The sequence below is a fragment of the Caballeronia catudaia genome (assembly GCF_001544755.2).
GTDB classification, from domain to species: domain Bacteria; phylum Pseudomonadota; class Gammaproteobacteria; order Burkholderiales; family Burkholderiaceae; genus Caballeronia; species Caballeronia catudaia.
The window spans coordinates 1-55,227 of sequence record NZ_FCOF02000021.1 but is presented as its reverse complement, the minus strand read 5'-3'; the positions used below and the strand labels follow the sequence as shown (position 1 = coordinate 55,227).

Genomic DNA, 55,227 nt, shown 5'->3' with positions numbered 1-55,227 from the left:
CTTCACGCCTGCTTCGAGCGCCTCGCGCATTTCCGCAGCCGTCTTGCCGACGCCGGAAAACACGGTGTTTTCGGCTTTGCCGCCCGCCGCGAGCACGCGTGCGAGCTCGCCCGACGACACGATGTCGAAGCCCGCGCCGATGCGCGCGAACACGTTGAGCACGGCGAGATTGCTGTTCGCCTTCACCGCGACATGCACGGTTGCCTTGCGGCCGGCGCAGGCATCGGCGTATGCGTGATAGGCGCGTGAGAGCGCGTCGCGCGAATAGACGTAGAGCGGCGTGCCGAACTGTTCCGCGAGCGACACGGCGGAGACGCCTTCGGCGTGCAGCACGCCGTCGACGTAATGGAATGCGGGATCACTCATGCGTGGAATCGAGTTGCGCCAAGGAAGGCGTTAAGACTTGCGGATCAGTAAGCGGACGATGCGGCTTTCGGCGCAGATGCAGCGTTGGGTGCGGCGTTCAGTCCGGTCTCCGGCGAGAGCGTCAGCGGCTCTCCCGACGTGTCCGGAACGCTGCCCGCGCGCGATGCCGTTTCGCTGCCCGGAGTGACATTCGAAGGCGGCGTATTCTGGAGATCGTTGGGACGTTGCGGCAGCGGCGGGACTGTCGGCAGATAAAGCGGACCGCGTTGCCCACAACCGCCGAGCGAGAGAGCGGCAGCGGCGGTCAAGGCCAAAGCCGCTACAATCGCGCTCATCCTGAAAACGACTCGCATGACCGTCCTTATACGTTTAATCGATGGAGTTTAGCATGACAGACCAGGAATACCTGACGCTGGCGGAGGCCGCGCTGACGGCCATCGAGCGCTCGGTGGACGCAGCCGAGGCCGATATCGAATTCGAGCGCAGCGGCAATGTGCTCACGCTGGAATTCGAGAATCGCACGAAGGTGATCATCAATCTGCAGCCGCCGAAGCACGAGATCTGGCTCGCGGCGAAGGCGGGCGGATTCCACTACAAATACGTCGACGGCGCGTGGCGCGATACGCGCGACAACAGCGAATTCTTCGCCACGCTGACCAGGTATTCGACCGAGCAGGCCGGCGAGCCGGTCCGCTTCAAGGCGTAATTCAAGGCATAAAAAAAAGCGAACGGGTCTTTCGACCCGTTCGCTTCGAATTGTGCAAGAGCGCAAACGCCGCGCTCACTGCCCCTTGAACAGATTCATGATGTCCTGCTTTTCCTGTTCTCCGACTTCCGGCGCGGGCGCCGTCACGCCGGCTACGCCTTCCTGCGGCGGCGCCTGACTGACGCCGATCGTTGCGACGAAGCCGTGGCCCGGCGTCATGTCGTCGAAGTACAGTTCGTTGCCGAGCGACGTGATATCGGGCGGCATCAGCGGCTTGTACTCGGGCACGCCCTTGAGCGCACGGCCCATGTAATCCATCCACACCGGCAGCGCGAGACCGCCGCCCGTTTCCTTGTCGCCGAGGCTGCGCGGATTGTCGTAGCCGATCCACGCGATCGCCACGAGCGTGCGCTGATAGCCGGCGAACCACGCGTCGCGCGAATCGTTCGTCGTGCCGGTCTTGCCGGCGAGATCGCCGCGCTTCAGCTGGTTCGTCTTCGCGCCCGTGCCGTGCTGCGCCACGCTCTGCAACAGGCTGTTCATCACGAACGCGTTGCGCGGTGTGATCGCGAGCGGCGCGCTCTGCTGCGCGACGAGCGGTTGCGGATGCGATACGACGCGCCCGTACGGATCGGTGATATCCGCGATCAGATACGGATTCACGCGATATCCGCCGTTCGCGAACACCGCGTAGCCCGCCGCCATCTGCAGCGGCGTGACGAGGCCCGCGCCGAGCGCCATCGGCAGATAGGCGGGATGACGATCCGCATCGAAGCCGAAACGCGTGATGTACTGCTGCGCGTATTTCGTGCCGATATGACTCAGGATGCGGATCGACACCATGTTCTTCGAGCGCTGCAGCGCGGAGCGCATGCTCATCGGGCCGTCGAAGCCGCCGCCGTAATTCTTCGGCTCCCACGCCTGGCCGCCGGTCTCGGCGGCGCTGAAGAAGAGCGGGCCGTCGTTGATGATGGTCGCGGGCGACAAACCCTTTTCGAGCGATGCCGAATAGATGAAGGGTTTGAAGCTCGATCCCGGCTGGCGCCAGGCCTGCGTCACGTGATTGAACTTGTTCTTGTTGAAGTCGAAGCCGCCGACGAGCGCGCGGATCGCGCCGTCCTGCGGAACCATCGAGACGAACGCGCCTTCCACTTGCGGCAGTTGCGTGATGACCCAGTTGCCGTCGTCGTCTTTCATGAGCCGCACGATCGCGCCTGGACGAATACGCGCGTTCGGTTGCGCTTTCGGGCTGAGCGCGAACTGCACGAAGCGCAGATCGTTGCCGGCGATCGTCGCCGTGTTGCCGTCGATGAAGCTCGCCTTCACTTCCTTCGGATTCGCCGACGTCACCACTGCCGCGACGATCTCGCCGTTGTCGGGATGCTCGGCGAGCGCGTCGTCGATGGCCTGCTCGCGGTCGTCGGCATCTTTCGGCAGGTCGATATAGCCTTCCGGCCCGCGATAGCCGTGGCGGTGCTCATAGTCCATCAGACCCTTGCGCACCGCGCGATAGGCGGCGTCCTGATCGGCGGAATCGATCGTCGTCACGACGTTCAGGCCGCGCGTGTACGCTTCCTCGCGATACTGGGCGTACATCATCTGACGCACCATTTCCGCGACGTACTCGGCGTGCACGCTGAACTCGCGGCCCTGTCCCTTCACGACGAGCGCCTGCTTCACGGCCTGTTCGTACTGGTCCTGCGTGATGAAGTTCAGCTCGTGCATGCGTTGCAGGATGTACTCCTGCCGCACCTTCGCGCGCTTCGGATTGACGACCGGGTTATACGCGGACGGCGCTTTCGGCAGACCCGCGAGCATCGCGGCTTCGGCGAGCGAAATGTCCTTCAGATCCTTGCCGAAATAGACGCGCGCCGCGCTCGCGAAGCCGTACGCGCGCTGCCCGAGATAGATCTGATTCATATAGACCTCGAGAATCTGATCCTTCGTCAGCGCGCGCTCGATCTTGTAGGCGAGCAGCATCTCGTAGATCTTGCGCGTGTAGGTCTTTTCGCTCGACAGGAAGAAGTTGCGCGCGACCTGCATCGTGATCGTGCTCGCGCCCTGCGATGCGTGGCCGTTGGTCAGCGCGACCGTGCCCGCGCGCAGGATGCCGGTGAGATCGACGCCGCCGTGATCGTAGAAACGTGCATCTTCGATCGCGAGAACGGCTTTTTTCAGATGATCGGGCACGTCCTGAATGCGCACGACGCTGCGGCGTTCCTCGCCGAATTCGCCGATCAGAAGGTGATCGGCCGTATAGATGCGCAGCGGCACCTTCGGCTTGTAGTCGGTGAGCGCCTCGAGCGAAGGCAGGTTCGGCATTGCGACGACGAGCGCGTAGCCGAGGACGAGGCCCGCGCAGACGACGAGTGCAAATACGCCGACGAAAAAGCCGAGGAGAAGCCGCGCCCACCACGGGCGCCTGGCTTTCTTGGGCCCTTCGGGCGGCGTGGACGGCGGGTTGTTCGGGGAAGAGGATTGCATAGCACCACCAAAAACGGTCCCGCGATTATAGCCGCCCGGATTTGGGAGATTTCTGAGCGGTCGCGGCGCACGCGGCCGTCACGTATGCCTGCCGCTGTCTTCAAGATACGCGCGATCCGGTCCGGAAGCATCCGGATATCGCGAGCGTTGGCCGTTCGGCCGAGTGTTCGCCGCCGATGACGCTCGCGACAATCCTTCCCCATCAGGCGCCCGAACGGTTCGGCGCGCGATTGAACGGAAGGAGTTGGTCATGAGCAAGGAAAAAGCGCTGCGCGGCGCGATGCTGACGGTCACGCGGCGCTATGCGGCGGGCATCGACGTAAGCGAGGACGCGGTGCGGCTCGCCGTCGTCAGCAGACGATTGCGCGCGAACGCGTCGGTGTGCGTCGAGCATCTGGAATCGGTGGCGTTGCCTTCGGGCGCGGTGGTCGATGGCGATTTCATCGATCGCGCGGCCATCGTGAGGGCGTTGCGCGAAGCGTTCGCGCGCTTGCCGGAAACCGGCGCATGGCGGGCGCTGCGCTGCGCGATGGGTTTGCCCGCCTCGGCGACGCTCACGACTCAGGTTCCGCTTGCTCGTCTGATCGATGTTCACGATCACTTCGCGGGCAACATCGGCGGCGACCCGCGCGGCTTTCTCGAACCGGCCGTGCTCGCCGAAGCCGAGCGCGCGGCGGGCATCGAGCGCGGCGCACTGGCGGTCGACTGGTCCGTGCAGACGCGCGAGGACGGCGAGGCGCAGGTTGCGATTGCGGCCACGGCGCGACGGCATGTCGAGGCGCGCGTCGAGACGGCGGCGGAGGCGGGCATCGCGCTGTCGGCCATCGACGGAGAGCCGGCAGCCGCGTTGCGCGCGATGCGCCACGCCGGCTCGACCGAACTGGACGCCGATGCGCGCTATCTCGTCTGCTGGCTGGAAAGCACGGGCTTGCACGGCTGGCTCGTCGGCTCGCGCGGCGTCGAAAGCGAACTGCGCTATCCCGCGCCGGAGCATCGGAGCATCGCCGAGGCGCTTCACGATCTCGTCGGCCAGGACGCGCCGCTCGATTGCATCTACGTCGGCGGGCAAATCGAATTGCTGGCGCATGCGAGCGTTCCGGTCCCCGCGCTCGGCAAGACCTTCGGCTGTCCGGCGCTGCCCTTCGAGGCCGCGCCGTATTGCAACGGGGCATCGGGCGTTTCGTCGGCGTACAGGCATTCGCCGCGTTTCGCCGTCGCGTTCGGACTTGCATTGCGCGAGGTGATGCAATGAACGCGGCCATGCTAGAAGGATTCAACCTGCTGCCATATCGCGCCCGCAGGCGCCGTGAGATGCGGCGTCAGCGGCTCGCGTTGCTCGGCGCGGTGACGCTGGCTGGTTGCGCGGCCGTCGGCGCCGTGGCTGGCTGGGATGCGTTCGAGCGCATTCGCCTGGATGAGCGGCGCGTGGCGCTCGAGACGTCGTTGCGCGCATCGGGCGCCCAGATCGACGAACACGCGCGGCTCCTTCGCGCCGAAGCCGAACGGCGTCGCGCGCGCGACGCCGCGCAGCCGCTGGCTTTGCCACGCGAGCGCTTCCTGGCGCTGCTCGAAGCGCTGGCGGAGGCGCCGCCGCAGCGCGGCATCGCGCTGCAACGCGTGTCGCAGCGAACGGGTGAAGTCGAGCTAGCCGCGCTCGCGCCCGATTCGCAGGCGGCAGCGCTTTGGCTCAAGCGGCTGGAGCGGCTGCGTGGCGTGCAGTCGGTGGAAGTGATCGAGATGAAGCGGCGCGCGGACTCGGTTTCGCCGGGCAAGCGCGCTGCATCGACGCCGATCGAAAACCGTCCGGCGCATTTCGAATTCGTCGCGCTCGTGCGTTATGCACCGGATCATTCGCGCGATCAGGCCGCGTCGCGTCAGGCGCGGCCCGTATTGACGGCCGTGCGGGGGAACTGACCATGAGCACGATTCCGATGAACTTCCCCGTGAGGAAGCAATCGCGCGGTGCGCAGTCCATCATGCAGCCGCCCGACGAATGGTCGTGGCTTCGGACCGCGTGTGTCGCGTTGGCGTTGGGCGCGCTCGTGTTCGGCGCGGGGCTGCGAGCGTTGCGGATGTCCGACGCGAGCCAGCGCGAAGCGAGCCGCGCCGCATGGGCGGCGGCGCAGGCGAAGGCGCAGGACACGGGGCGCATCGCGGCAGAGCTGCCCGCGCTGCGTGCGCGGGCGGCGTCGGGCCGGCTGGAGCCGGAACACTGGAGCGCCGCCGACGCGTTGCGCGCCGTTGCCGATCTCGCCGCGCAGAACGGGCTGCGCGTCGCGGGCATCGAACCCGTGGCGATCAAGGGCGGCGATCCGAAGGCGCACGAGCCGATCCCGGAGCGCGCACTCAAGCTGCGCGCCGACGGCACGTTCGCGGAAATTCGACATTTCCTCGAGGCGCTCGCCGGCCTGCCGCGGCTCGTCGTTCCCGAAAACGTGCAGATTCGACGGCAGACGGGCGTGCTCGTCGTCGAAGCGACGCTGCGCATCTTCGAAACGCTGCCCGCGGTGTCGCCCGTCGCGGCGGCGCGCCCGAACGCGTTCGTCGTGGATCCGTTCGGCAACGCGGATGCGGCCGTGCAGGGCGGCGACATCCTGCTCGTCGGCACCTTCGTCGGACGCCGCCGTGCGATGGCGCTGCTGCAAAGCGGCCGCGACATCGATGCGTTCGCGCCGGGGCAGAAGATCGGCGACGAATGGCTCGGACGCGTCGTCCCGCGTGCGGTCGAGCTCGCAGGCAACGACGGCGTCGCGCGCAAGCTGATGTTCGCGGAGGATCGCAAGTGAGCCGGTTCGCGCAGCTTTCACGCAGGTACATCGCGCCGGGCGCGGCGGCGCTGTTGCTCGCGCACGTGTCGCTGGCCGCCGAAAGCGCCGATGCGTTCATCGCGCCGCTGCCGCCGCTTCCCGCATCGCTGGACGTGCAGCCTGCGGATCAGATCACGGTCGACACGGCTCCTGCGCAACCAGCGCCTCAAGGCGCGGACGCCGGCAAGCCCGCGGCTGAAGCTGCGGAAGCGCTGGAAGGGCCGCCCGTTCCGCTGCCAGCGCCTGAACGCCTGAGCAGCGCCCAGCCCGGCGGCAACGATGGCAAGCCGATCTCGCTCGACCTGAAAAACGCGGATTTGAGCGCCGCGCTGCATGCGTTCGCGCGTTTCACCGGCTTGAACATCGTCGCGAGCGAGAAGGTGCGCGGACAGGTGTCGATGAATCTCGTCGCGGTGCCGTGGCGGCGCGCATTCGACACGCTGCTCGAAGTCAACGGCCTCGCGATGGAGCAGCACGGCAACCTGATCTGGGTCGCGCCGATCGCGGAACTCGCCGCGCGCGAGAAGCTGCGTTTCGAGGCCCACGCGCGTGCCGCGGATCTCGAACCGCTCGCGAGCCGTACGTTCGTGCTGCGCTATTCGCGTGCGGACGATCTGGGCAAGATGCTGACGGGCTCGGGCAATCAGCGCGTGCTGTCCAAACGCGGCTCCGTCATCGCGGATGCGCGCACGAACCTGCTCTTCGTCACCGATCTCGATGCGCGCATCCAGCAGATCGGCGAACTGATCGCGCTCATCGACAGGCCGACGCCACAGGTGATGATCGAGGCGAAGATCGTCGAGGGCGAGGCCGGGTTGTCGCGCAATCTCGGCGTCAAGCTGGGCGTCGCGCCGCAAAGCGATCCGGCGACCGGGCTCGCGGGCGGCAAGGACGGTGTGGTATACGATTTGTCGGCGGGGCCGATCAACGGTTTCGACGCGGCGACCGCCGGGCTGACCTTGTTCGTCGCGCAGGCCACGCGGCTGCTCAACATCGAAGTGAGCGCGCTGGAAGCCGAAGGGCGCGGACAGATCGTGTCGCGTCCGCGCGTCGTGACGGCGGACCGGGTGAAGTCGGTCGTCGAGCAGGGCATGGAAGTGCCGTATCAGGCGAAGGTCGGCAACGGCATGTCGGGCGTGCAGTTTCGGCGCGCAACGCTCAAACTGGAGGTCGAGCCGCAGATCACGCCGCACGGGCACGTCATTCTCGATCTCGACATCACGAAGGACAGTCTCGGCGAGCAGACGGCGAACGGCCCGGCCATCCACACCAAGCACGTTCAGACGCGCGTGGAAGTGGAAAACGGCGGAACGGTCGCGATCGGCGGCATTTACTCCAACGACGAGCGCGACGACGTGACCGGCGTGCCGGGTTTGTCGAAGCTGCCGCTGATCGGCTGGCTGTTTCGTCACGACGCGCGGCGCAGCTCGAAAAGCGAACTGGTCATATTGATTACGCCACATGTGATCGCGAGCGGCGGCTGAGCCCTGCGGGAAGGGCGGCGCGACTCGACAAAGCGGGCAGTTTGCCCTTAAGCTGCCGCACGAACGAATTGCATCGAACTGGAAGGGAACCGAGTTGCAGGAAGGGCACGCGAACGCGAACATTTTTTTCGTCGGACTCATGGGGGCGGGTAAAACCACCGTGGGCCGTGCGGTTGCGCGCCGTCTGCAGCGCTCGTTCATCGATTCGGATCTGGAGATCGAGGCGCGCACAGGCGCCCGGATTCCGGTGATCTGGGAACTCGAAGGCGAGGACGGGTTTCGTCAGCGCGAGGCGAATATCATCGACGAGCTGTCGCAGCGCAACGGCATCGTGCTCGCGACGGGCGGCGGCGCGGTGCTGCGTCCCGAGAACCGCGAACATCTGAAGAATCGCGGCATCGTCATTTATCTGCGCGCGAATCCGCACGATCTCTGGCAGCGCACGCGGCGCGACAAGAATCGCCCGCTGTTGCAGACCGAAGACCCGCGCGGCAAGCTCGAAGCACTTTTCCACACGCGCGATCCGCTGTATCACGAATGCGCGCACTTCGTCGTGGAAACGGGGCGGCCGACCGTGAACGCGCTCGTGAACATGGTCCTGATGCAACTGGAGGTCGCCGGCGTCGTCAAACCGGCCTGAAGATCACATGTCCGCCATGAATATAGTCAACGTCGAACTGGGCGAGCGCGCCTATCCCATTCATATCGGTGCGGGCCTGATCGGTCGAACCGAACTTTTTGCGCCGCATATCAAGGGTGCGTCCGTGGCGATCGTCACGAACTCCACCATCGATCCGCTCTACGGCGACCAGTTGCGCGCGGCGCTCGAACCGCTCGGCAAGAAAGTGACGACGGTCGTCCTGCCCGACGGCGAGGCGCACAAGAACTGGGAAACGCTCAACACGATCTTCGACGCGCTCCTCACCGGCCGCGCCGATCGCAAGACGACGCTGATCGCGCTCGGCGGCGGCGTCGTCGGCGACATGACCGGTTTCGCGGCGGCGTGCTACATGCGCGGCGTGCCGTTCATCCAGGTTCCGACTACGCTGCTTTCGCAGGTCGATTCGTCTGTCGGCGGCAAGACGGGCATCAATCATCCGCTCGGCAAGAACATGATCGGCGCGTTCTATCAGCCGCAAGCGGTCATCGCGGATATCGGCGCGCTGCGCACCTTGCCGGAGCGCGAACTGGCCGCGGGCATCGCCGAAGTCATCAAGACGGCCGCGATCAAGGATGCCGATTTCTTCGAGTGGATCGAAGCGAACATCGACGCGCTCAATCGTCTGGACGAAAACGCCCTCGCGCACGCGGTCAAGCGTTCGTGCGAGATCAAGGCGTCGGTGGTTGCGTCGGACGAGCGCGAAGGCGGGCAGCGCGCAATTCTCAATTTCGGCCATACCTTCGGCCATGCGATCGAAGCCGGTCTCGGCTACGGCGAATGGCTGCACGGCGAGGCGGTCGGCTGCGGCATGGTGATGGCGGCGGACCTGTCCGTGCGCCTCGGCAAGCTCGACGAAGCCGCGCGCCAGCGTCTCGTGCGCGTGATCGAAGCGGCCAGGCTGCCGGTCACGGCGCCCAAGCTCGGCGACGACCGCTATGTCGATCTGATGAAAGTCGACAAGAAGGCGGAAGCCGGCGAGATCAAATTCATTCTGCTGACCCGCTTCGGCGCGACCGAGACCACGAGCGCGCCCGATCAGGCGGTGCGCGCGACGCTCGCAGCCAGCGTCTGATCCGCGCGAGCGGCGGCTAATACGACGAAGCACCACGACGAAGCGGAGCAGCCGGTGAGCGAAAAAGAACAGCAACTTCCGCCGGGCGCGCCGTTGTCGCGTGCGCTCGAGGCGCATCTCGCGCCGTACGCCGCGCATTCGTTGCAATCGCGCGGGCGCAGATATGCCGAAGCGCCGCCCGCGGCGCGCACCGAGTTCCAGCGCGACCGCGACCGCATCGTGCACTCGACCGCGTTTCGCCGGCTCGAATACAAGACGCAGGTCTTCGTCAATCACGAAGGCGACCTTTTCCGCACGCGGCTCACGCACAGTCTCGAAGTCGCGCAGATCGCGCGTTCGGTGGCGCGCAATCTGCGGCTGAACGAGGATCTCGTCGAAGCCATTTCGCTCGCGCACGACCTCGGTCACACGCCGTTCGGCCATGCCGGACAGGACGCGCTGCACGAATGCATGCGCGATCACGGCGGCTTCGAGCACAATCTGCAGAGCCTCGCGGTGGTCGATCAACTCGAAGAGCACTACGGCGCGTTCAACGGCCTGAACCTGTGCTTCGAAACGCGGGAAGGCATTCTCAAGCATTGTTCGCGTGAGAACGCGCGCAAGCTCGGCGATCTCGGCGAGCGCTTTCTAACCGGCAAGCAGCCTTCGCTCGAAGCGCAGATCGCGAATGTCGCGGATGAAATCGCGTACAACAATCACGATGTCGACGACGGCCTGCGCTCCGGCCTCATCACGCTCGAACAGCTTTCCGAAGTGAGCCTGTGGCACACGCATTTCGATGCCGCCCGCGCCGATTATCCGAACATCGAAGGGCGCAGGCTGATTCACGAAACGATCCGCCGCATCATCAATACGCTGATCGTCGATCTGATCGAGTCGACGAGCCGCAATCTCGAACGCGTCGCCCCGCAATCGCTCGACGATATCCGCAATGCGCCGTCGCTCGTCGCGCACAGCGATGAAGTCGCCGCGCAAGCAGCCCAGCTCAAGCGCTTTCTGTTCAAGAACCTGTACCGGCACTATCGCGTGATGCGTATGGCGAACAAGGCGAAGCGCGTCGTGACGGGCCTTTTCGAAGCCTTCACCGATGACCCCCGTCTCTTGCCGCCCGCGTATCAGGCGCGCTTGCCGGTGGCGGAGGAATCGGCCAACGATGCGCCTTCATTGAGCCCCGATAGTTCGCAGGCGCGGCTGATCGCGCATTACATCGCCGGCATGACGGATCGCTACGCATTGAAAGAGTATCAACGCCTGTTTGTCATCGACAACAACTAAGATCGCGCGTTTCAAAGCGCGAATCCTCGAAAGGAGACTCATCGATGAGCTGCAAGCCCTTGTTCCGCTCGATCCCGGCGGCTGCCGTTCTCATGTTCGGCGCCGCCACGGCCGCACACGCCGCGACGGAAATCCAGTTCTGGCACGCGATGGAAGCCGCGCTCGGCGAGCGCGTGAGCGACATCGCCACCGACTTCAACAAGTCGCAGAGCGATTACAAGATCGTCCCCGTGTTCAAGGGCACGTATGACCAGACGCTCGCGGCGGGCATCGCGGCGTATCGCAGCGGCAATGCGCCCGCGATCCTGCAGGTCTACGAAGTCGGCACCGCGACGATGATGCAGGCGAAGAAAGCCGTCATTCCCGTCTCCGATGTGTTCAAGCAAGCAGGCGTGCCGCTCGACGAAAAGGCGTTCGTGCCGACCATCGCCGGCTATTACAGCGACGCGAAGACCGGCCATCTCATCTCGATGCCGTTCAACAGCTCGACGCCCGTTCTCTACTACAACAAGGACGCGTTCAAGAAGGCCGGTCTCGATCCTAACCAGCCGCCGAAAACCTGGGCCGATGTCGAAGCCGACGCAAAGAAGCTGAAGGCCGCGGGCTACTCGTGCGGTTATTCATCGGGATGGCAGAGCTGGATTCAACTCGAAAACTACAGCGCGTGGCACGCCGCGCCGTTCGCGACGAAGAACAACGGCTTCGACGGCCTCGACGCCAAGCTCGAATTCAACAAGCCGTTGCAGGTCGCGCATATCCAGTTCCTGCAGAACATGGCGAAGGAAGGCACGTTCACGTATGTGGGCCGCAAGGACGAGCCGGTGTCGAAGTTCTATAGCGGTGACTGCGGCATCATCACGAACTCGTCGGGCTCGCGCGCGACCATCGCCAAATACGCGAAGTTCGATTACGGCGTCGGCATGATGCCGTACGACGCGAGCGTGAAGGGCGCGCCGCAGAACGCGATCATCGGCGGCGCGAGCTTGTGGGTGTTGTCGGGCAAGGATCCCGCCGTCTACAAGGGCGTCGCGAAATTCCTCGCGTACTTGTCGACGCCGGAAGTCGCGGCGAAATGGCATCAGGACACGGGCTATCTGCCGGTCACGCAGGCCGCGTATGAACTCACGCAGAAGCAGGGCTTTTACGACAAGAACCCCGGCGCGGACATCGCCATCAAGCAGATGATGAACAAGCCGCCGCTGCCGTTCACGAAGGGTCTGCGCCTAGGCAACATGCCGCAGATACGCACCATCGTCGATGAAGAGCTCGAGCAGGTCTGGGCCGAGAAGAAGACGCCGCAGCAAGCGCTCGATGCATCGGTGCAACGCGGCGACGAGTTGCTGCGCCGCTTCGAAAAGACCGGCAACTAAGGGCAAACTAAGCGCATGCGCCCGTGCTGAAAAAGCGCGAGCGCTTCTGGATAAGCCAAGCATGGAAAAACGCTCTCGTTTCGATACGAGCGTCTTGCCGTATCTGCTCGTCGCGCCTCAACTCGCGATCACCGCGCTGTTCTTTTTGTGGCCCGCGGGCGAAGCGCTCTGGCAGGCCACGCAGAGCCAGGATGCGTTCGGCACGTCGAGCGAGTTCGTCGGGCTCGCGAACTTCAAACAGTTGTTCGCCGATCCGCTCTACTTGTCGTCGTTCAGCACGACGATGATCTTCTGCGCGCTCGTCACCGTGTCGGGGCTCGTGATCTCGCTCTTGCTCGCCGCGTGCGCGGATCGCGTGACGCGCGGCGCCAAGGCTTATCAGACGCTGCTCATCTGGCCGTATGCGGTCGCGCCTGCGATCGCCGCGGTGCTGTGGTCGTTTCTGTTCAATCCGAGTATCGGCCTCGTGACGTATGCACTCGCGAAGCAGGGCATCGTCTGGAATCACGCGCTCAACGGCGCGCAGGCCATGTTCCTCGTCGTGCTCGCGTCGGTGTGGAAGCAGGTCAGCTACAACTTCCTGTTCTTCTACGCGGGCCTGCAGGCAATTCCGCAATCGCTGATCGAAGCGGCCGCCATCGATGGCGCCGGACCGGTGCGGCGCTTCTTCGGCATCGCTTTGCCGTTGCTGTCGCCGACGAGCTTCTTCCTGCTCGTCGTGAATCTCGTGTACGCGTTCTTCGATACCTTCCCCGTCATCGATGCCGCGACCGGCGGCGGTCCGGCGCAATCGACCAAGACGCTCATCTACAAGATCTTCGCGGAAGGTTTTCAGGGACTCGACATCGGCAGCTCGGGCGCGCAGTCGGTCGTGCTGATGGTGATCGTCGTCGCGCTGACGGTCGTGCAGTTCCGCTTCGTCGAGCGCAGGGTGCAATACTCATGATCGAAAACCGCCGCGGCTTCGATATCTTCTGTCACGCGGTGCTGCTGCTCGGCGTCGCCATGATCGTGTTTCCGGTGTACGTCGCGTTTTGCGCGGCCTCGATGAATTCGAAGGAAGTCTTCAGCGTGCCGCTCTCGCTGATTCCCAGTTCGCATCTCTTCGAGAACATCGCGCACATCTGGACGCACGGCAGCGGCAACGCGGCGGCTCCGTTCGGCCTGATGCTGCTCAACAGCCTCGTGATGGCGCTCGTCATCAGTATCGGCAAGATCGCGGTGTCGATCATTTCCGCGTATGCCATCGTCTTCTTCCGCTTTCCGATGAAGAACCTCGCGTTCTGGCTCATCTTCATCACGCTGATGCTGCCTGTCGAAGTGCGTATCTTCCCGACGGTCGAAGTCGTTTCGTCGATGCATTTGTCGAATACGTATGCCGGTCTGACGCTGCCGTTGATCGCCTCCGCAACCGCGACGTTTCTGTTCCGCCAGTTCTTCATGACGCTGCCCGACGAACTGATGGAAGCGGCGCGCATCGACGGGGCGGGGCCGCTGCGTTTCTTCTGGGACGTCGTGCTGCCGCTCTCGAAGACGAATATCGCGGCGCTCTTCGTCATCACGTTCATCTACGGCTGGAACCAGTATCTCTGGCCGATCCTCATCACCAATCAGGTGTCGCTGCAGACGGCGGTGGTCGGCATCAAGAGCATGATCGCGTCGGGCGACACCGCGACGGAATGGCATCTCGTGATGGCCGCGACGCTGCTCGCGATGCTGCCGCCGCTCGCCGTCGTGCTGACGATGCAGCGCTGGTTCGTGCGCGGCCTCGTCGATTCCGAGAAATAAAACATGGCTGCGTTGAATCTGAAAGGCGTCAAAAAAACCTACGACGGCGCGAACTACGTGCTGCACGGCATCGATGTGGCGATCGAAGACGGCGAGTTCGTCGTGATGGTCGGACCGTCGGGTTGCGGCAAGTCCACGCTGCTGCGCATGGTCGCGGGTCTCGAGTCCGTGTCCGAAGGCGCGATCGAAATCGGCGGCAAGGTCGTGAACAAGCTGGAGCCGAAGGATCGCGACATCGCGATGGTCTTCCAAAACTACGCGCTCTATCCGCACATGAGCGTCGCGCAGAACATGGCGTATGCGCTCAAGATCGGCGGTTTCGAAAAGAAGATCATCGACGAACGCGTGACGAACGCTGCGCGTATCCTTGAACTCGAACATTTGCTGGCGCGCAGGCCGCGCGAGTTGTCGGGCGGGCAGCGGCAGCGTGTCGCGATGGGCCGTGCGATCGTGCGCGAGCCGGCGGTGTTTCTGTTCGACGAACCGCTCTCGAATCTCGACGCCAAGCTGCGCGTGCAGATGCGCCTCGAAATCCAGCGCCTGCATGCGCGCCTCGCCACGACGAGCCTGTACGTCACGCACGATCAGATCGAAGCGATGACCCTGGCGCAGCGCGTCATCGTGATGAACAAAGGGCACGCCGAGCAGATCGGCGCGCCGACCGAAGTGTACGAGCGTCCGGCGACGGTGTTCGTCGCGAGTTTCATCGGCTCGCCTGCAATGAATCTGCTCGAAGGGCGTGTATCGGAAGACGGCGCGACTTTTGTCGTCGCGGGCGATGGACCTTCATTGCCGGTATCAAGCGTGAATAGCGCGATGCACGGGCGCGAGTGGATCATCGGCATTCGTCCGGAACATATGACGCCGGGCCTCGATAACGCCGCAAGCGTCACGCTCGATGTCGATTCGGCGGAACTGCTCGGTGCGGACAATCTCGCGCATGGCAGATGGGGCAAGCACGATGTGGCGGCGCGCTTGCCGCATGAACATCGGCCGCGGCGTGGCGAGCGGTTGAACGTGTCGTTGCCCGCGCGGCATCTGCACTTTTTCGATCCGTCGACGGGACTGCGCGCGAACTAATGGAGGCGATGCGATGAGAACCTGGCCTTACCCTGCAATCGTCGCGCATCGCGGCGGTGGCAAGCTCGCGCCCGAGAATACGCTCGAAGCCATCGACGTGGGCGCGCGATTTGGCCACACGATGATCGAGTTCGACGCGAAGCTCTCCGCCGACGATATCGTTTTCCTGCTGCACGACGACGCAGTGGATCGCACGTCGAACGGCCGCGGCGCGGCGAAAGCGCTGACTTACGCGCAGTTGCGCGCGCTCGACGCGGGCTCGTGGTTCGGTGCCGAGTTCGCGAACGCGCGCATGCCGACGCTCGCGCAGGCGCACGAGCGATGTATGAAGCATGGGCTCGCGGCGAACATCGAGATCAAGCCGTGTCAGGGGCGCGATGTGGAAACAGGCGTGCTCGTCGCGCGCGAGGCGGCGCGCTTGTGGGCGGATGCCGAGCCCGCGCCGCTGTTGTCATCGTTCTCGTATGCGGCGCTCGAAGCCGCTCGCGATGTCGCGCCGAATCTGCCGCGCGGCATGCTCTACGAACGCGTGCCTGCGAACTGGCGCGCACAGACGGCGGCATTGTCGTGTGTGTCGCTGCACGCGAGCCATAGCGCGCTCGATGAGACGCTCGTCGCGCAGATCAAGGACGCCGGCCTGCGCATCCTCGCCTACACGGTGAACGATCCCGCGCGGGCGCGCCTGCTCGCGCAATGGGGCGTCGATGCAATCTGTACGGATCGCATCGACATCATCGGCGCGGATTTTCTGGAAGCGTCGCCGGACTGAAACCGTCAGCGTACACGCGCGAGCAGCACGCCCGCGACGAGAGCGAGTCCACCGACGAGCACGATAGTCTGCCAGGGCCTTTCGTGGATGTAGGCATCGGCGTCTTCGAACACTGCGCCGGCGCGTTGGCGTAGCGCGGCGTGCGTGTCGTTCAGACGTGCGCGCGCGCTGTCGAGGCGCTCGCCGATTTGTGCGCGCAGCGCGGCGGCATCGGCCGACGTGCCTTCGGCCAGCGCGCTTTCCAGTTCGCTCAGAAGCGAGCGCAGTTCGGAGCCGATATCTTCGGCTGCTTCACGGCCATGACGCGCCATGCGGCGCGCGCGGCGGCTCGTCGTGGTCCATGAATCTCCGATGGCGTCTCGCGTGTTAGGCAGTGCGTTCATAGATCGCTCCGTCGATGGATGAGTCGTGGATGACCGCACGAGGCGGCGGGGAACTTATCATGCAGCAAATTCGATGCCGATGCTTCATCGTTGCGCAACGCTTCGGTCTGCGTAGCCGTGGAGTGTGGCCTCGCAGCTTCTGCACGTAATTTCTGCAAGTCATTTCTTCCCGCGACGGTCACATTTACAAGCAATGAATACAGAAACGCCGGCATGAATGAATCATGCCGGCGTCTGGTTTGTTTTCGCGATGACGTGAATATCGCGGCTACTTGCCTGCGGGCAATTTCACTTTAGAAGCGATAGCCTACGCGCAAATATGTGACGATCGGGTTGATCGTTATTTTCGCTTGCGACTGGACATTCAGCGTGCCCACAGGCGTTTGAGCTTGCGTGTTCAACTTCGCCGTGGCCTTCAAAGGAATGAACGACACGGAGAAGCCGGCGAACCAGTGTTCTGTGAAATTGTAAGTCGCGCCGACATTAAACACGGGCGCCCACGAACTATCCGTGTCGACGGTGGTCGGACCATGCAGGACCGAGCCTTCGAACTGCTGATTGGTGATTTGCGCGTCGGTGAACCAGGTACGCGTCACGCCAATACCCACGTACGGGCGGAACTTCGCCTGAGGAGCATTGAAGAAGTATTTGAACAGCAGCGTCGGGCTCCATTGCTTCGCGCTGCCGAGCGTGCCAAACCGCTCGAGGTTGCCGGTGCCCTTCAGGTCGAAGGTGGGCGGGATGCCCATTTCGAGTTCCGCGGCGATGTGATCGGTGGCGAAGTAACCTACCGTGAAGCCGGCGGTATCAGCGCTCGAAATGCCGGCGCCCGTACCGGGAACATCGATATTGACGGGAGATCCGCCTACACTTGTTTCTTTGAGCGGACCGCTGCTGTCTTGCGGGGCAAAGTGAAACCAGCCTCCAGTTACATAGATGGAGCCGGCAGATTGTGCATGTGCCGCAGTGGACACACACGCTAATGCCGCGATCCCTGTGATGACTTGTTTTATTTTCAATTTGTGCTCCTCCAAAAAAGCACGCCCATTATGAACACAACATTTCACATTAACCATAGCGGTGCCGTAGAGCATTTTCCCTAGGGCAAAGGGCTGCGTCGGGGCCTCGTTGCACGGCGCTTGCATGTGTTTCATCCATGCTGCCGCAACGGCTCCGAAAGGCCCCCGATTGGGGTAACACAAACGCGACCAACGGAATATCCAGAATGGCACGGCTTGCACGACTCTACGTTCCCGAACAGCCGCAGCATGTCATCCTGCGTGGTCTCGACCAGCAACCCGCCTTCGTCGACGACCAGGACTATGAGCTATTCATCGACTGCTTGAGGACTGCTTCACGTGATCATCACCTCTCCATCCACGCCTATGCGCTGATGCCGCAAGCGGTGCATCTGCTCGTCACACCGCGCGACGAATCCAGCCTGCCCAAAGCGATGCAGGCCGTCGGGCGTCGTTACGTGGCGCACTTCAATCGGCGCTACATGCGGCGCGGCACGTTGTGGGAGGGGCGCTATCGCGCGACGGTCATCGAAGGCGAGCGTTACTTCCTTCTCGCCACGCGCGTCGTCGAAATGGCGCCGGTGCGCGCGCAGCTCGTCGCGACGCCGCAGGACTACAAGTGGTCCAGCTTTCGTCATCACGTCGGGCTTACGCTCGATGGCCTCATCACCGACCATCCGCTCTTCTGGTCGCTTGGCAATACGCCGTTCGAACGCCAGCACGCCTACAAGGAACTGTGCGAACAGCCGCTCGACGAACGCGAGGCCAATCGTCTTCTGCAGGCGACGCTCAAAGGCTGGGTGCTCGGCAGCGACGCCTATCGCGAATGGGCATCGCATGCAGCCAACCGCCGGGTGTCACCGCTGCCGCGTGGCCGTCCGCGCAAGATCCGCGAAACGCCACAACCTTAATAACGGCTCTCTTTGCGGTAGACCTGCAAGACACTCAAACGGCGTGTCGAATTTTCGGGCCACGCCGTTTCTTTTTGACGAATATTGTTATGTCCCCGTTTTAGTTGAGCAAGCTTGCACCACATTGATAATTGGTGTCCGATCATCAAGTTTTATTTCCATCTTTTTGATTCGTCGCGTATATTTCGATTTCCGGCGATTGCCGCGGTGCAGCGTGCCGCGCACGACCGTGCTTCGCGACACATCACGTTGAAAGAAACCGTCGCAGGCAACAAGAAAATGGTTCAACGGCCGAGTCGGCCCCTCACAGTAGAGACGGTGTCCCCATGAACGATCATCAGCAGCCGGTAGCCGGTTCGCTTCCCGCCGCGCAGGGCATGTACGACCCTGCGAACGAACACGATGCCTGCGGCGTCGGCTTCGTCGCCCATATCAAGGGGAAAAAGAGCCACGAGATCATTCAGCAGGGTCTCAAGATTCTCGAGAATCTCGATCACCGTGGCGCGGTCGGCGCCGATCCGCTGATGGGCGATGGCGCCGGCATTCTGATTCAGGTACCGGACGGCTTTTATCGGGAGGAAATGGCCAAGCAGGGCGTGACGTTGCCGCCGGCTGGCGAATACGGCGTCGGCATGATTTTCCTGCCGAAGGAACACGCGTCGCGTCTCGCGTGCGAGCAGGAACTGGAACGCACGGTGAAGGCCGAAGGCCAGGTCGTGCTCGGCTGGCGCGACGTGCCCGTCGATTCCAACATGCCGATTTCGCCGACCGTGAAGGCGAGCGAGCCGCTGATCCGCCAGATTTTCATCGGGCGTGGCAAGGACATCGTCGTGACGGACGCGCTCGAGCGCAAGCTGTACATCATCCGCAAGACGGCGAGCCATCGCATTCAGGCGCTGAAGCTCAAGCACGGCAAGGAATACTTCGTGCCGTCGATGTCGTCGCGCACCGTCGTATACAAGGGTCTGCTGCTCGCGGGCCAGGTCGGCGTGTACTACCGCGATCTGCAGGACGAGCGCGTCGTCTCCGCGCTCGCGCTCGTGCATCAACGCTTCTCGACCAACACTTTCCCGGCGTGGGAACTCGCGCACCCGTATCGCATGATCGCGCACAACGGTGAAATCAACACCGTGAAGGGCAACGTCAACTGGCTGAACGCGCGTACTGGCGCGATCGCGTCCTACGTGCTCGGCGACGATCTGCCGAAGCTCTGGCCGCTGATCTATCCGGGCCAGTCGGACACGGCATCGTTCGACAACTGTCTCGAACTGCTCGTGATGGCCGGCTACCCGCTCGTCCACGCGATGATGATGATGATCCCCGAAGCGTGGGAGCAGCACACGCTGATGGACGACAACCGCCGCGCGTTCTACGAATATCACGCCGCGATGATGGAGCCGTGGGACGGCCCCGCCGCGATCGCGTTCACGGACGGCCGCCAGATCGGCGCGACGCTCGACCGTAACGGACTGCGTCCGGCGCGCTATCTCGTTACGGATGACGATCTCGTGATCCTCGCGTCGGAGTCGGGCGTGCTGCCGATTCCCGAATCGAAGATCGTGCAGAAGTGGCGTCTGCAGCCGGGCAAGATGTTCCTGATCGACATGGAGCAGGGCCGCATCATCCAGGACAAGGAACTGAAGGACAACCTGTCCAACGCCAAGCCGTACAAGAGCTGGATCGAAGCCGTGCGCATCAAGCTCGACGAGATCGAGCCGAAGGCGGAAGACGTCGAGACGCAGCGCCGCGAAGCCGCCGTGCTGCTCGACCGTCAGCAGGCGTTCGGCTACACGCAGGAAGACCTCAAGTTCCTGATGGCGCCGATGGCGCAGTCGGGCGAAGAGGCCGTCGGCTCGATGGGCAACGACTCGCCGCTCGCGGTCATGTCGAACAAGAACAAGACGCTCTACAACTACTTCAAGCAGTTGTTCGCACAGGTGACGAACCCGCCGATCGATCCGATCCGCGAAAACCTCGTGATGTCGCTCGTCTCGTTCATCGGTCCGAAGCCGAACCTGCTCGACACGACCAACATCAACCCGACGATGCGCCTCGAAGTGTCGCAGCCCGTGCTCGACTTCAAGGACATCGCGAAGATCCGCGCGATCGACAAGTACACCGGCGGCAAGTTCAGCTCGTACGAACTGAACATCGTCTATCCGGCGGCGTGGGGCAAGGAAGGCATCGAGGCGCGCATCGCTTCGCTGTGCGCGGAAGCCGTCGATGCAGTGCGCTCCGGCTACAACATCCTGATCGTGTCGGACCGCAAGGCGGACCGCGACAACGTCGCGATTCCTGCGCTGCTCGCCACGTCCGCGATTCATTCGCATCTCGTCGCGCACGGTCTGCGCACGAGCACGGGTCTCGTCGTGGAAACGGGTTCGGCGCGTGAGACGCATCACTTCGCGCTGCTCGCGGGCTACGGCGCGGAAGCCGTTCACCCGTATCTCGCGCTGGAAACGCTCGCCAACATGGCCGAAGGCCTGAAGGGCGATCTCTCCGCCGACAAGGTCATCTACAACTTCACGAAGGCGGTCGGCAAGGGCCTGTTGAAGGTCATGTCGAAGATGGGCATTTCGACGTACATGTCCTACACCGGCGCGCAGATTTTCGAAGCGGTCGGCCTGTCGTCGGAACTGGTCGAGAAGTATTTCAGGGGCACGGCGTCGAAGGTCGGCGGCATCGGCATCTTCGAGGTGGCCGAAGAAGCGATTCGTCTGCATCGCGATGCATTCGGCGACAACCCCGTTCTCGCGAACATGCTCGACGCGGGCGGCGAATACGCGTATCGCGTGCGCGGCGAAGAGCACATGTGGACGCCGGACGCGATCGCCAAGCTGCAACACTCGGCGCGCAGCAACTCGTATCAGACGTACAAGGAATACGCGCACATCATCAACGACCAGACGAAGCGTCACATGACGTTCCGCGGTCTGTTCGAGTTCAAGGTGTCGCCGTCGAAGGCGATTCCGCTCGATGAAGTGGAATCGGCGAAGGACATCGTCAAGCGCTTCGCGACCGGCGCGATGTCGCTCGGCTCGATCAGCACCGAAGCGCACGCCACGCTCGCCGTCGCGATGAACCGCATCGGCGGGAAGTCGAACACGGGCGAAGGCGGCGAGGACGAAACGCGTTATCGCAACGAGCTGCGCGGCATTCCGATCAAGAACGGCGACACGCTGCAATCGATCATCGGCAAGGAAGTCATCACCGACATTCCGCTGAAGGACGGCGATTCGCTGCGTTCGAAGATCAAGCAGGTCGCGTCAGGACGGTTCGGCGTAACGGCGGAATATCTCGCGTCGGCGGATCAGATCCAGATCAAGATGGCGCAGGGCGCGAAGCCGGGCGAAGGCGGTCAGCTGCCGGGCCACAAGGTTTCCGATTACATCGGCAAGCTGCGTTATTCGGTGCCGGGCGTCGGTCTCATTTCGCCGCCGCCGCACCACGACATCTATTCGATCGAAGACCTCGCGCAGCTCATTCACGATCTGAAGAACGTGAATTCGGCATCGAGCATTTCGGTGAAGCTCGTGTCGGAAGTGGGTGTCGGCACGGTTGCCGCCGGTGTTGCGAAGGCGAAGGCCGATCACGTCGTGATCGCCGGTCATGACGGCGGCACGGGCGCGTCCCCGCTGTCGTCGCTGAAGCACGCGGGCACGCCGTGGGAACTCGGTCTCGCCGAAACGCAGCAGACGCTGGTGCTCAACCGTCTGCGCGGCCGTATCCGCGTTCAGGCCGACGGTCAGATGAAGACCGGCCGCGACGTCGTGATCGGCGCGCTGCTCGGCGCCGATGAGTTCGGTTTCGCGACCGCGCCGCTCGTCGTCGAAGGCTGCATCATGATGCGCAAGTGCCATCTGAACACGTGCCCGGTCGGCGTCGCGACGCAAGACCCGGTGTTGCGCGCGAAGTTTTCCGGCCAGCCGGAACACGTCGTCAACTTCTTCTTCTTCGTTGCGGAAGAAGTGCGCGAGATCATGGCGCAGTTCGGCATCCGCAAGTTCGATGACCTCATCGGCCGCGTCGATCTGCTCGACATGAAGAAGGGCATCGAGCACTGGAAGGCGAAGGGCCTCGACTTCTCGCGCATCTTCTATCAGGTGCCGGTCGGCGAAGACGTCGCGAAGAAGCATGTCGACGTGCAGGATCACGGTCTCGACAAGGCGCTCGATCATGTGCTGATCGAGAAGTCGAAGGCGGCGATCGAGAAGGGCGAGCATGTGTCGTTCATTCAGCCGGTGCGCAACGTGAACCGCACGGTCGGCGCGATGCTGTCCGGCATGATCGCGAAGAAGCACGGTCACGACGGCTTGCCCGACGACTCGATCCACATTCAGTTGAAGGGCACGGCGGGCCAGAGCTTCGGCGCATTCCTCGCGAAGGGCGTGACGCTCGATCTCGTCGGCGATGGCAACGACTACGTCGGCAAGGGCCTGTCGGGCGGACGCATCATCATTCGCCCGACCAACGACTTCCGCGGCAAGTCCGAGGAAAACATCATCTGCGGCAACACGGTCATGTACGGCGCGATCGAAGGCGAATCGTATTTTCGCGGCGTGGCGGGCGAGCGCTTCTGCGTGCGTAACTCCGGCGCGACGGCGGTTGTCGAAGGCACGGGCGATCACGGCTGCGAATACATGACGGGCGGCACGGTGGTCGTGCTCGGCGAGACGGGGCGCAATTTCGCGGCGGGCATGTCGGGCGGCATCGCGTTCGTGTACGACCCGGACGGCGCGTTCGCGGGCAAGTGCAACAAGTCGATGGTCGCGCTCGATCCGGTTCTGCAGCAGGCGGAACAGGAGCGCACGGTGGATCGCGGGCTGTGGCACGCCGGCAAGACCGACGAAGCGCTGCTCAAGGGTCTGGTCGAGCGTCACTTCCAGTTCACCGGCTCGCCGCGCGCGAAGTCGCTGCTCGAAAACTGGGATTCGGCTCGCCGTCAGTTCGTCAAGGTGTTCCCGACCGAATACAGGCGCGCGCTCACGGAGATGGGCGCGAAGAAGTCGAAGGACGCCATCGCGGCTTGAAGCCGGTTTTATAGATAGAAGGCCTTCCCGATGCGAGCGCATCGGGAAGCAGGTCCCTCACTGTACATAGAGAAAGAAATGGGCAAGGCAACCGGTTTTCTCGAGTTCGAACGCCGCCATGAGGCGTACGAAGCACCGCTGACCCGCGTCAAGCACTACAAGGAATTCGTCGCCGCGCTGACCGATGAAGACGCGAAGGTTCAGGGCGCGCGCTGCATGGATTGCGGCATTCCGTTCTGCAACAACGGCTGTCCGGTCAACAACATCATTCCGGACTTCAACGATCTCGTGTTCCAGCAGGACTGGAAGAGCGCGATCAACGTGCTGCACTCGACCAACAACTTCCCTGAGTTCACGGGCCGCATCTGCCCGGCGCCGTGCGAAAGCGCGTGCACGCTCGGCATCAACGACGATCCGGTCGGCATCAAGTCGATCGAGCACGCGATCATCGACAAGGCGTTTACCGAAGGCTGGGTCGTGCCGCAAGCGCCGAAGCACAAGACGGGCAAGAAGGTCGCGGTCGTCGGTTCGGGTCCTGCCGGTCTTGCCGCCGCTCAGCAGCTCGGACGTGCGGGTCACGAAGTCGTCGTGTTCGAGAAGAACGATCGCATCGGCGGTTTGCTGCGTTACGGCATTCCCGACTTCAAGCTGGAAAAGTGGCTGATCGACCGCCGCATGCGCCAGATGGAAGCGGAAGGCGTGTCGTTCCGCACGAACGTGTTCATCGGCAAGGACGCGTTGCCCGGATACATCGCCAATACGGCGAAGGAAACCATCACGCCGGACGAGCTGAAGGAACAGTTCGATGCCGTGGTGATCGCGGGCGGCTCCGAAATGCCGCGCGATCTGCCGGTGCCGGGCCGCGAGCTCGAAGGCATCTATTACGCGATGGAATTCCTGCCGCAGCAGAACAAGGTCAATGCGGGCGACAAGCTCACGGATCAACTGCTCGCGAAGGGCAAACATGTCGTCGTGATCGGCGGCGGCGATACGGGTTCGGATTGCGTCGGCACGTCGAACCGTCATGGCGCGAAAAGCGTCACGCAGTTCGAACTGCTCGCGCAGCCGCCGGAAGAAGAGAACAAGCCGCTCGTGTGGCCGTACTGGCCGATCAAGCTGCGCACGTCGTCGTCGCACGAGGAAGGGTGCGATCGTGACTGGTCGGTTGCGACGAAGCGCTTCGAAGGCAAGAACGGCAAGGTCGAGAAGCTGATCGCGGTGCGTGTCGAGTGGAAGGGCGGCAAGATGCAGGAAGTGCCGGGTTCGGAGTTCGAAATGAAGGCCGATCTCGTGCTGCTTGCGATGGGCTTCACGCAGCCGGTGTCGCCGGTGCTGGATGCGTTCGGCGTCGAGAAGGATGCACGCGGAAATGTGCGCGCTTCCACCGAGGGCGACAGGGCGTATTACACGTCGGTGGACAAGGTGTTCACGGCAGGCGATATGCGTCGCGGACAATCGCTGGTTGTCTGGGCGATTCGTGAAGGACGGCAGTGCGCGCGGTCGGTGGATGCGTATTTGATGGGTAGCAGCGAGTTGCCGCGGTAATAGGGCATCGACGTTTAATGAAAAGGCCACGCAAATTGCGTGGCCTTCTTGTTCCGATCGCGAGCAGCCTCAAGCCTCCGCCATCGCCCTCTCGATCTCGATCTTGTAATCATGGAACATCGCCACCGATTCGCGATGCGCTACGCTCAGGATCGCCGCCTTCGGCAGCCGCTCCACGAGCGTGTTGTAGATATGCAGCTCGTTCTCGGCATCGAGCGCGCTGGTGGCTTCATCGAGGAACACGAAATCCGGCTTGTGCAGCAGCACGCGCGCCGCAGCAAGCCTTTGCTGCTCGCCCGGCGACAAGCTCCGCGCCCAATGCGCGCTCTCTTCCAGCCGATCCGCATACGCTTCGAGATTGCACTGACGCAGCACTTCGCGCGATTCTTCGTCGCTGAACGTTCCGCCGGGCGACGGATACGACAGCGCCGCGCGCAGCGTGCCGATCGGCAGATAGCTCATCTGCGGGATGAACATCATCTTCGCGTCGACGGGTGCGTCAATCGTGCCGTCGCCGAATGGCCACAGGCCCGCGAGCGCGCGCATCAATGTGCTCTTGCCCGATCCCGACGGCCCGACGACCAGCCAGCGCGATCCCGGCTCGATCGACACGTTCGCCACGCGCGAAAGCGGCATGCCGTTGGGCAGCGCGAGCAGAAGTCCGTTCGTCGTGAGCGAAGGCGTGCTCGTGTAGTGCAGATTGATGCCGCCATGTTCCGTTGCCGGCGACGTTTCCTCGCGGATATGCGTCGAGCGCATCACGCGCTTGAATTCACGCAGACGATTGACGGTGGCGCGCCATTCGACCAGCGTCGAATACGAGTTGATGAACCATGAGAACGAATCGCTGACCGTGCCGAACGCCGATGAAATCTGCATCAGCACGCCGAATGTGAACGCGCCGGCGAAGTAGCGCGGCGCGGCGACCATGATCGGAAAGATGATCGCGATCTGTCCGTAGAAGCTCAGCACGAAGGTCATGCGCTTCGTGTACTTCATGATGAGCCACCAGTTGTCGCGGATGCGGTGGAAGATGGTCTTCGCGTTGGCCGTCTCGGTCGAGATGCCGTCGTAGAAAGCGATCTGCTCGGCGTTCTCGCGCACGCGGATCAGGCCGAAGCGGAAATCCGCCTCCACCTTCTGCTGCTGATAATTGATCGACACGAGCGGATGCCCGACCTTCTGAATGATGAGCGAGCCGAGAATCGCATAGAGCGCGGCGGCCCACACCATGTAGCCGGGAATCGTGATCGGCGTGCCGCCGAACGAGAACGTCAGCGCGCCCGCGATGGTCCAGAGAATCGTGATGAAGGTGACGAGCGTGACGAGCGTCGAAAGCAGGTCGAGAGACAGCGAGAGGGTGGTCGTGGCGAAGGACTGGAGGTCGTCGGAGATACGCTGGTCGGGGTTGTCGGCGAGGCGGTCGCGCTCGATCCGGTAGAACGCCTTGTCGCCGAGCCATTGCTCCAGGAACCTGTTGGTGAGCCATTGCCGCCAGCGGAACGCGAGCATCTGCCGCAGATACCGCCCGTACACCGCGAGCAGGATGTACGCGAACGCGAGCCCCGTGAAGATCAGCAGCAGATGCGGAAAGTCCCTGACGTTCTTGTTCTGCAGCGCGTTGTAGAAGTCGGCGTTCCAGCTGTTGAGCCGCACGTTGATCCAGACGACCGTCATGTTGATCGCGATGATCGCCACGAGCAGCCCCCACGCGACGCCGCGCTCCTCCGACACCCAATAGGGCTTGATGAGGCTCCATGCCGAGACTTCGTCGGCTTTTTGTTGCGTGTTTTCGGTACGAGTGTTGGTCATGAGCTTCCTGCTGATGCGCATCGAGGCGCCCGAATTGCGTTCGCAACCGGGCTGGCGCAGCCATTCCCGGCCCGGCAAATTGTTCCGGGGTTCTCTTAACGCTCACTTAATTTCGCGCGATGGTTCGGCGAACCATGTTCGCGGCATTGTGCCAGAGTGCCGAAGTGCACGATAAAAGCCGGGCAATCCCCGTTTGCAGCGGATTCGGCTTTCATGCTTTAATGATCCTCGACGAAACAGGGGTGCTTCGCGCGCATCGACGGCCGGAACGGCAGTCAGCGCGGCGAGGCTGAGAGAGACCCTTTGCACCCGATCCGGGTAATACCGGCGAGGGAAGTTTCCGGAGACCGCACGCAGTTCGCGCCATGTCTCCAGTCTCTTCCAGTCCTACCTTTTCCGCCCGGCGCGTTCCATCCGATGCCGAGCCGGTCTCTCCGCTGATTTCGTCCTTGTGATGTGGCGCCGCGCCAGCACGGTCGAGATCGCGTACTTCGTCTCCTCGTGCTGCATCGGCGCACTACGGAGACATCGAATTGAACAGGATCGAACAAGGCGTCGCGCGCCGGGCGGATTTCGCCGTCGTCGGCGGCGGGCTCGTCGGGCGGCTCGTCGCCTGGCAGCTCGCGGGCGCGGGTCATGACGTCGCGCTCTACGAACGCGGTGACACAGCCGGCACGCAGTCGGCGGCATGGGTCGCCGCCGCGATGCTCGCGCCGCTCGCGGAGGCGGCGAGCGCCGAACCGCTCGTCGTCGGGCTCGGGGCGGCGTCGCTCGAACGCTGGCCGCGACTCATCGCGCAATTGCCCGAGCCGGTGTTCTTTCAGCGCAACGGCACGCTCGTCGTCTGGCACGGCGCCGATCGGGCCGAGGCGCCGCTCTTCGAGCGCCGGCTGCGTGCCAATTCGCCGCCGGCTCTGCTCGACGGCGGGTTCGTCAAGCTCGCGGGCGCGCAGGTCGCGCAAACCGAGCCCGCGCTCGGCACGCGCTTTCCGCAGGGCTGGCTGCTGCCGAACGAGGGGCAGCTCGACAATCGTCAGGCACTCGCCGCGCTCGCGGCCGGGCTCGCCGCGCGCGGCGTGCGCACGCACTGGAACACGCCCGTCGATGCGATGCCGGACGCCCGCTGGATCATTGATTGCCGCGGTCTCGGCGGCAAACCTGCGTGGCCCGCGCTGCGCGGCATCCGTGGCGAAGTCGCGCGGGTGCACGCGCCGGGCATCGGACTGTCGAGGCCGGTGCGCCTGCTGCATCCGCGCTATCCGCTCTATATCGCGCCGAAGGAGAACGATCTATACGTGATCGGCGCGACGGAAGTCGAGGGCGAGGACATGTCGCCCGTCAGCGTGCGCTCGGCGCTCGAACTGCTGAGCGCCGCGTTCGCCGTGCATCCGGGCTTCGGCGAGGCGCGCATTCTCGAACTGAACGCCCATTGCAGGCCGACCTTGCCGGATCATCGCCCGGCCATCGTCTGGGACGGGGCGCGGACCTTGCGCGTGAACGGCCTGTACAGGCACGGCTTCATGATCGCGCCCGAAGTCGCGGACAGCGCGTGCCAGTTGGCCAACGCGCTCATTTCGGGCGATGTCGCCGGTCACGATGCCTTTGCGCACTTTCGCGAAGCCGCGCGCTGGCCCGAACTGCTCCACGACGAAACCGCCGTCGCCGCGCTCTAAGTCATCAGGAAAGAATCATGAACATCCACATCAATCAGCGCGTCTTCGATTTGCCCGACGCCGCCACCGTCAACGAGGCGCTCACCGCGTTCGGCGCGAAGCCGCCGTTCGCCGTCGCGCTGAACGGCCAGTTCGTCGCGCGCGGCGAGCACGCCACGAAAACGCTTGCTTCCGGCGACAAGCTCGATGTCGTGTCGCCCGTCGCGGGCGGCTGAATCACGAACCGAAGGATCGAACCATGACCATTCCTACCGCCGACCTTCTCACGCTCTACGGCGAAGCGTTTCCGAGCCGCGTGCTGCTCGGCACGTCGCGTTATCCGTCGCTGCAATCGCTTTCCGACTCCATCGACGCCGCGCGGCCGGGCATGGTCACGGTCGCGCTGCGCCGCCAGTCGGAGACGGGCGAAGCCGGCTTCTTCGATGTGCTCAAGCGCCACGGCGTCGCGCTCCTGCCGAATACGGCGGGCTGCCAGAGTGTCGACGAGGTGCTGACGACCGCGCACATGGCGCGCGAAGTGTTCGAGACGCCGTGGATCAAGCTCGAGCTGATCGGCGATGACTACACGCTGCAACCCGACCCGATCGGACTCGTCGAAGCGGCGGCGAAGCTGATCCGCGACGGCTTCAAGGTGCTGCCGTATTGCACGGAAGATCTGGTGATCGGACGACGCCTGCTCGATGCCGGCTGCGAAGCGCTGATGCCGTGGGGAGCGCCTATCGGCACCGGCAAGGGCGTGACGAATCCATACGGGCTGCGCACGCTGCGCGAGCGGTTGCCGGACGTGCCGCTGATCGTCGATGCGGGTCTCGGCGTGCCGTCGCACGCGTGTCAGGTGATGGAGTGGGGCTTCGACGGCGTGCTGCTCAACACGGCCGTGTCGCAGGCGACGTTTCCGCCGCAGATGGCGCGCGCGTTCGCGCTCGGTGTCGAAGCGGGGCGCATGGCGTTCCTCGCCGGTCCGATGGCCGAGCGTGACAGCGCGCAGGCGAGCACGCCGGTCGTCGGCATGCCGTTCTGGCATCAGGACGGAGGCGCGGCATGAGCTTGCTGAATCGCGAGGTTTTCTGGCCGCCTGCCGACGAGTTGACGGAAGTCGCCGAACGTATTCGCGCGCGCCTGGGCGAATGGCCCGCAGCCGAAACGCGCTGGCGCGTTTGCCTGACCGCGCCGGAATCGCCGTCGGCGAGTGATCTGATTGTCGTCACTGAACATGACGATTCGATCGAAAGCGGAAACGCGGCGGTGCTCGAAGCGCACGGCGGGCGCGTCGCGCTGCGTCGCGGCGGCGAGCGTTTCGCGCTCGAAGGCGAATGGTCGGATGATTGGCTGGCTGCGCTCGCCGCATTCCTCGACTGCAATTTCGAGCCTCACGACGCGCTCACGCTCGCGCTTGCCTGGCGCGCCGGCGACGAAAACAAGGACGATGCGTGGCCCGTCGATTTCGCGACGTTCCCGCGCGTGGCCGATCTGCCCGCGGCGCCCGAAGGCGGTTTTCCAGCGTGCCCGGATCGCCTCGGTCTCTATCCGGTGCTGCCGGGCGCCGAGTGGGTCGAACGCGTGCTCGATCTCGGCGTGCGCACCACGCAATTGCGTCGGAAGTCGACCGATGCAGCCGACCTGCAGCGCGAAATCGCACGTTCGGTCGAGGCAGGACGCCGCCACGACGCGCAGTTGTTCATCAACGATCACTGGCGAGAGGCGATCGCAGCCGGCGCATACGGCGTGCATCTCGGCCAGGAAGACGTGCAGACGGCAGATCTGGGCGCGATCGTGAAGGCCGGTCTGCGGCTCGGTCTGTCGACCCACGGCTACTATGAGATGCTGCGCGCGCTGCATTTCAGGCCGAGCTACCTCGCGCTTGGCGCCGTCTTCCCGACGACGACGAAAGTCATGCCGACCAAGCCCCAAGGCATCGCAAGGCTCGCCCGTTACGTGCGATTGCTGTCGGGCCGCGTGCCGCTCGTCGCGATCGGTGGCATCGACGCGAGGGTCATGCCCGACGTGCTCGGCACAGGCGTCGGGAGTGCCGCGGTCGTGCGCGCCGTGACCGACGCGCCGGACACGGCGTCGGCGGTCTCGTTGCTGCAACAAATGTTTACGAGTCAACGGGAAAACGTCTGAAATGTAAGGAGACGCCGTACTAGGCAAAGCACCGATTGCGCGCAGGCCCTATAATTCGGCCTCTTGCGTCAACGGAATTCTCTTACCCAGTGCCTGCTTTCTCCGAGACTCTGCTGGAGCTACGCGACGTCGATTTCGGCTACGGCGACCGGCTCGTTCTGTCGAACCTGAACATGCGTTTCACGCGTGGGCAGGTCGTCGCGGTCATGGGCGGCTCCGGCTGCGGCAAGACCACGACCCTGCGCCTCGTCGGCGGCCTCGTGAAAGCGAGTCGCGGCCAGGTGCTGTTCGGCGGTCAGGATGTCGGCACGCAGACGCGCGAAGGTCTGTACGCGCTGCGCCGCAAGATGGGCATGCTGTTCCAGTTCGGCGCGCTGTTTACGGACCAGACCGTGTTCGAGAACGTGGCGTTTCCGCTACGTGAACATACGGATTTGCCGGAAGCGCTCATCCGCGACCTCGTGCTAATGAAGCTCAACGCGGTCGGATTGCGCGGAGCGCGCGATCTCGCGCCGTCGGAAATCTCGGGCGGCATGGCGCGCCGGGTCGCACTCGCACGCGCCATCGCGCTCGATCCCGAACTGATGATGTACGACGAGCCGTTCGCCGGCCTCGATCCGATTTCGCTCGGCATCACCGCCCAACTCATCCGCACGATCAACGACGCGCTTGGCGCCACCTCCATTCTCGTCACGCACGACGTGCCCGAATCGTTCGCGATCGCCGACTACGTGTATTTCATCGCCAACGGCGGCATTCACGCCGAAGGCACGCCGGCGCAATTGCGGGCATCGGAAGATCCGACCGTGCGCCAGTTCATCGACGGCACGCCGGACGGTCCCTTCAAGTTTCACTACGCGAGCACGCCGCTCGCCGCGGATTTCGGCATCGGAGGGCAGGCATGATCAGCGCGCTCGGACGCTGGGTGCTCGACGGTTTCGGCACCGCAGGCTACGCGACGCGCATGTTCCTGCGCCTCGTATTCGAATTTTTCTCGCTGCTGCGCCGGCCGCGCCTCGTCACGAAACAGATTCATTTCGTCGGCAACTATTCGCTCGTCATCATTGCGGTGTCGGGCTTGTTCGTCGGTTTCGTGCTCGGCCTGCAGGGCTATTACACGCTGAGCCGCTACGGTTCGGAACAGGCGCTCGGCCTGCTCGTCGCGCTGTCGCTCGTGCGCGAGCTCGGCCCCGTCGTGACGGCGCTGCTCTTCGCGGGTCGCGCGGGCACGTCGCTGACCGCGGAGATCGGCCTGATGAAGGCGGGCGAGCAGCTCACGGCGATGGAAATGATGGCGGTCGACCCGCTGAAGGTCGTCGTCGCGCCGCGCATGTGGGCGGGTATCGTCGCCATGCCGGTGCTGGCGGCCATTTTCAGCGCGGTGGGCATCGTCGGTGGCTATGTCGTCGGCGTGATGCTGATCGGCGTGGATCCGGGCGCGTTCTGGTCGCAGATGCAAGGCGGCGTGGACGTGTGGCGCGATGTCGGCAACGGCGTCATCAAGAGCATCGTGTTCGGCTTCGCGGTGACGTTCATCGCGCTGTTCCAGGGTTACGAGGCGAGGCCCACGCCGGAAGGCGTGTCACGCGCGACGACGAAAACCGTCGTCTATGCGTCGCTCGCCGTGCTCGGGCTCGATTTCCTGCTGACCGCACTGATGTTCAGCTAATGAACCAAGCGCAGGCGCCATGCAACGGCGCGGCGTGGTGAGCGGCACGGACCGTCACGCGCCATCTGCGGAAAGATTCTCTTTGGGAAGACGATGAAAAAGACTGCTCTCGACTTTTGGGTCGGCCTCTTCGTGGTGCTCGGTTTCGTGGCGCTCCTGTTTCTTGCGCTCAAGGCGGGCAACATGAGCTCGCTGTCATTTCAGAAAACCTACGCGGTTAAGCTCAGGTTCGACAATATCGGCGGACTGAAGGCGCGCGCGCCGGTCAAGAGCGCGGGCGTGACGGTGGGGCGCGTCGGCGGCATCGGTTTCGATTCGAACACGTATCAGGCCATCGTGACGATCGATATCGACCAGCAATATCAGTTTCCGAAGGATTCGTCCGCGAAGATCCTGACCTCGGGTCTGCTCGGCGAACAGTACATCGGCCTCGAGCCGGGCGGCGACACTGACATGCTCAAGAACGGCGACACCATCTCCATGACGCAATCCGCCGTGGTGCTCGAAAACCTGATCGGCCAGTTTCTTTACAACAAGGCGGCAGATTCCGGCGCGTCGAAGTCATCCGCGGCGCCGGCAGCGCCCGCGTTCCCGGGCGCGGCGAGCGCAATGGGCGCCTCGGGCGCCGCCGGCGCGACCGCTGCCTCTGGCGCGGCTCAATAAGGAGAAGAATATGGCGATGGGGATGCGGCGCACGGTCATCGTGGCAAGCGTCGTGGCGCTCGCTGGTTGCGCGACGGTAACGACGCCCACCAAAGGGGACCCATTCGAGAGCTACAACCGGACGATGTTCACGATCAACGACAAGGTTGATCAATACGCGTTCAAGCCGGTGGCGCAGGGTTACGTGTGGGCCGTGCCGGAGCCGGTGCGCAACAGCGTGACCAACTTCTTCTCGAATATCGGCGACGTGTACATCGCCGCGAACAATCTGCTGCAATTGAAGATCGCGGACGGCGTGTCGGACATCATGCGTGTCGCGATCAATACGCTGTTCGGCGTCGGCGGCCTGTTCGACGTCGCGACCATCGCGAAGCTGCCGAAGCACTCCGGCGATTTCGGCCTGACGCTCGGCCACTACGGCGTGCCGTCCGGTCCTTACGTCGTGCTGCCGCTGCTCGGGCCGAGCACGGTGCGTGATTCCACGGGTCTCGTCGTCGATTATTTCGGCAATCCGCTCACCTACGTGAGTCCGGATTCGGTGAGCTGGGCGCTCTATGGCGTGAATCTCATCAACGTGCGCGCGAATCTCCTCGGCGCTACCGATGTGCTCGCCGACGCCGCGCTCGATAAATATTCGTTCGTGCGCAACGCGTATCTGCAGCGCCGTCAGTACCTGATTACCGGTGGCGACGACAGCATGCCGGACTACGGCGAGGCGCCGCTGCCGAACTACGGCGAGACAGACGGCGCGGCTGCGGCAGAAGGCGCATCGACGACGGTGGTTCCGGTCGCCCCTGCTTCGGGCGCTGCGGCGCCCAGGCCGGCGAGCGGCCCTGCCGGCACGGTGCCCGGCAATCAGTACGTTCCGCCATCCGGCTTCCCTTCATTCCGCTTGCGCTGAGCGGGCTTTTCCTAACGCGCGGTAACATATCTAACGACATTTCTTACGCTTTGGCTGCCGTGCCGCCTGAACTCGCTTCGGGCGGCGCGCTCAAACCGAAGCCTCTACTTTGCAGGGTCTGTGATGAAAAAACTTTTGCTTCTCCCCATCTTCGCGATGTTCATGGCGTTCTGCGGCGCGGCGTCGGCGCAGGCTGTCGATGCGAACTCACCCGACGTGCTGATCAAGTCGATCACGCAGCAAGTCCTCGATCAGATCAAGTCCGACAAACAAATCCAATCGGGCGATGTCAACGAGATCACCAAGCTTGTCAACGAAAAGATCCTGCCGTACACCGATTTCACGCGCACGACGCGCCTCGTGATGGGTCGCAACTGGAACACGGCTACGCCGGAGCAGCAGAAGCAGATCGTCGAGCAGTTCAAGATGCTCCTGATCCGCACGTACTCGGGCGCGCTCGCGCAGGTGCGTAACCAGACGGTGCAGTACAAGCCGTTCCGCGCGAATCCGGACGACACCGACGTCGTGGTCCGCTCGGTCGTGATGAACAACGGGCAGCCGGTCGAGCTCGACTACCGCCTGTACAAGACGCCGCAAGGCTGGCGCGTGTACGACATCAACGTGCTCGGCGCGTGGCTGATCCAGGCGTATCAGCAGCAGTTCAACGAGCAGATCTCGCAGAACGGCGTGGGCGGTCTGCTGCAGTTCCTGACGCAGCGTAACCAGCAACTCGCGGGCGGCAAGGCATCGTGAGCACGCCAGCCGTGGGCGGCCGTTTCCAGACGGCCGCCACCCTGACCCACGAGAGCGCGAAGGCCGCGCTCGACGCGGGTCTGTCGCGCATCGCAGCAGGCGCGACCGAAGTCGATTGCGCGCCGCTCACGCAATTCGATTCCTCCGCGCTCGCCGTGCTGCTCGCATGGCAGCGCGCCGCGTCCGCGCGCGGCGCCGCGTTCGGCGTCATCAATCTTCCTTCCGGGCTCGTCAGTCTCGCGCGAGCCTACGGCGTCGATACGCTCCTCACGTTCCGACATTGATCCTGATCTGACGCAAGCGCAGAAGGCGGCGGGGCATGCTCCACCGCCGTAATCAGGATCGCTCCGAAGTCGGCCTCAGTCGCTTTGCCCTATAATCAAACGTTTTTTCGGGCCCATACCCGGCCCTTTTTGTCGGAGTCCGGGTCCGGCAGGCGAACTTCCGCACATTCGAGGCGCGGCCGCGTAAGGCGCGCGCACAGTCCCGCACTGTCCACCATGTCAGCCATAGAAATCCGAAACGTCAGGAAGCGCTACAAGGATCTCCAGGCGCTCAAGGGCGTGAGCCTCACGGTTGAAGAGGGCGAGTTCTTTGGCTTGCTCGGCCCCAACGGCGCGGGCAAAACCACGTTGATCAGCATTCTGGCCGGCCTCGCGCGCGCCGATAGCGGCACGATCTCCGTGCGCGGCCACGATGTCGTCAGCGACTTTCGGGCGGCGCGCCGTGCGCTCGGCATCGTGCCGCAGGAGTTGGTTTTCGATCCGTTCTTCACCGTGCGCGAGTCGCTGCGCATTCAGTCGGGCTACTTCGGCTTGCGCAACAACGACGACTGGATCGACGAAGTCATGGCCAATCTCGATCTGACCGAGAAAGCCGACGTCAACACGCGCGCGCTTTCGGGCGGGATGAAGCGCCGCGTGCTGGTCGCGCAGGCGCTCGTGCATCGGCCGCCGGTAATCGTGCTCGACGAGCCCACCGCAGGCGTCGATGTCGAATTGCGGCAAACGCTCTGGAAGTTCATCTCGCGCCTGAATCGCGAAGGCCACACCATCGTCCTGACGACGCACTATCTCGAAGAAGCCGAATCGCTGTGCGACCGCCTCGCGATGCTGCGTCGCGGCGAGGTCGTCGCGCTAGAACGCACGAGTGCGCTGCTGCAGCGTTTCTCGGGCATGCAGTTGTATCTGCGTCTGTCGAACGGCGCGTTGCCTGCCGAGCTGCGGTCGCTCGAAGTCGATCCGCACGCGGTATCGGGCACGCAGCATCTGCTGCGACTCGCGAGCTACGACGACGTCGAGCCGATTCTCGCGAAATGCCGCGCGGCCGGCTGCACGTTCGATGAAATCGAAGTGCGCAAGGCCGATCTGGAAGACGTGTTCGTGCAGGTGATGAACGAGCCGGAAGTGGTCGAGGGACTTTCATGAGCGGTTTCCAGACGTTGTTCTACAAGGAGCTGCTGCGCTTCTGGAAGGTCTCGTTTCAGACCGTGCTCGCGCCGGTCGTGACGGCGCTGCTGTATCTCACCATCTTCGGTCACGCGCTGTCGGGACACGTGCAGGTGTATCCGGGTGTCGGCTACATGAGCTTTCTCGTGCCCGGCCTCGTCATGATGAGCGTGCTGCAAAACGCATTCGCGAACAGTTCGTCGTCGCTGATCCAGTCGAAGATCACGGGCAATCTCGTGTTCGTGCTGCTGCCGCCCATCGCGCATTGGGAAATGTTTTTCGCGTATGTGCTGGCGTCGGTCGTGCGCGGCCTGAGTGTCGGGTTCGGCGTGTTCATCGTGACGATATGGTTCATCCCGATGTCTTTTTCCGCGCCGTTCTACATCATTGCGTTCGCCATCCTCGGTTCGGGCATTCTCGGCACGCTCGGTTTGATCGCAGGCATCTGGGCCGACAAGTTCGATCAGCTGGCAGCATTCCAGAACTTCCTGATCATGCCGCTCACGTTTCTTTCCGGCGTGTTCTACTCGACGCATACGCTGCCGCCGCTGTGGCGCGCGGTGTCGCATCTGAATCCGTTTTTCTACATGATCGACGGCTTCCGTTACGGCTTTTTCGGCCTGTCCGATGTCAATCCGCTGGTGAGCCTCGGCATCGTTGGCGGGTTTCTCGCGGTGCTGGCGTTGATCGCCGTGCGTTTGCTCGCGAGCGGCTACAAGCTGCGTCACTAATTCTCAAGGAGACTTCCACTATGTTGCCGACTCCGGAGCAAGTGAAGGACTACATCGCCAAAGGTTTGGCCTGTCAGCATCTCGAAGTGGAAGGCGACGGCCAGCATTTTTTCGCGACCATCGTGAGCGACGCGTTCGTCGGCAAGCGGCTGATCGCGCGTCATCAACTGGTTTATGCGGCGCTCGGCGAGCGCATGCGCGAGGAGATTCATGCGCTCAGCATGAAGACCCTCACCCCCGACGAGTGGAAAGCGGCCTGAGTCCACCCGGCGAAGCCAATCAGGTCATACGACACATCCCAGCAACACCCGGCATCACCGGCAGACAAAGGCAGTAAAGAGTGCGATTCATTCAAGATAACCGCGGCGCCGGCAACGGCTCCGCAGCAGGAAGCTCGGTCGAAGGACAAGCAAGCATGGATAAACTGGTCATCACGGGAGGCGCGAAGCTTTCCGGCGAAATCACCGTCTCGGGCGCGAAGAACGCGGCTTTGCCCATTCTTTGCGCAAGCCTTCTCACCGCCGACGACGTCCATCTGTCGAACGTGCCGAATCTCCAGGACGTGCGCACGATGCTCAAGCTGCTGCGTCAGATGGGCGTGCAGTGCGAAGTGTCCGGCGACGGCCGCGTGACCCTCAATGCATCGAAGGTCGACAAGCTGATCGCGCCGTACGAAATGGTGAAGACGATGCGCGCGTCGATTCTCGTGCTCGGGCCGCTCGTCGCGCGCTTCGGCGAGGCCAAGGTGTCGCTGCCCGGCGGCTGCGCGATCGGTGCGCGTCCGGTCGATCAGCACATCAAAGGCCTGCAGGCGATGGGCGCCGAGATCAACATCGAGCACGGCTTTATCGACGCGCGCGCGAAGCGTCTGAAGGGCGCGCGCATCATCACGGACATGATCACCGTCACCGGCACGGAAAACCTGCTGATGGCGGCGGTGCTGGCCGAAGGCGAGACCGTCATCGAGAACGCGGCGCGCGAGCCGGAAGTGAGCGACCTCGCGCATCTGCTCGTGAAGATGGGCGCAAAGATCGACGGCATCGGCACAGACCGGCTCGTCATTCAGGGCGTCGAAAAGCTGCATGGCGCGAAGCACGACGTCGTGCCGGATCGCATCGAAGCGGGCACGTTCCTGTGCGCGGTCGCGGCGGCGGGCGGCGATGTCACGCTGCGTCGCGTGAGCACGCATCTGCTCGATGCCGTGACCGCCAAGCTGCGCGAAGCCGGCGTGAGCATCGAGGAAGGCGACGACTGGATGCGCGTGCGCATGGACAAGCGCGCGGAAGCGGTGAACATCCGCACGTCCGAATATCCGGCGTTCCCAACCGACATGCAGGCGCAGTTCATGGCGCTCAACACGATCGCCAACGGCACGTCGCAAGTGGTCGAGACGATCTTCGAAAACCGCTTCATGCACGTGCAGGAGCTGAACCGTCTCGGCGCGCGCATTACGATCGACGGCAACACGGCGCTCGTGTCGGGCGTCGAGATGCTTTCCGGCGCGAAGGTGATGGCGACCGACTTGCGTGCGTCCGCGAGCCTCGTGATCGCGGCGATGTGCGCCGACGGCGAAACGCTCATCGACCGCATCTACCATCTGGATCGCGGCTACGACCGCATGGAATCGAAGCTGACGGCCGTGGGCGCGAACGTACGCCGCATCAAGGGCAGCGGGAGCGAGCAATGAGTTCGCTTCCGCAGACGTCGTCGTCGGTGGGGCCGCGCGCGCCGCTGACGCTCGCGCTGTCGAAAGGGCGTATCTTCGAGGAAACGCTGCCGCTGCTCGCGGCGGCCGGCGTGCAGGTGGCCGAAGATCCGGAGAGCTCGCGTAAGCTGATTCTCCCGACCACGAATCCGAACCTGCGCGTGATCATCGTGCGCGCGACCGATGTGCCGACTTACGTCGAATACGGCGCGGCGGATTTCGGCGTCGCGGGGAAAGACGTGCTGATCGAGCATGGCGGCGGCGGTCTGTATCAGCCGATCGATCTGGACATCGCGCGTTGCCGGATGTCGGTGGCAGTGAAGGCCGGCTTCGACTACGCGAGCGCGGTGCGTCAGGGCGCGCGCCTGCGTGTCGCGACGAAGTACACCGAGACCGCTCGCCAGCATTTCGCGTCGAAGGGCGTGCACGTCGATCTGATCAAGCTGTACGGATCAATGGAGCTCGCGCCGCTCGTCGGCCTCGCGGATGCGATCGTCGACCTGGTGAGTTCGGGCGGCACGCTGCGGGCGAATAACCTCGTCGAAGTGGAAGAGATCATGCAGATTTCGTCGCGCCTCGTCGTGAACCAGGCGGCGCTCAAGCTGAAGCGCGCGGCGCTCAAGCCGTACCTCGACGCCTTCGAGCGCGCCACGCTCAGCGCAGGCGGCACAGGCAATTAGGCGAGCCGCGCACTGCGGCGCGCCACCAGCAAAACGGAAAACCAGCATGTCTATCAAGATTCGCAAACTCGATTCCAGCGCCGATGGTTTTCACAAGGCGCTGCGGGCGGTCCTCGCATTCGAGGCAAGCGAAGACGAAGCGATCGAGCGCTCGGTCGCGCAGATTCTCGCGGATGTCAAAGCGCGCGGCGATCAGGCCGTGCTGGAATACACCAACAAGTTCGATCGCCTGAAGGCTGCGAGCGTCGCGGCGCTCGAGCTGCCGCTGTCGGAAATGGAAGCAGCGCTCGAAGGTCTGGAACCCAAGCGCCGCGCGGCCCTCGAAGCGGCGGCGGCGCGCGTGCGCGGCTATCACGAGAAGCAGCGCATCGAGTGCGGCAGCCATAGCTGGCAATACACCGAAGCCGACGGCACCGTGCTCGGCCAGAAAGTCACGCCGCTCGATCGCGCGGGCATCTATGTGCCGGGCGGCAAGGCGGCGTATCCGTCGTCGGTGCTGATGAATGCGATTCCGGCGCGCGTCGCGGGCGTGAAGGAAATCGTGATGGTCGTGCCGACGCCCGACGGCGTGAAGAATCCGCTCGTACTCGCGGCGGCGCTGCTCGGCGGCGTGGACCGCGTATTCACGATCGGCGGCGCGCAGGCCGTGGCCGCGCTCGCGTACGGCACGCAAACGGTGCCCGCCGTCGACAAGATCTGCGGCCCGGGCAATGCGTATGTCGCATCGGCGAAGCGTCGCGTGTTCGGCACGGTCGGCATCGACATGATCGCGGGGCCGTCCGAGATTCTCGTGATTTGCGACGCCACCACCGATCCGCGCTGGGTCGCGATGGATCTCTTCTCGCAAGCCGAGCACGACGAGCTCGCGCAATCCATCCTGCTGTGTCCCGACGATGACTTCATCCAGCGCGTCGAAGATGCGATCGTCGAGCTGCTGCCCGCGATGCCGCGCCGCGAAGTCATCCAGCGTTCTCTCGAAGACCGCGGCGCGCTCATCAAGGTGAAAGACATGCGCGAAGCGTGCGCGATCGCGAACGACATCGCGCCGGAGCATCTCGAAATTTCCGCGCTCGATCCGCATCAGTGGGCCGCGCAGATTCACAACGCTGGCGCGATGTTCCTCGGCCGCTATACGAGCGAGAGCCTCGGCGACTACTGCGCGGGCCCGAACCACGTGCTGCCCACTTCACGCACGGCGCGTTTCTCGTCGCCGCTCGGCGTCTACGATTTCATGAAGCGTTCGAGCGTGATCGAAGTGAGCGCGGACGGCGCGCAGACGCTCGGCGAGATCGCGGCGGAACTGGCGTACGGCGAAGGCCTGCAGGCGCACGCGAAAAGCGCCGAATATCGAATGAAAAATATCGGCTGACTGATCAATATCGGCTGAAAATATCGGCCGACCCACAGCCGAGCCCATCGAACGAGGCGGCCTGAGAGCCGCCGCTCAAATCCGGCGAGAGAGCGCCGGGAAATCATGACGACAGCCCAAGACATCATTCGTCCCGACGTACTCGCGATGACGAGCTATCCCGTGCCCGACGCCACGGGGCTGATCAAGCTCGACGCGATGGAAAATCCCTCCACGCTGCCCGCCGATCTCGCCGAACGTCTCGGCGCGCATCTCGCGGGCGTCGCGCTGAATCGCTATCCGGCGCCGCGTCCGGCGGAACTGCTTGCGAAGATCAAGCGCGCGATGCGCGTTCCCGACGCTTGCGACGTGCTGCTCGGCAACGGCTCGGACGAGCTGATCAGCATGATGTCGGTCGCGTGCTCGACGCCGGGCGCGAAGGTCGTGGCGCCGGTGCCAGGCTTCGTGATGTACGAAATGTCGGCGAAGTTCGCGCATCTCGCGTTCATCGGCGTGCCGCTCAAGGCCGACTTCACGCTCGATGCCGATGCGCTCATCGCCGCCATCGACGAGCACGCGCCCGCGCTCGTCTACCTCGCGTATCCGAACAATCCGACCGGCACGCTCTACGACGACGCCGACATCGAACGCGTGATCGCGGCGGCATCGAAGAGTCTGGTCGTGATCGACGAGGCGTATCAGCCGTTCGCGGAAAAGAGCTGGATGCCGCGCGCCGCGGACTTCGACAACGTCGTCGTGATGCGCACGGTCTCGAAGCTCGGGCTCGCGGGCATCCGCCTCGGCTACATGGCGGGGCGGCCTTCGTGGATCATGCAGTTCGACAAGGTGCGCCCGCCGTACAACATCAACGTGCTGACGCAAGCCACCGCCGATTTTTTGCTCGATCACCTCGACGTGCTCGACGCGCAAGCCGCCGAACTGCGCGCGCAACGCACGCAGCTCGCGCGCGAAGTCGCTGCACTGCCCGGCATGACGGTATTTCCGAGCGCGGGCAACTTTCTGCTCGTGCGCGTTCCGGACGCGGCCGTTGCTTTCGAAACCCTTCTGACTTCGCGGGTTTTGATCAAAAACGTGGGTAAAATGCATCCATTGCTCGCCAACTGCATACGTTTGACGGTCGGCACGGCCGAAGAAAACGCGCACATGGTCGCGGCGCTGAAAAAGATCGCGCCACACTGAACCCCATAACGATCAAGTCTCAAGGAATCAAAATGCGCATTGCGGAAGTCGTTCGCAACACCAGCGAAACGCAGATCCGTGTGAAGCTCGATCTGGACGGCACCGGCAAGCAGAAGCTCGCCACCGGCGTCCCGTTCCTCGATCACATGCTCGACCAGATCGCCCGTCACGGGCTCATCGATCTCGACGTCGAAGCGCATGGCGACCTCCATATCGACGATCACCATACTGTCGAAGACACCGGCATCACGCTCGGTCAGGCGGTGGCGAAGGCTATCGGCGACCGCAAGGGCATTCGCCGCTACGGGCATTCCTACGTGCCGCTCGACGAGGCGCTGTCGCGTGTCGTGATCGATTTTTCCGGCCGGCCTGGTCTCGAATTCCATGTGCCGTTCACGCGCGCGCGCATCGGCACGTTCGACGTCGATCTCACCATCGAATTCTTCCGCGGATTCGTGAATCACGCGGGTGTGACGCTGCATATCGACAACCTGCGCGGCATCAACGCGCACCATCAGGTCGAAACCGTGTTCAAAGCGTTCGGCCGCGCGCTGCGCATGGCGTGCGAAGTCGATGAACGCGCGGCGGGGCAGATTCCGTCGACCAAAGGCAGTCTCTGATTCGCCGACTCCGATCCCGCGCGCGCCGGGCTTACGATGGATCTGTTCAAGTCGTTCATATCGCTGCTCGCGCTGATCAACCCGATCGGCGCGATACCGTTTTTTCTCAGCCTGACCGCGCAGCAGTCGGACATCGAGCGGCGCAACACGATTCGCGTCGCGTCCATTTCGGTGTTCTGCGTGATCGCGGTGACCGCGCTGCTCGGGCAGCAGATCATCGCGTTCTTCGGCATTTCGGTCGGATCGTTCGAAGTGGGCGGCGGCATCATCATGCTGCTCATGGCGATCAGCATGTTGAACGCGCAGGTCGGCAACGCGCGCTCGACGCCCGAAGAACGCATGGAAGCCGAGGAGCGCAACAGCGTCGCGGTCGTGCCGCTCGCGATTCCGCTGCTGACTGGTCCCGGCTCGATCAGCACGGTGATCGTCTATGCTGCCAATGCGCAGCACTGGTATGACCGTTTCGGGCTCGTCGTGCTGGGCGCGGTCATCGCGGGGCTGTGCTTCGGCGCGCTGAATCTCGCCGAGCCGATCGCGCGCGTGGTCGGGCGCACCGGGATCAATATCGGCACGCGTCTCATGGGTTTGATGTTGTCCGCGCTGGCGGTGGAGTTCATCGTCGACGGGTTGAAGGCCTTGATGCCATCTTTGAAATGACTACTTCGATTGCGATTGTTGATTACGGAATGGGCAACCTGCGCTCGGTCTACCAGGCGCTGAAAAAGGCTGCACCCGACGCGAACGTGGCGATCGTCGATCAGCCGCAAGGCATCCACGCGGCGGATCGCGTGGTACTGCCGGGCCAGGGCGCGATGCGCGACTGCATGGGCCATCTGGCCGCTTCCGGCCTGCAGGAAGCGCTGATGCAGGCGGCGCGCGAGAAACCGATGCTCGGCGTGTGCGTCGGCGAGCAGATGCTCTTCGACTGGAGCGAGGAAGGCGACACCAAAGGCCTCGGCCTTCTGCCGGGCAAGGTCGTGCGCTTCCAGCTCGACGGTCTCCTGCAGGACGACGGATCGCGCTTCAAGGTGCCGCAGATGGGCTGGAACCGCGTGCGCCAGGCACAGGCGCACCCGATCTGGGACGGCGTCGCGGACGGCGCGTTCTTCTACTTCGTGCACAGCTATTACGTGGTCCCGGACAATCCGGCGCACACATCCGGCGAAACCGTGTACGGCAGCGCATTTGCGTCGGCGGTGGCGCGTGACAATATCTTCGCGACCCAGTTCCATCCGGAAAAGAGCGCGGACGCCGGATTGCGCCTGTACCGTAATTTCGTGCACTGGAACCCGTGAAATGGCGTGCCCGCTAGCGTTTTCGCCTATTACGACGGGCGCATGACCGTTGCAAGACTTGTACTACACTAGCGAGACGGCGCGAAAGGCATGAAAGACCGCACGCGCGCCGTTTTGATCAACTTCACCCCGAAAATACGCGATACCTATGCTGCTCATTCCGGCCATCGATCTCAAGGACGGTCAGTGCGTGCGCCTCAAGCAGGGCGATATGGACCAGGCGACCATTTTTTCAGAAGATCCCGCAGCAATGGCCCGACATTGGGTCGATCGCGGTGCGCGACGGCTCCATCTGGTCGATCTGAACGGCGCCTTTGCTGGCAAGCCGAGAAACGGCGACGCGATCCGCGCAATCATCGAAGAAGTGGGCAGCGAGATTCCCGTGCAGCTAGGCGGCGGCATCCGCGATCTGGAAACCATCGAGCGTTATCTCGACGACGGTTTGTCGTTCGTGATCATCGGCACCGCGGCGGTCAAGAATCCGGGCTTCCTGCGGGACGCGTGCAGTGCGTTCGGCGGCCATATCATCGTCGGACTGGACGCGAAGGACGGCAAGGTCGCCACCGACGGCTGGAGCAAGCTGACGGGTCACGAAGTCGAGGATCTCGGCCGCAAGTTCGAGGACTACGGCTGCGAATCGATCATCTATACCGACATCGGCCGCGACGGCATGCTCCAGGGCATCAACATCGACGCGACCGTGCGCCTCGCGCGGGCGGTGAAGATTCCGGTGATCGCGAGCGGCGGGCTGTCGAGCATCGCGGATATCGAATCGCTCTGTGAAGTCGAGGACGAAGGCGTCGAAGGCGTGATCTGCGGCCGCGCGATCTACTCGGGCGATCTCGATTTCACGGCCGCCCAGACGCGCGCCGACGTGCTGCGCGAACCGGACGGCGCGTAAATCTTCTCGCGGCGCGAGCATGGCCGGGCGGTTCTTTACTCGCCTTCCGGCTGCTTCTACTTCGTATCGGCACAGAAAATGGCTCTCGCAAAACGCATCATTCCCTGTCTCGACGTGACCGCTGGACGCGTCGTGAAGGGCGTCAACTTCGTCGAATTGCGCGACGCGGGCGATCCCGTCGAAATCGCGCGGCGCTACGACGATCAGGGCGCCGACGAACTCACGTTCCTCGACATCACCGCCACGTCCGATCAACGCGACCTGATTCTGCCGATCATCGAATCGGTGGCTTCGCAGGTGTTCATTCCGCTGACGGTCGGCGGCGGCGTGCGCGCGGTCGAAGACGTGCGGCGCTTGCTGAACGCGGGCGCGGACAAGATCAGCATGAATTCGTCGGCGGTGGCGAATCCGCAACTCGTGCGCGACGCGTCGGACAAGCACGGCTCGCAATGCATCGTCGTCGCGATTGATGCGAAACGCGTGTCGGCCGAGGGCGAAACGCCGCGCTGGGAAGTCTTCACGCACGGTGGCCGCAAGGCGACCGGCATCGACGCGGTCGAATGGGCGCGCAAGATGGCCGCATACGGCGCGGGCGAAATCCTGCTCACCAGCATGGACCGCGACGGCACCAAGGCCGGCTTCGACCTCGCGTTGACGCGCGCCGTATCGGACGCGGTGCCGGTGCCGGTGATCGCATCGGGCGGCGTCGGCAACTTGCAGCATCTGGCGGACGGTATCGTCGAAGGTCACGCGGACGCGGTGCTCGCCGCGAGCATCTTCCATTACGGCGAGCACACGGTCGGCGAAGCGAAGCGCTTCATGGCCGATCAGGGCATTTCGGTGAGGACGTAAGCCGATGAACGCGCAAGCCGACTGGCTCGACAAAGTGAAGTGGGACGCGAACGGCCTCGTGCCGGTGATCGCGCAGGAAGCATCGAGCAACGACGTGTTGATGTTCGCGTGGATGAATCGCGAGGCGCTAGCGAAGACCATTGAACTGAAGCGCGCCGTGTACTTTTCGCGATCGCGTCAGCGCCTGTGGTTCAAGGGCGAGGAGTCGGGCCACGTGCAGCACGTGCACGACGTGCGTCTCGACTGCGACGAAGACGTGGTGCTCCTCAAGGTCGAACAGGTGTCGGGTATCGCGTGTCACACCGGACGCCACTCCTGTTTTTTCCAGAAATTCGAGGGCACGGCCGAGAACGGCGAGTGGGTCGCTGTCGAGCCTGTGCTGAAAGATCCAGAAAGCATCTACAAATGACGCAAGCCACCACGCTGGACACGCTGTTGCGACTCGCCGCGATCATTGACAGCCGCAAGGGCGGCGATCCGGAACAATCCTACGTTTCCCGACTCTTTCACAAAGGTGACGACGCGATCCTGAAGAAGATCGGCGAGGAAGCGACGGAAGTCGTGCTCGCCGCGAAGGACGCGCGCCACGGCGGCGCACCAAAAGCACTGGTCAGCGAGGTCGCCGATTTGTGGTTTCATTGTCTCGTGACGCTGTCCCATTTCGACCTGAGCCCCGCCGACGTCATCGCCGAACTCGAGCGTCGCGAAGGCTTGTCGGGGATCGAAGAGAAGGCGCTGCGCAAGTCGCGCGAGCGCGAGCAAAACGGCGGCTGACGAGCGTCTCGCATCTGAAGGAGGTCCAGCATGAACCGGCCGTACGAACCCTATCCGCCTGTCGTTCAGAACTCATCCGATCCGGAACGGCTGCGCAACATGCGCACCTTCACGCATGTGCTGTACGCGCTGTACGCGGTCTATTGGCTGACGGGCGGACTCACCGGCCTCGTCGCGATCATCCTCAACTACGTCAAGCGCAGCGATGCCGAAGGCACGCCGTTCGCCGATCACTTCACCTGGCAGATTCGCACGTTCTGGTGGTCGCTGCTTGGGCACGTCGTCGGCTTCGCCCTGATCTGGGTGCTCGGCCTCGGCTTCCTGATCATCGGCGCGACCTGGATCTGGACGCTGTATCGGATCATCAAGGGCTGGCTTTTCCTCTACGAAAGCAAGACGCTCGAACCGACCGCGTGGTTGTAATCACATTCGACAACGAAATCCGTCAAGTCCATGAGCCAAGACAACTGTATTTTTTGCCGGATCGCTTCCGGACAGCTTCCGAGCACGAAAGTCTACGAAGACGACGAGTTTGTCGCGTTCAACGACATCAATCCTGCTGCGCCGGTGCACGTGCTGGTGATCCCGCGGAAGCATATTGAAACACTTTCTCATTGCACAGAAAGTGACAGTCCGCTGCTTGGTAGAATGGTGAGTCTCGTCGGAAGGTTGGCGAAAGACTTGGGTGTGTCCTACACGGGGGGCGACACGGGTTTTCGCACGGTAATTAATACCGGACCCGGTGGCGGGCAGGAGGTGTATCACATCCACGCGCATTTGTTAGCCGGCGAGCGCCCGTGGCGCCGAATGGGGTGAGCCGCATTTTTTGTCGGCATTCTCCTTTCCAATGAAATATTGGGCGAGCAAAATCAATAGATGAAGCTGAGGCAAAGTGCCTCGGCCTAGGTCGAAAGGCCGACCTTCCGTCCCCGGTACCCAATTCGGGGCGGAATCACGGAGAGTTTTATCATGGGTTCGTTAAGCATTTGGCATTGGTTGATCGTCTTGTTGATCGTGGCGCTCGTCTTCGGCACGAAGAAACTGCGCAATATCGGCGGCGATCTGGGCGGTGCGGTGAAGGGTTTCAAGGAAGGCATGCGCGATGGCGAAACGCCGGCGAATTCGGCCGATCAGCGCGAACTGCCGCGTAACGGCGCGGTGGATGTCGAGGCGAAGGACAAGTCCCGCTCGGGCGACTACCGTTAATCCGGCCGCCGACCGCAACCATCCACTTCTCGTTCAATGCTCGATCTCGGTCTGACCAAAATGGCGGTCATCGGCGTCGTGGCGCTGGTGGTCCTCGGGCCGGAGCGCCTGCCAGGCGTCGCACGCACGGCGGGTGCACTCTTTGGGCGCGCTCAGCGCTACATCAACGACGTCAAGTCGGAAGTCGCGCGCGAGATGGAACTCGATGAGCTGAAGAAAATGCGCACCGAGTTCGAAACAGCGGCCACGAACGTCCAGTCGTCGATTCACGATACGCTCAAGCGCCACGAGTCCGAATTGAACGATGCGTGGAACGAAGGCACGTCGGTCGCGCCGAGTATCGCGGGCGGCGAGGCGGAATCCGCGGATAGCGCCGCATCGGACAAGCCTTGGGCAAGCACGCCGTCATCGGCGTCGACCAAGCGCAGGAACTGGCGCGTCAAGCAGAGCGCGATTCCCAACTGGTACAAGCGCACCACCGCGCGCCGTACGCGGGTTCAGTCGGGCGCGGCGCGCGTTGCTCGCCATACGCCCGCCACGCTGCGCCGGCAGACCCGGTTCTTCTGAGCGAGCCGCGCTTCGATCCCATTCCTTCCATGATCAACCGAGGGCCGGCGTGAGCGACCCGCAACAATCCAAAGAAGAGCCCGTCGAAGAGACGTTCATTTCGCATCTGGTCGAATTGCGCGACCGCATCATTCGCGCGGGCGCTTCGGTCATCGTCGTGTTCGTCGCACTGGTGTACTGGGCGCCGGACATCTTCAAACTGCTGGCTCGCCCGCTGATGCAAAACCTGCCGGCCGACGGCAAGATGATCGTCACCGACGTCACCGGCTCGTTCTTCGTGCCGATGAAAGTGACAATGCTCGTTGCATTCGTCATCGCGCTGCCGTTCGTGCTGTATCAGATTTGGGCGTTCGTCGCACCGGGCCTGTATCAGCACGAGAAGAAACTCGTCGGGCCGCTCGTATTCAGCAGCTACTCGCTGTTCCTGTGCGGCATGGCGTTCGCGTATTTCGTCGTGTTCCCGACTATCTTCCGCGTGATGGCGCATTACAACGCGCCGCTCGGCGCGGAAATGACGACGGACATCGACAATTACCTGAGCTTCGTGCTGACCATGTTCATCGCGTTCGGTGTGACCTTCGAAGTGCCGATCGTCGTCGTGCTGCTCGCGCGCATGGGCGTTGTATCGATCGCAAAGCTCAAGCAGGTTCGTCCGTATGTGATCGTCGGCGCTTTCGTCATTTCGGCGGTCGTCACGCCGCCCGATGTCTTTTCCCAGCTGATTCTCGCGATTCCGCTCGTCATTCTTTATGAGTTGGGCATCATCGCGGCGCGGCTGGTGGTCGGCAAGGAACAGATCAAGAGTGAGGAAGCCGCGGCGGAATAGACGCGAAGGTGCGGCTAATTGTCGCGCCGATGAGATGCAAAAAAGGCAGCTTCGATTCGATCGAAGCTGCCTTTTTGCTGTCCAAACCACGGCGATTTATTCGTCGCTCTGATCGCCCTGATCGCCGTCTTCATCCGGCATCTGTGGTGCTCGCGGCGGCGCGGGACGTTTGCCGATCATCACGCTGACGTCGAGCTCCTTGTTCTTGCGCATAAGATGAACCTTCACGGACGTGCCCGGCTTGATCTGCGCGACGACATTGAGCAGACGCGTCGTATCGGTGATGGTGTCGTCGTTGATGGACACGAGGATGTCGCCCGGCTTGATGCCCGCCTTGTCCGCCGGGCCGCCCTGCAGCACGCCCGCGACGATCGCGCCGGACTTCTGGTCGAGCCCGAACGATTCGGCGATCTCCGGCGTCACATCTTGCGGCTCCACGCCGATCCAGCCGCGCGTCACGGTGCCAGTCGTGATGATGCTTTCCAGCACGCTGCGCGCGGTCGACACGGGAATGGCGAAGCCGATGCCGAGCGAGCCGCCGCTGCGCGAATAGATCGCCGTGTTGATGCCGAGCAGATTGCCGTTCACGTCGACCAGTGCGCCGCCCGAGTTGCCGGGGTTGATTGCGGCGTCGGTCTGAATGAAGTTCTCGAACGTATTGATGCCGAGATGATTGCGTCCGAGCGCGCTCACGATGCCCATCGTAACCGTCTGACCGACGCCGAACGGATTGCCGATCGCGAGCACGACATCGCCCACGCGCGTCTGGTCCATGCGCCCGAGCGTGATGCTCGGCAGGTTGGTCATGTTGATCTTGAGCACGGCGAGGTCGGTTTCCGGATCGACGCCGATCACCTTTGCGCTCGACGTGCGGCCATCGGCGAGGGCGACTTCGATCTGATCCGCACCGTCGACGACGTGCTGGTTCGTTAGAATGTAACCTTCCGGGCTGACGATGACACCGGAGCCGAGATTCGACGCTGGCGGCTCGTCGCTCTTGCGCTTGTTCTTTTCACCGAAGAAGTAGCGGAATAGCGGGTCTTTCGCGCGCGGGTCGGGCGGCAGATTGCCGTCCTTGCTGGAGAACACGTTCACGACGGCCGGCATCGCCTTTTGCGCGCCTTCCGAAAAGGACGACTGAAGCGGCCTCGAGCCAATGCTCGGCGCCACCTCCTGCAATGCGACGATCGGCTCGGCAAGCTGCTTGCCGAATTGGCCTTGACGTTGGAGCCACTGCGGTTTCAAGGTCGCGATGATGAACATCAGGGCCAAAAGCACGGTGACCGCTTGGGCAAAGAATAGCCAGAAGCGTCTAAGCATTTGAAGGGATAGAGGATTTCATGGATCGGATCGAACTCGAATTGTATCTGAACAATCTGCTGGAAATCGGCCGCTTCAAGGACTATTGCCCGAACGGTCTGCAGGTTGAAGGCGCGCGCCGCGTGCGCAAGATCGCGACCGGCGTGACGGCGTCGCTGGCCTTCCTGGAAGCCGCCGTGGAGTGGGGCGCGGACACCGTGCTCGTGCATCACGGCTACTTCTGGCGTAACGAGGCGCCGCAGATCACGGGGCGCAAGCATAGGCGGTTGCGCACGCTGATCGCCAACGACATCAATCTTTTTGCCTACCATCTTCCGCTCGACTCGCATCCGGAGTTGGGCAACAACGCGCAGATCGGCGCGCGGCTCGGTCTGATCGCGGACGCCCGTTTCGCCGATCAGGACCTCGGCTGGGTCGCGACGCTCGGCATGCCGCTCCCGCTCGAGCACTTCAGCGCCATGGTCGAGAACGCGCTCGGCAGAAAGCCGCTCGTGTTCGGCGATACGGACAAGGAACTGCGGCGCGTCGCGTGGTGCACCGGCGGTGCACAGGGCTACTTCGAAGAGGCCATCGCGGCCGGCGCGGATGTGTATCTCAGCGGCGAAGTCTCCGAGCAGACCATGCACATCGCGGCGGAATCCGGCGTCGCATATATCGCGGCCGGCCATCACGCGACGGAGCGCTACGGCGTGCAGGCAGTGGGCACGCATCTGTCGGAGCAATTCGATCTCGAACATCTTTTTATCGATGTCGATAATCCGGTTTAATGCACCATTAAGCCCATTCGGCGATTATTGGCGCTGCTAGCCGGCTTAAATGAACGCTTCATGAGATTGCGCGAAAAACGTGGGGAAAACCCTGAAGCATCAATCACTTCGAGTGATTTTTGCTAGTCGGCCCTTGTAAATGCCAACTCCATTCGCGCACACTAGCGGCGGAACAACTGATGTGACGGTATAAATCCAACTCAGAAGTGGGGCGTGTGATGCGAGACAAGGAAGAAAAACGCGTCGACGGCGGCCGCCGTACCTGGCTGATTGCGACGACCGCAGTAGGTGGTTTCGGAGCAGTGGCCACCGTGGTTCCTTTTGTAGGTTCGTTCGCTCCATCGGAGAAGGCCAAGGCGGCGGGCGCGCCCGTCGAGGTCGATATCAGCGGACTCAAGCCCGGCGACATGATGACCGTCGCCTGGCGCGGCAAGCCGGTGTGGATCGTGAATCGCACCGACGAAATGCTGTCCGACGTCAAGAAAGCCGACAACGAAGTGGCCGACCCGCAATCGAAGATGGAATTCTCGATGCCGTTGCCGGAGTACTGCAACAACGAGTTCCGTTCGCGCGCCGATCACAAGAACATTTTCGTGGCGGTCGCCGTGTGCACGCATCTGGGCTGCACGCCGACGCCGCGTTTCACCGAAGGTCCTCAACCCAATCTCCCCGATAACTGGCCGGGCGGCTTCCTTTGCCCGTGCCACGGCTCGACCTACGACATGGCCGGCCGCGTCTTCAAGAACAAGCCCGCGCCGCAGAACCTGGACATTCCGCCGTTCATGTTCACTTCCGCGACGCAACTCGTGATCGGCAAGGACGAAAAGGGAGAGGCGTAAATGGCGACCGCAGAGAAGGAAGTCGAGACGACGGGACTGGTCGGCTGGATCGACCGTCGCTTCCCGATGACGTCGACGTGGAAGAAACACGTCTCCGAATACTACGCGCCGAAGAACTTCAACTTCTGGTACTTCTTCGGCTCGCTCGCGCTGCTGGTGCTGGTCAACCAGATCGTCACGGGCATTTTTCTCACGATGAACTACAAGCCCGATGCGACGCTCGCGTTCGCATCGGTCGAGTACATCATGCGCGAGGTGCCGTGGGGCTGGCTCATCCGCTACATGCATTCGACGGGCGCGTCGATGTTCTTCGTGGTTGTCTACCTGCACATGTTCCGCGGGCTGATGTACGGCTCGTATCGCAAGCCGCGCGAGCTCGTGTGGGTCTTCGGTTGCGCGATCTTCCTGTGCCTCATGGCCGAAGCGTTCTTCGGCTATCTGTTGCCGTGGGGGCAGATGTCGTTCTGGGGCGCGCAGGTGATCGTGAACCTGTTCTCGGCGATTCCGTTCATCGGCCCGGATCTGTCGCTGTGGATTCGCGGCGATTACGTCGTATCGGACGTCACGCTGAATCGCTTCTTCGCGTTCCACGTAATCGCGATTCCGCTCGTGCTGATCGGGCTCGTGGTCGCGCATCTGGTCGCGCTGCATGAGGTCGGCTCGAATAATCCGGACGGCGTCGAGATCAAGGCGAAGAAGGACGCGAACGGTATTCCGCTCGACGGCATTCCGTTCCATCCGTACTACTCGGTGCACGACTTCATGGGCGTGTGCGTGTTCCTGCTGATCTTCGCGGCGATCATCTTCTTCGCGCCGGAGATGGGCGGCTACTTCCTCGAAGCGAACAACTTCGTGCCGGCCAACCCGCTGCAGACGCCGCCCGAAATCGCGCCGGTGTGGTACTTCACGGCGTTCTACGCGATGCTCCGCGCGACGACCGATCCGTTCAAGATCGTGCTGATGATCGTCATCGCGGCGCTCGCCCTGCTCGCGCTCGTGCGCGCGCGCGGCAAGTGGCGGATCGGCCTGCCGGTGCTCGCGGTGCTCGTGCTGATCTTCATGGCGTTGACGGAATCGAAGTTCTGGGGCGTGGTCGTGATGGGCACGGCGGTGGTTTCGCTGTTCTTCCTGCCGTGGCTGGACAGAAGCCCGGTGAAGTCGATTCGTTATCGGCCGATGTTCCACAAGGTCTTTTACGCGATTTTCGTGTTCGCGTTCCTCATGCTCGGATTTTTGGGCACGCGACCGCCATCGCCGGCCGCGACGCTGATCGCACAGATCTGCGCGCTGATCTACTTTGCATTCTTCCTCGGCATGCCTTTCTGGACGCCGCGCGGCAAGTTCAAGACGCCGCCCGAGCGAGTGCACTACAAACCTCACTGAGCGCACGTCCGGAGACAAATACGATGAAAAAATGGCTCTCTGCAATATCGATGATCGCTGCGGTGCTGTTCGCGTTCGCCGCGGCGCCCGTGCAGGCGGAGGAAGAAGCGGTGCTCGACCGCGCACCCGATAGCTCGGACAACCTCGCGTCTCTGCAGCACGGCGCGCAGATCTTTGTAAACTATTGCCTGAACTGCCACAGCGCGAATCTGATGCGGTACAACCGGTTGACCGATCTCGGCATCAGCGAGAAGCAAATCCAGGAAAATCTGCTGTTTTCGACCGACAAGGTCGGCAACACGATGTCCATCGCGATGCGTCCGGACGACGCGAAAGCGTGGTTCGGCGCGTCGCCGCCGGATTTGTCGGTCGAGGCTCGGGCGCGCGGCAAGGACTGGCTCTACACGTACCTGCGAAGTTTTTACCGTGATCCGACGCGGCCGACCGGCTGGAACAATCGCGTGTACGAAAACGTCGGGATGCCGCATGTGCTCTGGACGCTTCAGGGCATCCGGGACGCCAAATTCGAGACCGGCACAGACGAGCATACCGGCGAAAAGGTAAAAAGGTTCGTCGGTTACACTCAGGTTACGCCTGGTGCCATGTCATCCGTGGATTATGATTCAAGTGTGGCCGATCTCGTTTCGTACATGTCGTGGATGTCGGAACCCGCGCAGCAGACGCGCAAGCGGCTCGGCGTCTGGGTTCTGCTGTTCCTGGCGCTGTTGAGTTTCCTCGCGTGGCGCCTGAACGCGGCATACTGGAAAGATATCAAATAGCGCGCCCCTCGACGGCGTGGGTCGGCGCGACGACGTTCCCCGGAAAGGGAGCGTCGCAGCCGGCCCTTCGAGTTTACTGAAGGAACTTTAAAAACATGATGGTTCTGTATTCCGGCACTACTTGCCCGTTCTCCCAGCGCTGCCGGCTGGTGTTGTTCGAAAAGGGCATGGATTTCGAGATCCGCGACGTCGATCTGTTCAACAAGCCGGAAGACATCGCGGTAATGAACCCTTACGGACAGGTACCGATTCTGGTCGAGCGTGACCTGATCCTGTACGAGTCGAATATCATCAACGAATATATCGACGAGCGTTTCCCGCACCCGCAGCTCATGCCGGCAGATCCGGTGCAGCGCGCCCGCGCGCGCCTGTTCCTGCTGAACTTCGAGAAGGAACTGTTCGTTCACGTCGGCACGCTCGAAAACGAGAAGGGCAAGGCCGCCGAGAAGAATCACGAGAAGGCGCGTGGCGCGATCCGCGATCGCCTCACGCAGCTCGCACCGATCTTCCTGAAGAACAAGTACATGCTGGGCGAAGAGTTTTCGATGCTCGACGTCGCGATCGCGCCGCTGCTGTGGCGCCTGGATCACTACGGCATCGAGTTGTCGAAGAACGCGGCCCCGTTGATGAAGTACGCCGAGCGGATCTTCAGCCGCCCGGCTTATATTGAAGCGCTGACGCCTTCCGAAAAGGTGATGCGTCGATAGTTTGCGTGCGTTGGAAGGCGGCTGCGCAGTTTCGCGCGGTCGCGTTTCGACAGAGGAAAGTTGATGCAAGAGATTTCCACCAAGCCGTATTTGTTGCGCGCGCTGTACGAGTGGTGCACGGACAATGGCTTTACGCCCCACATCGCCGTGCGAGTCGATGCGGCTACGCGTGTGCCGCGCCAGTTCGTGCGCAACGACGAGATCGTGTTGAACATCAGTTTCGAGGCGACGAGCCAACTGCAGATGGGCAACGAGTGGATCGAGTTCAGCGCGCGCTTCTCGGGCAAGTCCCACAAGATCGAAGTGCAAGTCGCAAACGTGCTCGCCATTTATGCGCGGGAAAACGGTCAAGGCATGGCGTTTCCGGTCGAGCCGGCCTCCCATTCGGGCGCGGACCTGGCGAGTGCACCGATCGGTTCACGGCCGGTCGAGCGTGATCGGCAGATCGAGGAGCCGGCTAGTTCGACTTCACTCGACGAGTCGGAATCGAACGCCGACGACGATGCTTTGAAATCGGCCGCAAGGTCCCACCTCAAAGTCGTCAAATGAAGTAGAATCTCGACCTTCGCCGGCTTAGCTCATCTGGTAGAGCAGTTGATTTGTAATCATCAGGTGGCGGGTTCGAGTCCTGCAGCCGGCACCAAGAGTTAAGGCACGGGTCGTGCGATGTTTGCACGGCCCGTTTGCTTTGATTCGGTTGGATGGGTAGGTCAGTCAGCGAGGCAAGAAGTTGAGAAATTCTTGTTGACAGTAACCGGGTCGTTCTTCATAATCTCGTTTCTCTGCTGCTGACAACGCAGCGACGCAAGACGGTAGGCGGGTTTGACGGTCTTGCGATGTGCTCTTTAAAAACTAACAGCCGATAAGTGTGGGCGCTTGATGGCGAGTGCGGTTTCAGTCTTTCGAGGCTGGAGCAATAGCAAAAGTAATCAAG

General features: G+C 63.0%; 59 protein-coding genes, 1 tRNA gene and 1 riboswitch (1 of these 61 only partly in view). Of the genes, 53 read left to right on the top strand and 7 right to left on the bottom strand.

Annotated elements, in window-relative coordinates:
• Together lysA and lptM are read right to left on the bottom strand one after the other, a co-directional pair.
• Nucleotides 1-366, bottom strand: the 5' portion of a protein-coding gene (lysA, locus tag AWB75_RS21725) for a diaminopimelate decarboxylase (protein ID WP_061126141.1). 897 nt of this gene lie to the left of the window's left edge; 366 of the gene's 1,263 nt are visible here — the first part of the coding sequence; it begins with the start codon at nucleotides 364-366; the stop codon falls past the left edge of the window.
• Between the two features lie 44 nt (nucleotides 367-410).
• Nucleotides 411-719, bottom strand: coding sequence for an LPS translocon maturation chaperone LptM (gene lptM / locus AWB75_RS21720; protein WP_061126140.1), 309 nt, complete (start codon nucleotides 717-719; stop codon nucleotides 411-413).
• 35 nt (nucleotides 720-754) lie between these two features.
• Here lptM and cyaY point away from each other — a divergent pair, with 35 nt between their 5' ends.
• Nucleotides 755-1,072 carry an iron donor protein CyaY gene (cyaY, locus tag AWB75_RS21715; protein WP_061126139.1) on the top strand — a complete coding sequence of 106 codons (318 nt, stop codon included), beginning with the start codon at nucleotides 755-757 and terminating at the stop codon, nucleotides 1,070-1,072.
• A gap of 75 nt (nucleotides 1,073-1,147) precedes the next feature.
• Here cyaY and AWB75_RS21710 read toward each other — a convergent pair whose 3' ends face one another.
• Entirely contained in the window at nucleotides 1,148-3,556 is a 2,409-nt protein-coding gene (locus AWB75_RS21710) for a penicillin-binding protein 1A (RefSeq protein WP_061126138.1), read from the bottom strand.
• 250 nt (nucleotides 3,557-3,806) lie between these two features.
• On the opposite strand from AWB75_RS21710, the gene pilM reads away from it, so the two are divergent.
• The 12 genes from pilM to ugpQ all read left to right on the top strand — a co-directional run bounded on the left by pilM (nucleotide 3,807) and on the right by ugpQ (nucleotide 15,862).
• Nucleotides 3,807-4,808, top strand: a complete 1,002-nt coding sequence (gene pilM, locus AWB75_RS21705) for a type IV pilus biogenesis protein PilM (protein ID WP_061126137.1) — start codon at nucleotides 3,807-3,809, stop codon at nucleotides 4,806-4,808.
• An 8-nt stretch (nucleotides 4,809-4,816) separates the two neighbouring features.
• A complete protein-coding gene (locus AWB75_RS21700) occupies nucleotides 4,817-5,470 on the top strand; it encodes a PilN domain-containing protein (RefSeq protein ID WP_235012192.1) in 654 nt (217 codons plus the stop codon).
• Between the two features lie 2 nt (nucleotides 5,471-5,472).
• A complete protein-coding gene (gene pilO / locus AWB75_RS21695; protein ID WP_061126135.1) occupies nucleotides 5,473-6,342 on the top strand; it encodes a type 4a pilus biogenesis protein PilO in 870 nt (289 codons plus the stop codon).
• Nucleotides 6,339-7,847 (top strand): type IV pilus secretin PilQ, encoded by a 1,509-nt coding sequence (locus AWB75_RS21690; protein WP_061126134.1) that lies wholly within the window; start codon nucleotides 6,339-6,341, stop codon nucleotides 7,845-7,847. The genes pilO and AWB75_RS21690 overlap by 4 nt, the downstream gene beginning before the upstream one ends.
• Before the next feature lie 94 nt (nucleotides 7,848-7,941).
• Entirely contained in the window at nucleotides 7,942-8,487 is a 546-nt protein-coding gene (locus tag AWB75_RS21685) for a shikimate kinase (RefSeq protein WP_061126133.1), read from the top strand.
• A 16-nt stretch (nucleotides 8,488-8,503) separates the two neighbouring features.
• Entirely contained in the window at nucleotides 8,504-9,580 is a 1,077-nt protein-coding gene (gene aroB / locus AWB75_RS21680) for a 3-dehydroquinate synthase (RefSeq protein WP_061126171.1), read from the top strand.
• Between the two features lie 54 nt (nucleotides 9,581-9,634).
• Nucleotides 9,635-10,855, top strand: coding sequence for a deoxyguanosinetriphosphate triphosphohydrolase (locus AWB75_RS21675; RefSeq protein ID WP_061126132.1), 1,221 nt, complete (start codon nucleotides 9,635-9,637; stop codon nucleotides 10,853-10,855).
• A gap of 44 nt (nucleotides 10,856-10,899) precedes the next feature.
• Entirely contained in the window at nucleotides 10,900-12,225 is a 1,326-nt protein-coding gene (gene ugpB / locus AWB75_RS21670) for a sn-glycerol-3-phosphate ABC transporter substrate-binding protein UgpB (protein ID WP_061126131.1), read from the top strand.
• Between the two features lie 61 nt (nucleotides 12,226-12,286).
• Nucleotides 12,287-13,171 carry a sn-glycerol-3-phosphate ABC transporter permease UgpA gene (gene ugpA / locus AWB75_RS21665; protein WP_061126130.1) on the top strand — a complete coding sequence of 295 codons (885 nt, stop codon included), beginning with the start codon at nucleotides 12,287-12,289 and terminating at the stop codon, nucleotides 13,169-13,171.
• Nucleotides 13,168-14,013, top strand: a complete 846-nt coding sequence (gene ugpE, locus AWB75_RS21660) for a sn-glycerol-3-phosphate ABC transporter permease UgpE (RefSeq protein WP_061126129.1) — start codon at nucleotides 13,168-13,170, stop codon at nucleotides 14,011-14,013. Before ugpA ends, ugpE begins: the two co-directional genes overlap by 4 nt.
• Before the next feature lie 3 nt (nucleotides 14,014-14,016).
• The gene (locus tag AWB75_RS21655) at nucleotides 14,017-15,093 is read left to right on the top strand and encodes a sn-glycerol-3-phosphate import ATP-binding protein UgpC (protein WP_061126128.1); all 1,077 of its coding nucleotides are present in this window, start codon (nucleotides 14,017-14,019) and stop codon (nucleotides 15,091-15,093) included.
• A gap of 13 nt (nucleotides 15,094-15,106) precedes the next feature.
• Complete coding sequence (gene ugpQ / locus AWB75_RS21650; protein WP_061126127.1) at nucleotides 15,107-15,862, top strand: glycerophosphodiester phosphodiesterase; 756 nt, start codon at nucleotides 15,107-15,109, stop codon at nucleotides 15,860-15,862.
• 5 nt (nucleotides 15,863-15,867) lie between these two features.
• On the opposite strand, the gene AWB75_RS21645 is transcribed toward ugpQ, so the two are convergent.
• A complete protein-coding gene (locus AWB75_RS21645; RefSeq protein WP_061126126.1) occupies nucleotides 15,868-16,245 on the bottom strand; it encodes a DUF883 family protein in 378 nt (125 codons plus the stop codon).
• A gap of 293 nt (nucleotides 16,246-16,538) precedes the next feature.
• Nucleotides 16,539-17,264: an OmpW/AlkL family protein gene (locus AWB75_RS21640; protein ID WP_061126170.1), complete on the bottom strand. Its 726-nt coding sequence runs from the start codon at nucleotides 17,262-17,264 to the stop codon at nucleotides 16,539-16,541.
• A gap of 206 nt (nucleotides 17,265-17,470) precedes the next feature.
• On the opposite strand from AWB75_RS21640, the gene AWB75_RS21635 reads away from it, so the two are divergent.
• From AWB75_RS21635 to AWB75_RS21625, 3 genes are all read left to right on the top strand, one after another.
• The gene (locus AWB75_RS21635; RefSeq protein ID WP_061126125.1) at nucleotides 17,471-18,175 is read left to right on the top strand and encodes a transposase; all 705 of its coding nucleotides are present in this window, start codon (nucleotides 17,471-17,473) and stop codon (nucleotides 18,173-18,175) included.
• A 326-nt stretch (nucleotides 18,176-18,501) separates the two neighbouring features.
• On the top strand, nucleotides 18,502-23,205 hold the full coding sequence (locus AWB75_RS21630; protein ID WP_061126124.1) for a glutamate synthase-related protein: 4,704 nt from the start codon (nucleotides 18,502-18,504) through the stop codon (nucleotides 23,203-23,205).
• A 78-nt stretch (nucleotides 23,206-23,283) separates the two neighbouring features.
• Nucleotides 23,284-24,750 (top strand): glutamate synthase subunit beta, encoded by a 1,467-nt coding sequence (locus tag AWB75_RS21625; RefSeq protein ID WP_061126123.1) that lies wholly within the window; start codon nucleotides 23,284-23,286, stop codon nucleotides 24,748-24,750.
• A gap of 69 nt (nucleotides 24,751-24,819) precedes the next feature.
• Here the strand turns inward: AWB75_RS21625 and AWB75_RS21620 are convergent, their stop codons facing one another.
• Nucleotides 24,820-26,562, bottom strand: a complete 1,743-nt coding sequence (locus tag AWB75_RS21620) for an ABC transporter ATP-binding protein/permease (RefSeq protein ID WP_061126169.1) — start codon at nucleotides 26,560-26,562, stop codon at nucleotides 24,820-24,822.
• Here AWB75_RS21620 and AWB75_RS37745 point away from each other — a divergent pair.
• From AWB75_RS37745 to tatC, 30 genes are all read left to right on the top strand, one after another.
• The gene (locus AWB75_RS37745; protein WP_159462796.1) at nucleotides 26,561-26,737 is read left to right on the top strand and encodes a hypothetical protein; all 177 of its coding nucleotides are present in this window, start codon (nucleotides 26,561-26,563) and stop codon (nucleotides 26,735-26,737) included. The genes AWB75_RS21620 and AWB75_RS37745 overlap by 2 nt on opposite strands.
• Before the next feature lie 53 nt (nucleotides 26,738-26,790).
• Nucleotides 26,791-26,915: riboswitch (TPP riboswitch) on the top strand.
• 180 nt (nucleotides 26,916-27,095) lie between these two features.
• Nucleotides 27,096-28,235 (top strand): FAD-dependent oxidoreductase, encoded by a 1,140-nt coding sequence (locus AWB75_RS21615; RefSeq protein WP_061126122.1) that lies wholly within the window; start codon nucleotides 27,096-27,098, stop codon nucleotides 28,233-28,235.
• 17 nt (nucleotides 28,236-28,252) lie between these two features.
• Nucleotides 28,253-28,450, top strand: coding sequence for a sulfur carrier protein ThiS (gene thiS / locus AWB75_RS21610; protein ID WP_061126121.1), 198 nt, complete (start codon nucleotides 28,253-28,255; stop codon nucleotides 28,448-28,450).
• 23 nt (nucleotides 28,451-28,473) lie between these two features.
• Nucleotides 28,474-29,280 (top strand): thiazole synthase, encoded by an 807-nt coding sequence (locus tag AWB75_RS21605; protein WP_061126120.1) that lies wholly within the window; start codon nucleotides 28,474-28,476, stop codon nucleotides 29,278-29,280.
• Nucleotides 29,277-30,359: a thiamine phosphate synthase gene (gene thiE, locus AWB75_RS21600; protein WP_087086733.1), complete on the top strand. Its 1,083-nt coding sequence runs from the start codon at nucleotides 29,277-29,279 to the stop codon at nucleotides 30,357-30,359. Before AWB75_RS21605 ends, thiE begins: the two co-directional genes overlap by 4 nt.
• Before the next feature lie 89 nt (nucleotides 30,360-30,448).
• A complete protein-coding gene (locus tag AWB75_RS21595) occupies nucleotides 30,449-31,264 on the top strand; it encodes an ABC transporter ATP-binding protein (protein WP_061126119.1) in 816 nt (271 codons plus the stop codon).
• Nucleotides 31,261-32,028, top strand: coding sequence for a lipid asymmetry maintenance ABC transporter permease subunit MlaE (mlaE, locus tag AWB75_RS21590; RefSeq protein ID WP_061126118.1), 768 nt, complete (start codon nucleotides 31,261-31,263; stop codon nucleotides 32,026-32,028). The genes AWB75_RS21595 and mlaE overlap by 4 nt, the downstream gene beginning before the upstream one ends.
• Nucleotides 32,029-32,121: 93 nt before the next feature.
• Complete coding sequence (mlaD, locus tag AWB75_RS21585; RefSeq protein WP_061126117.1) at nucleotides 32,122-32,691, top strand: outer membrane lipid asymmetry maintenance protein MlaD; 570 nt, start codon at nucleotides 32,122-32,124, stop codon at nucleotides 32,689-32,691.
• 10 nt (nucleotides 32,692-32,701) lie between these two features.
• Nucleotides 32,702-33,592 (top strand): MlaA family lipoprotein, encoded by an 891-nt coding sequence (locus AWB75_RS21580; RefSeq protein ID WP_061126116.1) that lies wholly within the window; start codon nucleotides 32,702-32,704, stop codon nucleotides 33,590-33,592.
• Nucleotides 33,593-33,715: 123 nt separating this feature from the next.
• On the top strand, nucleotides 33,716-34,345 hold the full coding sequence (locus AWB75_RS21575) for an MlaC/ttg2D family ABC transporter substrate-binding protein (RefSeq protein WP_061126115.1): 630 nt from the start codon (nucleotides 33,716-33,718) through the stop codon (nucleotides 34,343-34,345).
• Entirely contained in the window at nucleotides 34,342-34,629 is a 288-nt protein-coding gene (locus tag AWB75_RS21570; protein WP_087086731.1) for an STAS domain-containing protein, read from the top strand. The genes AWB75_RS21575 and AWB75_RS21570 overlap by 4 nt, the downstream gene beginning before the upstream one ends.
• 216 nt (nucleotides 34,630-34,845) lie before the next feature.
• Entirely contained in the window at nucleotides 34,846-35,772 is a 927-nt protein-coding gene (locus AWB75_RS21565) for an ABC transporter ATP-binding protein (RefSeq protein ID WP_061126113.1), read from the top strand.
• Complete coding sequence (locus AWB75_RS21560; protein ID WP_061126112.1) at nucleotides 35,769-36,524, top strand: ABC transporter permease; 756 nt, start codon at nucleotides 35,769-35,771, stop codon at nucleotides 36,522-36,524. The genes AWB75_RS21565 and AWB75_RS21560 overlap by 4 nt, the downstream gene beginning before the upstream one ends.
• A 20-nt stretch (nucleotides 36,525-36,544) precedes the next feature.
• Entirely contained in the window at nucleotides 36,545-36,784 is a 240-nt protein-coding gene (locus AWB75_RS21555) for a BolA family protein (protein WP_014192422.1), read from the top strand.
• 155 nt (nucleotides 36,785-36,939) lie between these two features.
• Nucleotides 36,940-38,211, top strand: a complete 1,272-nt coding sequence (gene murA / locus AWB75_RS21550) for a UDP-N-acetylglucosamine 1-carboxyvinyltransferase (protein ID WP_061126167.1) — start codon at nucleotides 36,940-36,942, stop codon at nucleotides 38,209-38,211.
• Nucleotides 38,208-38,909 (top strand): ATP phosphoribosyltransferase, encoded by a 702-nt coding sequence (gene hisG, locus AWB75_RS21545; protein WP_061126111.1) that lies wholly within the window; start codon nucleotides 38,208-38,210, stop codon nucleotides 38,907-38,909. Before murA ends, hisG begins: the two co-directional genes overlap by 4 nt.
• Nucleotides 38,910-38,955: 46 nt before the next feature.
• Nucleotides 38,956-40,278, top strand: coding sequence for a histidinol dehydrogenase (gene hisD, locus AWB75_RS21540; protein ID WP_061126110.1), 1,323 nt, complete (start codon nucleotides 38,956-38,958; stop codon nucleotides 40,276-40,278).
• 105 nt (nucleotides 40,279-40,383) lie between these two features.
• Nucleotides 40,384-41,457, top strand: coding sequence for a histidinol-phosphate transaminase (hisC, locus tag AWB75_RS21535; protein WP_061126109.1), 1,074 nt, complete (start codon nucleotides 40,384-40,386; stop codon nucleotides 41,455-41,457).
• A gap of 32 nt (nucleotides 41,458-41,489) precedes the next feature.
• Nucleotides 41,490-42,077 (top strand): imidazoleglycerol-phosphate dehydratase HisB, encoded by a 588-nt coding sequence (hisB, locus tag AWB75_RS21530; protein ID WP_061126108.1) that lies wholly within the window; start codon nucleotides 41,490-41,492, stop codon nucleotides 42,075-42,077.
• A gap of 36 nt (nucleotides 42,078-42,113) precedes the next feature.
• Complete coding sequence (locus AWB75_RS21525; RefSeq protein WP_061126107.1) at nucleotides 42,114-42,734, top strand: MarC family protein; 621 nt, start codon at nucleotides 42,114-42,116, stop codon at nucleotides 42,732-42,734.
• Entirely contained in the window at nucleotides 42,731-43,372 is a 642-nt protein-coding gene (gene hisH / locus AWB75_RS21520; protein WP_087086729.1) for an imidazole glycerol phosphate synthase subunit HisH, read from the top strand. The genes AWB75_RS21525 and hisH overlap by 4 nt, the downstream gene beginning before the upstream one ends.
• Nucleotides 43,373-43,520: 148 nt before the next feature.
• Complete coding sequence (gene hisA / locus AWB75_RS21515; protein ID WP_061126105.1) at nucleotides 43,521-44,273, top strand: 1-(5-phosphoribosyl)-5-[(5-phosphoribosylamino)methylideneamino]imidazole-4-carboxamide isomerase; 753 nt, start codon at nucleotides 43,521-43,523, stop codon at nucleotides 44,271-44,273.
• Nucleotides 44,274-44,351: 78 nt separating this feature from the next.
• Nucleotides 44,352-45,125 (top strand): imidazole glycerol phosphate synthase subunit HisF, encoded by a 774-nt coding sequence (gene hisF / locus AWB75_RS21510; protein ID WP_061126104.1) that lies wholly within the window; start codon nucleotides 44,352-44,354, stop codon nucleotides 45,123-45,125.
• Nucleotides 45,126-45,129: 4 nt separating this feature from the next.
• Nucleotides 45,130-45,534: a phosphoribosyl-AMP cyclohydrolase gene (gene hisI, locus AWB75_RS21505; RefSeq protein WP_061126103.1), complete on the top strand. Its 405-nt coding sequence runs from the start codon at nucleotides 45,130-45,132 to the stop codon at nucleotides 45,532-45,534.
• Nucleotides 45,531-45,899 carry a phosphoribosyl-ATP diphosphatase gene (locus AWB75_RS21500; protein ID WP_061126102.1) on the top strand — a complete coding sequence of 123 codons (369 nt, stop codon included), beginning with the start codon at nucleotides 45,531-45,533 and terminating at the stop codon, nucleotides 45,897-45,899. Before hisI ends, AWB75_RS21500 begins: the two co-directional genes overlap by 4 nt.
• A 30-nt stretch (nucleotides 45,900-45,929) precedes the next feature.
• Complete coding sequence (locus tag AWB75_RS21495) at nucleotides 45,930-46,322, top strand: DUF4870 family protein (RefSeq protein ID WP_061126101.1); 393 nt, start codon at nucleotides 45,930-45,932, stop codon at nucleotides 46,320-46,322.
• Nucleotides 46,323-46,352: 30 nt separating this feature from the next.
• Entirely contained in the window at nucleotides 46,353-46,715 is a 363-nt protein-coding gene (locus AWB75_RS21490; protein ID WP_061126100.1) for a histidine triad nucleotide-binding protein, read from the top strand.
• Between the two features lie 153 nt (nucleotides 46,716-46,868).
• Complete coding sequence (gene tatA / locus AWB75_RS21485; protein WP_061126099.1) at nucleotides 46,869-47,105, top strand: Sec-independent protein translocase subunit TatA; 237 nt, start codon at nucleotides 46,869-46,871, stop codon at nucleotides 47,103-47,105.
• A 36-nt stretch (nucleotides 47,106-47,141) separates the two neighbouring features.
• Nucleotides 47,142-47,672, top strand: coding sequence for a Sec-independent protein translocase protein TatB (gene tatB, locus AWB75_RS21480; RefSeq protein WP_061126098.1), 531 nt, complete (start codon nucleotides 47,142-47,144; stop codon nucleotides 47,670-47,672).
• 49 nt (nucleotides 47,673-47,721) lie between these two features.
• Nucleotides 47,722-48,498, top strand: coding sequence for a twin-arginine translocase subunit TatC (gene tatC, locus AWB75_RS21475; protein ID WP_061126097.1), 777 nt, complete (start codon nucleotides 47,722-47,724; stop codon nucleotides 48,496-48,498).
• Between the two features lie 96 nt (nucleotides 48,499-48,594).
• Here tatC and AWB75_RS21470 read toward each other — a convergent pair whose 3' ends face one another.
• Complete coding sequence (locus AWB75_RS21470) at nucleotides 48,595-49,818, bottom strand: S1C family serine protease (protein WP_061126096.1); 1,224 nt, start codon at nucleotides 49,816-49,818, stop codon at nucleotides 48,595-48,597.
• Nucleotides 49,819-49,838: 20 nt separating this feature from the next.
• Between AWB75_RS21470 and AWB75_RS21465 the strand changes: the two genes are divergently transcribed.
• From AWB75_RS21465 to AWB75_RS21435, 7 genes are all read left to right on the top strand, one after another.
• Nucleotides 49,839-50,585 (top strand): Nif3-like dinuclear metal center hexameric protein, encoded by a 747-nt coding sequence (locus tag AWB75_RS21465; RefSeq protein WP_061126095.1) that lies wholly within the window; start codon nucleotides 49,839-49,841, stop codon nucleotides 50,583-50,585.
• 218 nt (nucleotides 50,586-50,803) lie between these two features.
• Nucleotides 50,804-51,424 carry a ubiquinol-cytochrome c reductase iron-sulfur subunit gene (gene petA / locus AWB75_RS21460; RefSeq protein WP_061126094.1) on the top strand — a complete coding sequence of 207 codons (621 nt, stop codon included), beginning with the start codon at nucleotides 50,804-50,806 and terminating at the stop codon, nucleotides 51,422-51,424.
• Nucleotides 51,425-52,807 carry a cytochrome b gene (locus AWB75_RS21455; RefSeq protein WP_061126093.1) on the top strand — a complete coding sequence of 461 codons (1,383 nt, stop codon included), beginning with the start codon at nucleotides 51,425-51,427 and terminating at the stop codon, nucleotides 52,805-52,807. It abuts the gene before it with no gap.
• 23 nt (nucleotides 52,808-52,830) lie between these two features.
• Complete coding sequence (locus tag AWB75_RS21450) at nucleotides 52,831-53,586, top strand: cytochrome c1 (protein WP_061126092.1); 756 nt, start codon at nucleotides 52,831-52,833, stop codon at nucleotides 53,584-53,586.
• 95 nt (nucleotides 53,587-53,681) lie between these two features.
• Nucleotides 53,682-54,293 (top strand): glutathione S-transferase N-terminal domain-containing protein, encoded by a 612-nt coding sequence (locus AWB75_RS21445; RefSeq protein WP_014192402.1) that lies wholly within the window; start codon nucleotides 53,682-53,684, stop codon nucleotides 54,291-54,293.
• A gap of 63 nt (nucleotides 54,294-54,356) precedes the next feature.
• On the top strand, nucleotides 54,357-54,842 hold the full coding sequence (locus AWB75_RS21440) for a ClpXP protease specificity-enhancing factor (protein ID WP_061126091.1): 486 nt from the start codon (nucleotides 54,357-54,359) through the stop codon (nucleotides 54,840-54,842).
• 18 nt (nucleotides 54,843-54,860) lie between these two features.
• Nucleotides 54,861-54,936 (top strand) — tRNA-Thr (locus tag AWB75_RS21435).
• The last annotated feature ends 291 nt before the right edge of the window (nucleotides 54,937-55,227 follow it).

What these genes read in the sequence shown, in the direction of transcription:
- lptM (WP_061126140.1), bottom strand. Translation starts at nt 719, where the DNA reads ATGCGAGTCGTTTTCAGGATGAGCGCGATTGTAGCGGCTTTGGCCTTG.
- cyaY (WP_061126139.1), top strand. Translation starts at nt 755, where the DNA reads ATGACAGACCAGGAATACCTGACGCTGGCGGAGGCCGCGCTGACGGCC.
- AWB75_RS21710 (WP_061126138.1), bottom strand. Translation starts at nt 3,556, where the DNA reads ATGCAATCCTCTTCCCCGAACAACCCGCCGTCCACGCCGCCCGAAGGG.
- pilM (WP_061126137.1), top strand. Translation starts at nt 3,807, where the DNA reads ATGAGCAAGGAAAAAGCGCTGCGCGGCGCGATGCTGACGGTCACGCGG.
- AWB75_RS21700 (WP_235012192.1), top strand. Translation starts at nt 4,817, where the DNA reads ATGCTAGAAGGATTCAACCTGCTGCCATATCGCGCCCGCAGGCGCCGT.
- pilO (WP_061126135.1), top strand. Translation starts at nt 5,473, where the DNA reads ATGAGCACGATTCCGATGAACTTCCCCGTGAGGAAGCAATCGCGCGGT.
- aroB (WP_061126171.1), top strand. Translation starts at nt 8,504, where the DNA reads ATGAATATAGTCAACGTCGAACTGGGCGAGCGCGCCTATCCCATTCAT.
- ugpB (WP_061126131.1), top strand. Translation starts at nt 10,900, where the DNA reads ATGAGCTGCAAGCCCTTGTTCCGCTCGATCCCGGCGGCTGCCGTTCTC.
- ugpA (WP_061126130.1), top strand. Translation starts at nt 12,287, where the DNA reads ATGGAAAAACGCTCTCGTTTCGATACGAGCGTCTTGCCGTATCTGCTC.
- ugpE (WP_061126129.1), top strand. Translation starts at nt 13,168, where the DNA reads ATGATCGAAAACCGCCGCGGCTTCGATATCTTCTGTCACGCGGTGCTG.
- AWB75_RS21655 (WP_061126128.1), top strand. Translation starts at nt 14,017, where the DNA reads ATGGCTGCGTTGAATCTGAAAGGCGTCAAAAAAACCTACGACGGCGCG.
- ugpQ (WP_061126127.1), top strand. Translation starts at nt 15,107, where the DNA reads ATGAGAACCTGGCCTTACCCTGCAATCGTCGCGCATCGCGGCGGTGGC.
- AWB75_RS21645 (WP_061126126.1), bottom strand. Translation starts at nt 16,245, where the DNA reads ATGAACGCACTGCCTAACACGCGAGACGCCATCGGAGATTCATGGACC.
- AWB75_RS21635 (WP_061126125.1), top strand. Translation starts at nt 17,471, where the DNA reads ATGGCACGGCTTGCACGACTCTACGTTCCCGAACAGCCGCAGCATGTC.
- AWB75_RS21630 (WP_061126124.1), top strand. Translation starts at nt 18,502, where the DNA reads ATGAACGATCATCAGCAGCCGGTAGCCGGTTCGCTTCCCGCCGCGCAG.
- AWB75_RS21625 (WP_061126123.1), top strand. Translation starts at nt 23,284, where the DNA reads ATGGGCAAGGCAACCGGTTTTCTCGAGTTCGAACGCCGCCATGAGGCG.
- AWB75_RS37745 (WP_159462796.1), top strand. Translation starts at nt 26,561, where the DNA reads ATGAGCTTCCTGCTGATGCGCATCGAGGCGCCCGAATTGCGTTCGCAA.
- AWB75_RS21620 (WP_061126169.1), bottom strand. Translation starts at nt 26,562, where the DNA reads ATGACCAACACTCGTACCGAAAACACGCAACAAAAAGCCGACGAAGTC.
- thiS (WP_061126121.1), top strand. Translation starts at nt 28,253, where the DNA reads ATGAACATCCACATCAATCAGCGCGTCTTCGATTTGCCCGACGCCGCC.
- AWB75_RS21605 (WP_061126120.1), top strand. Translation starts at nt 28,474, where the DNA reads ATGACCATTCCTACCGCCGACCTTCTCACGCTCTACGGCGAAGCGTTT.
- thiE (WP_087086733.1), top strand. Translation starts at nt 29,277, where the DNA reads ATGAGCTTGCTGAATCGCGAGGTTTTCTGGCCGCCTGCCGACGAGTTG.
- mlaE (WP_061126118.1), top strand. Translation starts at nt 31,261, where the DNA reads ATGATCAGCGCGCTCGGACGCTGGGTGCTCGACGGTTTCGGCACCGCA.
- mlaD (WP_061126117.1), top strand. Translation starts at nt 32,122, where the DNA reads ATGAAAAAGACTGCTCTCGACTTTTGGGTCGGCCTCTTCGTGGTGCTC.
- AWB75_RS21580 (WP_061126116.1), top strand. Translation starts at nt 32,702, where the DNA reads ATGGCGATGGGGATGCGGCGCACGGTCATCGTGGCAAGCGTCGTGGCG.
- AWB75_RS21575 (WP_061126115.1), top strand. Translation starts at nt 33,716, where the DNA reads ATGAAAAAACTTTTGCTTCTCCCCATCTTCGCGATGTTCATGGCGTTC.
- AWB75_RS21565 (WP_061126113.1), top strand. Translation starts at nt 34,846, where the DNA reads ATGTCAGCCATAGAAATCCGAAACGTCAGGAAGCGCTACAAGGATCTC.
- AWB75_RS21560 (WP_061126112.1), top strand. Translation starts at nt 35,769, where the DNA reads ATGAGCGGTTTCCAGACGTTGTTCTACAAGGAGCTGCTGCGCTTCTGG.
- AWB75_RS21555 (WP_014192422.1), top strand. Translation starts at nt 36,545, where the DNA reads ATGTTGCCGACTCCGGAGCAAGTGAAGGACTACATCGCCAAAGGTTTG.
- murA (WP_061126167.1), top strand. Translation starts at nt 36,940, where the DNA reads ATGGATAAACTGGTCATCACGGGAGGCGCGAAGCTTTCCGGCGAAATC.
- hisG (WP_061126111.1), top strand. Translation starts at nt 38,208, where the DNA reads ATGAGTTCGCTTCCGCAGACGTCGTCGTCGGTGGGGCCGCGCGCGCCG.
- hisD (WP_061126110.1), top strand. Translation starts at nt 38,956, where the DNA reads ATGTCTATCAAGATTCGCAAACTCGATTCCAGCGCCGATGGTTTTCAC.
- hisC (WP_061126109.1), top strand. Translation starts at nt 40,384, where the DNA reads ATGACGACAGCCCAAGACATCATTCGTCCCGACGTACTCGCGATGACG.
- hisB (WP_061126108.1), top strand. Translation starts at nt 41,490, where the DNA reads ATGCGCATTGCGGAAGTCGTTCGCAACACCAGCGAAACGCAGATCCGT.
- AWB75_RS21525 (WP_061126107.1), top strand. Translation starts at nt 42,114, where the DNA reads ATGGATCTGTTCAAGTCGTTCATATCGCTGCTCGCGCTGATCAACCCG.
- hisH (WP_087086729.1), top strand. Translation starts at nt 42,731, where the DNA reads ATGACTACTTCGATTGCGATTGTTGATTACGGAATGGGCAACCTGCGC.
- hisA (WP_061126105.1), top strand. Translation starts at nt 43,521, where the DNA reads ATGCTGCTCATTCCGGCCATCGATCTCAAGGACGGTCAGTGCGTGCGC.
- hisF (WP_061126104.1), top strand. Translation starts at nt 44,352, where the DNA reads ATGGCTCTCGCAAAACGCATCATTCCCTGTCTCGACGTGACCGCTGGA.
- hisI (WP_061126103.1), top strand. Translation starts at nt 45,130, where the DNA reads ATGAACGCGCAAGCCGACTGGCTCGACAAAGTGAAGTGGGACGCGAAC.
- AWB75_RS21500 (WP_061126102.1), top strand. Translation starts at nt 45,531, where the DNA reads ATGACGCAAGCCACCACGCTGGACACGCTGTTGCGACTCGCCGCGATC.
- AWB75_RS21495 (WP_061126101.1), top strand. Translation starts at nt 45,930, where the DNA reads ATGAACCGGCCGTACGAACCCTATCCGCCTGTCGTTCAGAACTCATCC.
- AWB75_RS21490 (WP_061126100.1), top strand. Translation starts at nt 46,353, where the DNA reads ATGAGCCAAGACAACTGTATTTTTTGCCGGATCGCTTCCGGACAGCTT.
- tatA (WP_061126099.1), top strand. Translation starts at nt 46,869, where the DNA reads ATGGGTTCGTTAAGCATTTGGCATTGGTTGATCGTCTTGTTGATCGTG.
- tatB (WP_061126098.1), top strand. Translation starts at nt 47,142, where the DNA reads ATGCTCGATCTCGGTCTGACCAAAATGGCGGTCATCGGCGTCGTGGCG.
- AWB75_RS21470 (WP_061126096.1), bottom strand. Translation starts at nt 49,818, where the DNA reads ATGCTTAGACGCTTCTGGCTATTCTTTGCCCAAGCGGTCACCGTGCTT.
- AWB75_RS21465 (WP_061126095.1), top strand. Translation starts at nt 49,839, where the DNA reads ATGGATCGGATCGAACTCGAATTGTATCTGAACAATCTGCTGGAAATC.
- petA (WP_061126094.1), top strand. Translation starts at nt 50,804, where the DNA reads ATGCGAGACAAGGAAGAAAAACGCGTCGACGGCGGCCGCCGTACCTGG.
- AWB75_RS21455 (WP_061126093.1), top strand. Translation starts at nt 51,425, where the DNA reads ATGGCGACCGCAGAGAAGGAAGTCGAGACGACGGGACTGGTCGGCTGG.
- AWB75_RS21450 (WP_061126092.1), top strand. Translation starts at nt 52,831, where the DNA reads ATGAAAAAATGGCTCTCTGCAATATCGATGATCGCTGCGGTGCTGTTC.
- AWB75_RS21445 (WP_014192402.1), top strand. Translation starts at nt 53,682, where the DNA reads ATGATGGTTCTGTATTCCGGCACTACTTGCCCGTTCTCCCAGCGCTGC.
- AWB75_RS21440 (WP_061126091.1), top strand. Translation starts at nt 54,357, where the DNA reads ATGCAAGAGATTTCCACCAAGCCGTATTTGTTGCGCGCGCTGTACGAG.